We start from the raw sequence: 55522 nt of genomic DNA, 5'->3' as shown, positions 1-55522 counted from the left end.
CGGCGGCCGGTGACCGCGACGTCGAGCTGGCGATGAACATCTGGGTCGTCGGCGACGAGGTCCCGCCGTGGATCCGCGGTTTCCTCGGCACCGACGCCGAAACGCTGATCGAGCACGATTCGCTGGGCATCATCCGCGGCAGCACCGACGCCATGGCCGAAGAACTCGAACGGCGCCGCGACGAACTCGGCGTTTCCTACTTCAGCGTCAACGGAGCCTTCCTCGAGGCGTTCGCGCCGCTGGTGGAGCGGCTGTCGGGGAAGTGAGCGTCGCGGGGTCGGTGTTGGCGCCGCAGAGCACGACGGCGACGCGTTCGCCCGCCGCCGGCCGGTAAGCGCCGCCGAGCAGCGCCGCGAACGCCGTCGCACCACCGGGTTCGACGGCGAGGCGGTACCGATCCCACAGCACCGCACGGGCCTGCTCGATCTGCGCGTCGTCGACCAGCACCGAACCCGCGCCCGTGCGGGTGGCCACCGCGAACGCGATGTCGCCGATCCGGGACGCGCCGAGTGCGTCGGCGGCGACGCCGGACACCTCGACGGGGACGGGCTCGCCCGCGGCCAGTGCCGCGTGCAGGGTCGGCGCCGTGTGCGGCTCGACCCCGACCACCCGCGCGCGGCCCTCGACCGCGGCGGCGATGCCGGCCAGCAGCCCGCCCCCGCCGACGGCGACGAGAATGGTGTCCGGTTCGGCCTGTGCCAGCAGTTCCAGCCCGACCGTGCCCTGACCGGCGCAGACTTCCGGCTGGTCGTAGGCGTGGCAGAAGAGCGCGCCGGAGTCGGCCGCGTGCTTCGCGGCCGCTTCGTAGGCGTCCGCGTACTTCTCGCCGACCAGCTCGACCGAGGCGCCCAGCGTCCGCAGCTTCGCGACCTTCACCGCGGGCGCGGTCGCCGGGACGTACACGCGCGCGGCGATGCCCGACTCCCGGGCGGCGTAGGCGACGGCGAGTCCGGCGTTGCCGCCCGAAGCGGCCACCACCCCGGCCGCCGCCGCGTCGCCCGCGGCGATGATCCGGTTGAAGGCGCCGCGTGCCTTGAACGACCCGGTGTGCTGCAGCTGCTCCAGCTTGAACCACACGCCGTCGTCCGCGGCGAACACCGGCGTCCGGCGGACCCGGCCCCGGATCCGCGTGGCCGCCCGTTCGACATCCGCAATGCTGATCATGGTCTCAGCATGCGCGAGCCCGGCCATAAGCACCAGCGACGTCTCCTATGCTGACATCAGCAACGCTTATGGCTGGAGGCTCTCGTGCTCGACGCCCACCGGCTGGCCCTGCTCGCCGAGGTCGCCCACGCGGGGTCGATCGCCGGCGCCGCCCAGCGGCTCGCCTTCACGCCGTCCGCCGTCTCGCAGCAGCTGGCGAAGCTCGAACGGGAGGTCGGGACGCCGGTCGTGCAGCGCCACCCGCGCGGGGTCACCCTGACCGCCGCCGGGCAGGCGCTGCTCACGCACGCGGAAGCGATCGCGGGGGAGCTGCGCACGGCCGAGCGGACGGTCCGCGCCCTGCGCGGCGCGGAACCGGCGCAGCTGACCGTCGGCGCGTTCGCGAGCGCGGGCACGACGCTCGTCCCGGCCGCGCTCGCCGAATTCCGCCGCGACCACCCGGCCGTCGCGCTGCGGCTGCTGGACCTGGAACCGCCGGACGGCTACGGCCTGGTCAGCGCGCGGGAGCTGGACCTGCTGATCACCCACCGCTACCCGGGTGTGCCGCTGCCCGAGCCGCGCGGGCTGACGCGGTCGCTGCTGCGCTCGGAACGCCTCCGGCTGATCCTTCCGCCGGGGCATGCCGGAGCGGGCACGCCGTCCCTGCGCGATCTGTCCGAAGAGGACTGGATTTCCGGCGGTCCCGGCGTGCCCAACCGCGTCTGCCTGGAGCAGCTCGCCGACGCTGCCGGGGTGCGCCTGCGGGTTGCCTACGAGACGCGGGACTACCAGGTGGTGGTGGCGCTGGTGGAGGCCGGGCTCGGGGTCGCGTTCGTGCCGGAGAGCGTGCTCGGGCGCGTGCGGCCGTCCCGGGTCGAGGTTTGCGACGCCGCGGACGCGCGGCCGGTGCGGGAGATTTTCCTGGTGCACCACCGGAATCCGGGACCGCTGGTGACCGAGATGGTGGCGCGGCTGGGCCGCTAGCCCGCTCGCCGCGCGGTGTGCTCGAAGCGTGCGGACGCCGTGCGGAGCGCGTCCAGGCAGGCGCGCACCGCGCCGTGGTCCTCCTCGCCGGAGCGGCAGATCGCGAAGATCGTGCGCGTCAGTGCCGGGCGCGTGGTCAGGATGCGGACGCCCTCGGGCAACCGTTCGCGGGCCAGGCGGGGTACCAGTGCCGCGCCGACGTTGCCCGCCACCAGGGCCAGCTGGGTCGGGTAGCCGCCGACCGTGCAGCTGATCCGGGGCTCCAGCCGCTGCTTGCGCAGCACCTGGACCAGCCACTCGTGGCAGCCGGACCCCGCGGTCCAGCCGATCCACGGCAGGTCGTCCACTTCGGACAGATCGACCGTCTTGCGGTGGGCCAGCCGGTGGCCGGACGGCAGGGCCAGGTCCGCGACGTCGGCGAACAGCTCGATGCCCGTCGCCGACGGCGGGATCGGGGTCGGGCGGTCGGTCCAGCTCTCCACCACCGCGACGTCGAGGTCGCCGGCCACCACCCGGGGCAGAGTCTGCTCGGCCTCGCCCTCGTGCAGCGTCACCGCCAGCCGCGGGTGCTGCGCGGCGAGGGTGGCGAGCGCGGGCGGCAGCAGCGCGTGGACCGTCGTCGGGATCGCGCCGATCCGCAGCGGCCCGATGACGTCCTCCCGCAGCAGCTCCAGGTCCGCCTTCGCCGCGGCGACCTGGGCCAGGATGCGTTCGGCGTGCCCGGCCAGCACCTGGCCCGCCTTCGTCAGCCGGACGCCGCGGCCGCGGGGCTCCAGCAGCCGCTGGCCGGCTTCGCGCTCCAGTTTCGCCAGCTGCTGCGACACGCCGGACGGCGTCACGTGCAGGGCCGCGGCCGCCGCGGCGACCGAGCCGTGCAGGGCAACGGCGTGTAGCGCGCGCATCCGCTCCAGTCCGAACACGGTAGCGATGCTACCGAATTTCAGGCAGAAACATTCGCTTGTTCTTGACAGTGACGGGTCGCAGGCTGGAGCCCGTGACCACGACCGCATCCCGTCCCGCTCCCGCCCTGACCCGGCGCGTCGACCCGCGCCTGCTCGCCGCGCTCGGCAGTTTCTGCATCTCGCTGTCGTCGGTCTTCATCAAGGTCTCGCACGCCAGCGGCAGCACGAGCGCGTTCTGGCGCTGCCTGCTGGCCCTGCCGGTGCTGCTGGTCCTCGCCGCCCGCGAACGGCGGAAGGCGGGCCCGCGGCAGCGCCGCCGCGTGCTGCTGCCGCTGCTGGCCGGTGCCGGTCTCGGCGTCGACTTCGTGCTGTGGGGCGAAGCGATCCCGCGGGTCGGCGCCGGGATCGCCACCGTGCTGCTGGCCGTGCAGGTGGTGATCGTGCCGCTGCTGGCGCTGGTGTTCCTGGCCGAACGGCCGTCGAAGCGGTTCCTGGCCGCCGCGCCCGTGCTGCTCGGCGGCATCGTGCTGGCGGGCGGGTTCGCGGGCACCGGCTCGTTCGGCCCGGACCCGGTCACCGGCGCCGTCGCGGCCCTGCTCGCGGGCGCCGGGTATGCCGGCTACCTGTTCCTGATCCGGCTGTCCGGCGGCACCGGCACGCAGGCCCGCTCGCTGGTGCTGGCGACGGCCTCCGCCGGCGCGGTCGCCGTCGTGTTCGGCCTGCCGACCGGCACGCTCGACCTGGCGCCCGGCTGGCCCGTGTTCGGCTGGCTGCTCGCCCTCGCCGTCGTCGGCCAGCTCGCGGGCTGGCTGCTCATCTCCGCGGCACTGCCCCGGATGCCCGCCACCACCGGCGCGACGCTGATGCTGCTGCAGCCGGTCGGCGCGGTGCTGCTGGGCATCGGCCTGCTCGGCGAGACGCCCGGCTGGATCCAGCTGGCCGGCTGCGCCGGGGTCGTCGCGGCGGTGTGCTTCGCCGGGGGCGGGCGGGCTGCGGGGGGGAACCGTCCCGGCTAACGTCGCGGGCATGCGGGTGCTGGTGGCCGGGGCGTCGGGGTTCGTCGGCAGCCGGTTGTGCCCGGCGCTGGAAGAGGCCGGGCACGACGTCCTCGCGATGACGCGCCACCCGGCGAAGTACCGCGGCGCCGGGACGGCCGTCCGCGGTGACGTCGCCGACGTCGGCTCCCTGCGGGACGCCCTCAAAGGCGCCGACGCCGCCTACTACCTCGTGCATTCCCTCGACCGGGTGGACTTCAAGCGCCGTGACGCCGATGCCGCCCGCGCGTTCGCCCGTGCCGCGGCCGGGGCGGGGCTGCGCCGGATCGTCTACCTCGGCGGGCTCGGCGATGACGACGACACGCTGTCGGACCACCTGGCCAGCCGCCGCGAGGTCGAGCGGCTGCTGGGGGAGACCGGCGTGCCGGTCACCGTGCTGCGTGCCGGGATCGTGATCGGGCACGGCGGCATCTCGTGGGAGCTGACGCGTCAGCTGGTGGAGCGCCTGCCGGCGATGCTCACCCCGCGCTGGGTCAGCACGCGCACCCAGCCGATCGCGCTCGCCGACGTCGTCCGCTACCTGGTCGGCGTCCTCGACCACCCGGAGGCCGAGGGGCGGACGTTCGACATCGGCGGCCCGGAAGTGCTGGCCTACCGGGACATGCTGGAGCGGGTCGCGGCGATCGAGGGCAGGCCGCTGCTGATTCTGCCGGTGCCGCTGCTGTCGCCGCGCCTGTCGTCGTACTGGCTGGCGCTGGTCACCGACATCGACGTCACGACCGGGCGGACGCTGATCGGCTCGATGACCAACGAGGTGGTCGTCCGCGACGACGCGATCCGCCGGATCGTCGAGTTCGAGCCGATGGGCTACGACGAAGCCGTGCGGCAGGCACTCGGTGAGCGCAGGCGGACGGCGTGAAGGCGGTCCTCGCGGCAGTGACGGCCGCCGGGTCCGGGCTGCTCGGCGCGTCACTGGCCAGCCGTCCGGGATCACGCCGCTTCCGCACGCTCACGGCCTCGGTGGCGGCCACCTGGCTCGCCGGGGCGCGCGCGGCCGGGCCGGTGCCGCGCGGCCGTCCGCACGTCGTCCAGCCGGTGGCCGTGGCGGCGGGCGCGTTCGGCGTGTTCTACGGCTGCGCGCTGGTGGCCCGCCGCGTCCCGCCGCTGCGCCGCGCGATCACCGGAGTGCTGGCCCACGCCCACCGCGGCCCGGCGCGGTCGGTGGCGCTGACGACGCTGGCCACCGGCGCGGCGGAGGAGGTGTTCTTCCGCGGCCCGCTCTACGACGCGTGCGGCGCCCGCGGGTCCACGGCGGTGTACGTGCTGTCCACGGTGGCGACCCGGAATCCCGCGCTGGTGCTGGCTTCCGCGGTGATGGGGACGCTGTTCGCCGCGCAGCGTGGCCGGTCCGGCGGGGTGCAGGCACCGCTGCTGACGCACGTGACCTGGTCGGCGCTGATGCTGGCCTTCCTGCCGCGCCTGTTCCCGCCGGAAGACTCCGGCGGCGGCCCGGCAGAATGACGTTCGTGCGGATCCTTGCCGCGGTCGTGGCGGTGCTCGTGCTCGTTGCCGGATGCGGCAGCGGGGCGGAGGTCAAGGACGGGGCTCGGCTGCGGTTCCGGCCGGTGCTGGGCGAGCTGCCGTCCGGGGTGGCGGTCGGCGCGCCGGGCCTGCGGCAGAGCACGGATCCCGCCACCCAGGACGCCGCCGCGCGAGCGCTTGCCTGCCCGCCGGGCAGGCCGGACGCGCTGGACGGTCAGGACGATCCCGCGCTGCCGCTCGTCACCTGCGAACGCCTGCAGGGCAACCGGTACCTCCTCGGCCCGGGTTTCCTCAGTGGCGCCGACGTCGGCAGCGTGGAAGCCGCTCTCGACGGGCGGACCGGACACGGCGTCGTCGACGTCGCCTTCACCGACAGCGGCGCCGAGAAATGGGCGGACTGGACCGGGCACCACATCGGCAAGAAGTTCGCGGTGGTCCTGAAAAGCCAGGTGATCAGCACGGTGACGATCTACGCCGTCATCACCGACGGCCTCATGCAGTTCACCGGGAACTTCACGCAGGCGCAGGCGCGGCAGCTGGTCCGCGAAATCACCGCGGGCTGAGGCTCAGCAGCCGCCGCTTTCCCGGCAGGCCTCCCCGGCCGTTTTGCTGCTCGCCTGCTGCAGGAGCGCGTACAGCGTCTCGCGCTGCTCTGCGCTGAGCCCGCTGAACACTTCGTCCTCGACCGCTGTGAGGGCGAATTCCGCGCGGGCAAGGAGCTTCGCGCCGACGTCGGTCAGCTCGACCAGGTGGCGGCGGCGGTCGGCGGGGGAGCGGCGCCGCTCGATGAGGTTCTCCGTCTCCAGCTCGTTGAGCAGCGTGACGACGTTCGTGCTGTCCATCTCCAGCGTCTTCGCCAGGTGCTGCTGTGAGCTGCCGCCCAGGTCGCGCAGGACGGTCAGGGCGATGAGGTGGCGCGGCCGCAGCCCGAGGGGGGCCAGCACCGACTCGCTGCGCAGCCGCAGGCGGCGGGCGAGGTGGTCGACCAGCGCGCCGCACCGGTGTGGCGGCTGGTTGACGACCGGCAGCGAGGTCATGCGCCCAGTATATGGGCACTCCTATGGTCGATGTGCTATCAATGGTTTGTCTTACACCAACGATCTATGAGGGGCTAATCAGATGGCTCATCTGCTGCACATCGACTCGAGCATCCAGGGCGACGCCTCGGTGAGCCGCCGGCTCAGCGCGCGGGCCGCGGCGGCGTGGCGTGCCGCGCACCCGGACGGCACCGTCACCTACCGCGACCTGGGCGCGCACCCGCTGCCCCACCTCGACGCGGCGGGCGGGCTGGCCTCGTCGATCCCGCCGGAGCAGCACACCCCCGAGCAGGCCGCGGCCTGGGCGCGGACGCGGGAGGTCGTGGCCGAGGTGAAGGCGGCCGACACGGTGCTGCTGGGCCTGCCGCTGTACAACTTCGGGCCGCCGAGCAGCGTCAAGACGTGGGTGGACCACCTCATCGCGCCGGGCCTGTCGGTCGACCACGAGACGTACACCGGCCTCCTCGGCGGCCGCGAGTTCATCGTGCTGGCCTCGCGCGGCGGTGGTTACGGGCCGGGCACGCCCCGCGAGGGCTGGGACCACGCCGAGCAGTGGCTGCCGCACGGGGTCTCGCTGACCGGGCTGGAGCCGCGCTTCATCACCGCGGAGCTGACGCTGGCGCGGGTCCGCCCGGCGATGGCCGAACTGGTGCCGCTGGCCGACGAGAGCCTGGCCGCGGCGGAGCGGGCGATCGACGAGCTGTGGGTCCCGGCGCGGGTCTGAGCCGGGGCCTCAGGAGTCGGTGCCGACTGTTGGTCACTGAGGTGGATTCGGTCGCGGGTGTGGGTTCGCGCGGGCGATGGCGGAGCGGGCGATCGGCGAGTTGTGGGTTCCGGCGCGGGTCTGACCCACGACCTCAGGAGCCGGCGGCGGCCGGGCCGATGTCCAGCAGCTGCTCGAAGAAGCCGCCGATCCCCAGTTCCCGGTCCACCAGGTGGACTTCGAGGATCCAGTGCGACGGCCGCCCGGTGCGGTCCGGCCGCCGCATCGGGCCGTCGCTGCCCGGGGCGATGTAGGAGTCGATGCGGGCGCCGTCGATCGGCTCGTGCGGGAACTGGCCGACCAGGTGGCCCGCGATCGATCCGCCGAACTCCCAGCCCGCCTCGCGCGCCAGCTCCACCATGTGCGCGTACAGCTCGGCACCCGTGATGTCCGGCCGCGCGGCGAAGTACGCGCGGCCGGCGTCGAACACCACCGGCAGCGTGTCGCGCAGCCGGTGCTTGACCGGGTCGTCGCCCAGCACGAACGTCCGGCCGAAGTCCGCTTCCCAGTCCTCGAAGATCGGGCCGAAGTCGGCGAACACGATGTCGTCCTCGGCCAGGACGCGGTCCGGCGGATTCTCGCGGTACGGCTGCAGCGTGTTCACCCCCGCCCGGACGATCCGCTTGTGCCAGTACCGGCGGATGCCCAGCAGGTCACCGGCCAGGTCGCGGATCGCGTCGCTCGCCTCGGTCTCCCGGACGCCAGGGGCGAGGATGCCGCGGTCGGCGACCGCGTCGAACAGCTCGGCCGCCTTCGCCTGCGCGGTCAGCAGCCGCTGGGTGCGCGCGGCTTCGTTCTCGGCGGGCTCTCCCATGGCCCCGACGGTAGCAACGGCCGCCGCGGCGTGTACCGTGCCGCGGCGGACAGGCCGCACCTGGGTGAGGAAGGTCAGGGTTGAGCGCGCACACCTCACAGATGGACGACATCCGGCTCGTCGCGCAGCCCAGCGCGCTGCCGGTCACCGAGCTGTTCGTCCGCCTGATCCTCACCGACTGGTCACTGCGGCCGATGCTGGACGAGGTGACGGCGGCGGCGAAACGGCTGGTCGGGGCCGTGATCGACGCCGGCGACCCGAAGGCGCCGCCGTTCGTCACGCTGCGGCTGCGGCTGCGCGCCGACGTTCTCGTGGTCGAGGTCGACGACGACGTGCCCGGGCTGCCCGCCCCGCAGGCCCGGCCCGGCGAGCGGGTCGGCGTGGACCCCGCGCCCGGCGGGGGCCGCACCACCTGGTGCGAGCTGCCGCTGCCGGGTGGGATGACCGCGCGGCAGGTGCGTCTTCCGCGTCGTCAGGATCGGCGCACGCTGGTCGACGAGCCTGTCTCCGGTGAGCCGGTGGCTGCCGATCCGGAGGTGCTTGAGCGGCTGCTCACCCGGCTGAGTGGCTGGTCCGGTCAGAGCTGAACGCTTCGGCCTGGTGCGAGCTGCCGGGTGGGATGACCGCGCGGCAGGTGCGTCTTCCGCGTCGTCAGGATCGGCGGACGCTGGTTGACGAGCCCGTTTCCGGTGAGCCGGTGGCTGCCGATCCGGAGGTGCTTGAGCGTCTGCTCACCCGGCTGAGTGGCTGGTCCGGTCAGAGCTGAACGCTTCGGCCTGGTGCGAGCTGCCGGGTGGGATGACCGCGCGGCAGGTGCGTCTTCCGCGTCGTCAGGATCGGCGCACGCTGGTCGACGAGCCTGTCTCCGGTGAGCCGGTGGCTGCCGATCCCGAGGTGCTCGAGCGGCTGCTCACCCGGCTGAGTGGCTGGTCCGGCCAGAGCTGAACGCTTCGGCGCTCCCGTCCGTGCCTCCTGACAGGGGAGACGTGGACGCGAGGAGGCAGCCGTCGTGCGCATCGTGATCGCGGAGGACGATGCCCTGCTGCGGGAGGGCTTGGTGCTGCTCCTGCGCAGTGAGGGCTTCGCCGTCGTCGCGGCCGTCGACCATCCCGGCGACCTGGTGGCTTCGGTCGCCGCGGCGGGACCGGACTTGGTGGTCGTCGACGTCCGCATGCCGCCGACCTTCACCGACGAAGGCCTCCGCGCCGCCCTCGAAGCCCGCCGCCGGGTGCCCGGGCTGGCGATCCTTGCGCTCTCGGCGTTCGTCGAGGACGGCTACGTCGGCGACCTCCTCGCCGCCGGTGGTGGCGGCGCGGGATACCTGCTCAAGGAGCGCGTCGGCAGGCCTGACGAGTTCCTCGACGCCCTGCGGCGCGTGGCGGCCGGCGGCACCGTCCTGGACCGCGACGTCGTGGCGGTGCAGCTGGCCCGGCCCCGGCCCGGCGATCCCGTGGCGACGCTGACACCGCGCGAACGCGAGGTCGTCGCGCTGCTGGCCGAGGGCCATTCGGTGCCGACGATCGGGCGGCTGCTCGGCATCGGCACCGACGCGGCGCGCCGGCACGCCGGGGACGTCAGCGCGAAGCTGCGCGTCCCCGACGAAGCCCGCGCGATGCTCAGTTACCTGCGGGCGTGAGGACTTCGGCCTGCCGCTGCCGGTACCGGGCGACGTTCGCGAGCTTGACGTCCTCGTAGCCGCGGATCAGGTCGGGCAGCTCGGCCAGCGCCAGGACCTGGGCCCGGTCCAGGCCAGCGTGGAAGGCCCGCATGATCGTGCCGCGGTAGTCGTCGACCAGCTCGCGTTCCACCCGCCGGACCTCGGCGCGGCCGAACGGGTCGAACGGGGTGCCGCGCAGCCGCCGCAGCGCGTGCAGCAGCCGGAACGCCGGGCGGAACCACGGGCCCAGGCTGATCTTGCGCCGCATGCCGAGCGCCCGCAGCACCGGCGGGTGCAGCCGGTAGGCGTACCGCGTGCCCGCGCCGAACTCCGCCTCCAGCCCGGCGGTGAACTCCGGATCGAGCGACAGCCGGGCGACTTCGTACTCGTCCTTGTACGCCATCAGCTTGTACAGGTGCTTGGCGACGGCCTCGGTGATCTCCGTCGGCCCGTCCTCCAGGACACGCACCTGCTCGACGAACTCGGCGTACGCGCGCGCATAGGCCTCGTCCTGGTAGGCGACCAGGTCCGGGACACGGATGTCGAGCAGCCGCGCCAGCTCCGAACCGGGCTCGGCGTGAACCAGCGCCCGGGCGGCCGGTTGCACGACCGCGCGTCGCACCGGCGGGCGGGGCGTGAGCGCGCCGGGGTCGGCGACCAGCTGGCGGCCGCGGCGGAACGCCTGCAGGTTCGCCGCGACCTGCGTGCCGTTCAGCTCGATGGCGCGCTCGATCACCGGCGCGGGCAGCGGGATCGCGCCGGTCTGGTAGGCGGCGCCGAGCTGCAGGACGTTGGCGAACTGGTCGTCGTCGAACAGTTCCTCGGCCAGGCCGCGCGCGTCGAGCGACACCGTGCGCGCAGCCGCGGCTTCCAGCGGCGCGAGCACGCTGCCGGGATCCGGGAAGGACACCGTCGTGTCGATGACCATCCGGCCGGTCGGGACCTCGGTCGTGGAGACGACGGCGGTCGTGCGGTCCTTTGCCGCGACGCCCAGATTGGCCGCGTCGGCGCCGACGAGCGCGTCGCACGCCAGGTAGAGGTCGCATTCCCCGGCGGCCAGCTTCGGCGCCTGCAGCACGGGCTCCGCGGTCACCTTGAGGTCGGAGACGACCGCGCCGCCCTTCTGCGCGAGCCCGGTCTGGTCGAGGGTGCGGACGTGCCGCCCGTCGAGGACCGCGGCGGTGGCGAGGATCTGCGTCACGGTCACCACGCCGGTTCCGCCGATCCCGGTGATCCGCACGGTGAAGTCCCGCGATTCCGGCACCGGCGCCGGGACCGCGTCCGCGGGCAGCTCGCCGAGCTTCCGGCGCCGCTTGCGCCCGGACGGCACGACCGTGACGAACGACGGGCAGTCCCCGGCGAGGCAGGAGTAGTCGACGTTGCACGACGACTGGTGGATCGCGGTCTTGCGGCCGAACTCGGTCGCCACCGGCTGCACCGAAAGGCAGTTCGACTTGGTGCCGCAGTCGCCGCAGCCTTCGCAGACACGCTCGTTGATCACCACGCGCGTCGCGGGCGCGGCCTGCTTGCCCCGGCGGCGTTTCCGGCGCTTCTCGGCCGCGCACTCCTGCTCGTGGATCAGCACGGTGACGCCCTTGACGGCGGCCAGCTCCTCCTGCGTGCGCAGGAGTTCGGTGCGGTCGCGGACCTCGACGCGGTCCGGCAGCTTCCGGCGTCGCAGCCGCGCGGGCGCGTCGCTGGTGATCACGACCCGCTTCGCGCCTTCGACGAGCAGCAGCTGCGCGACCTTCTCGACCGGCAGCCCGCCGACCGCGTCCTGGCCGCCGGTCATCGCGACGGCGGAGTTGTAGAGCAGCTTGTAGGTGATGTTCACCCCGGCGGCGACCGCCGCGCGCACGGCGAGGCTGCCGGAGTGGGTGAACGTGCCGTCGCCGATGTTCTGCACGAAGTGCTCGGCTTCGACGAACGGCGCCATGCCGATCCACTGGGTGCCCTCGCCGCCCATCTGCGTCACGCCGAGGACGGTGCCGACCTGCTCGGGTTCCATGAACAGGGCCATGGTGTGGCAGCCGATGCCGCCGCCGACGAGCGTGCCTTCCGGGACCTTCGTCGACGTGTTGTGCGGGCAGCCCGAGCAGAAGTACGGCGTGCGCGCGAGCAGGGGGACGGCGATGCGCTCGCGGCGGCGGCGCCCGCGGTGGGCGTCGACCGGCGGGATGCTCGGCGGCAGGACCTTCGCCAGCCCGTCGGCGATGCCGTCCGGGTCCAGCTCGCCGAGTTCGGTGAACAGCGTCCGGCCGTCATGGTCCTTCTTGCCGGCGATCCGCGGCGCGCCCGCGACGCCGTAGAGGATCTCCTTGAGCGCGGTTTCGACGAACGCGCGTTTCTCCTCGACGACGACGATCTCGTCGAGGCCCTCGGCGAACTCGCGGACGATCGCGGGCTCGACCGGGTGGATCGCGCCGAGCTTGAGCACGCGGATGCCGTACCGCCGCAGCGTTTCCTCGTCCAGGCCCAGGGTGCGCAGTGCCTGCCGGAGGTCCGGATACGACTTCCCCGCGGACACGATGCCGATCCGGTCGGCCGTGCCGCGCGTGGTGATCCGGTTGACGCCGCTCGCGCGCAGGTAGTCGAGGACGAGGGGGAGCCGGACAGTGAAGAGGCTGCGTTCCAGCTCGGCGAGGCTGGTGCCGAGCAGCCGGGACGTCGGCGTGTGCCGGTAGGCGCCGGCGATCTCCGGGGCGGTCCACTGTGGACTCACGGTGGCGGTGCCGGAGGCGTCGGCGACGTTGGCGACGATCTTCAGCGACGTCCACACCCCGGCGGCCCGGGACAGCTCGACCGCGTGCATCCCGAGGTCGAGGACGTCCTGGGAGTCGGCAGGGAAGAGCACCGGGATCGCCAGGTCGGCGAGGGCGAGCTCGGAGGCGCAGGGGACGGTCGAGGACTTGGCGTTGGAATCGTCGCCGACGAGCGCGACGGCACCGCCGCGCGGGTCGGTCCCGGCCAGGTTGGCGTGCCGGAGGGCGTCGGTGGCCCGGTCGAGGCCGGGTGCCTTGCCGTACCAGAAGCCGGTGACGCCCCGCCGCCCGCCGGCACCCGCGACGAGCTGGCTGCCCATGACCGAGGTGGCGGCCAGCTCCTCGTTGAGGCCGGGGCGGTGCACGACGTCGTGCTTCTCCAGCAGCGTCGACCGCCTGCCGAGTTCGAGGTCGTACCCGGCCAGCGGCGAGCCCTCGTAGCCGGAGACGAAGACGGCGGGGTCGCCGCCGTGGGCGCGGTCGTGGCGGACGCGGTCGAACAGCAGCCGGACGAGGGCCTGCACCCCGGTCAGGTGCACGGTCCCGGCTTCCCGCAGGTAGCGGTCTTCGAGCGTGAACGTCTCCACGGCGCGGCTCCCTTCGTTCGTGTGCTTCCGGGCACGGTGCGACCTGGGCCACAGCTGCGCAACAGCCATGGCCGTTCTGCGGTCACGGACGCAAAATTCGGTGCCTCAGGGGCCGCTGTGCGGTAGATTTTTGCGATGCCCGAGCTGGACGCCACCGATCACGAGATCCTCGCCCTCCTGCGCGAGGACGCCCGCCGCACGCTGTCCGACATCGCGGACCGGGTGACGCTGTCGACGGCGGCGGTCAAGCGCCGCATCGACCGGCTGCGCGAGACGGGCGTGATCACGGGGTTCACGGTCCAGGTCGACCACGCGAAGCTGGGCTGGGGGATCGAGGCGTTCACCGAACTGCGGTTCGTGGGCAACACGAAGGTCGACGAGATCCTCCGCACGACCACCCGCATGCCGGAGGCCCAGGCGGTGTTCACGATCGCGGGCGACCCGGACGCGCTGGTGTGGCTGCGGGTCCGCGACATGGCCCACCTGCAGAAGACGATCGACGAGATCCGGCGGCACCACCAGGTGACGGGCACGAAGACGCTGATCGCGCTCGAGTCGTGGTCCCGGGGAGCGGGCTGATGGAGATCGTGACGCTGGCCGAGCGTCCCGGCCTGGCCTCGGCGGCCTACGCCATCCCGTACCCGGCCGGTTCACCCCGGTTCATGGAGGGCAGCCTGACGAGCCTCCTGGTCCGCGGGCGCCGGGTGGCCCGCCGGTGGCCGCGGCTGGTGGTGGTGCTCCTCGACGGTTCCGAGCCGGTGGCACGCGGGATCATGGTGCCGTTCCGGTCCCGTGGGGAGCTGCCGTCGCGCGGGTGGGACGAGGTCGCGGTCTGGGCCGCCGAGGACGCGCTCGACGACGTCGTGCCGGACACCGCGTGCGCGTTGGAAATCGCCGTGCATCCGGAGCATCAGGGACGTGGTCATTCCCGGACCGTGCTGGCGGCCATGCGCTCGGCGGCGCTCGATGCCGGACTCGGGTCGGTGGTCATTCCCGTCCGGCCGCCGGACAAGGCCGCGGTTCCGGACCTGCCGATGGCGGACTACGCCGCCGCGACGCGCGCGGACGGGTTGCCTGCCGACCGGTGGCTGCGCACTCATGTGCGGGCCGGGGGAGTCGTTTCGGGGGTGGCGGTCTGTTCCGCGACGGTGCAGGCGCCGCTCGACGACTGGCGGCGGTGGACCGGGTTGCCCTTCGATCGCGTGGGGGCAGTTCTGGTTCCGGGAGCTTTGGCGCCGGTTCTCGTGTCCTCGGATTACGCCGTCTATGTCGAGCCGAATGTCTGGGTTTCACACCGGAGCGGGTCGTAGTTTCTCAGCCCCACAGAGCCGAGTTGCCGAAGTTGGCGGGTTCGGTCTCGGCGGTCGCGCCCGCGGTGTCGGTGGTGGTGATCGTGATGGTGGCGTCGGGCAAGCCGGCCGAGCGTGCCGTGATGGTCGTCGTTCCGGCGTAGTACGAGCGGAACTCGATGGCCGCCTTTCCGGCGAACTCCTGCACGCCCGGGGTGAACGTGTACGACTTGCCGCCGGGCAGGATGCCCGGGCCGCTGGTCACCGTGAGCGTGACCGCGCGGGAGTTGTCGACCCACGCGGCCGAGGCGTTGCGCATCGTCACCACGAGCTGGGTGTCCGTCGCGCCGTCGTCGGTGATCGTCGCCGACGAGTACTTCCCGGTCGTCAGCGTCATCCCGGTCGCCGTTCCGCTCGCCGGCTGCTCGCGGGGCACGGGCGTGGGGTCGGCGACGGCCGTGGTGCCCGACCACCGCGCCTTGTTCGCGCGGTACCAGTACCACTGGTCCTTCGGCAGCCGGTAGTAGTCGATCATGCCCATCCGGGCGTAGCCCGCGCCGAAGATCGTGCCGTGGTCGAAACCGGCCCAGATCGCCAGTCCCGCGCTGCTGGTGGTGAGCCGGAACCTGGTGCCGTCGGCGGGATCCTTGACGTCGCCGTACGTCGGGTCGTAGGTGCCGGGCCGGTCGGATGTGTAGGACCCGTATTCCGAGACGACGTTCGGCATCCACGTGTTGGTGATCTTCCCGCCGTCGCCGTTGTACCCGGCGACGTCACAGACCGAGAGCTGGTCCAGGGCGGCGCGCTGGACACCGCCCATGGCCGCCTTGCGGGTGGGGTCGAGCCGGTGGGAGTAGTCGCGCAGGGCGCTCACGAGCGCCTTGGCCTTGTTCAGGGTGGCCGAGGACGTGAAGAAGACCTCGTTGCCCATCGACCAGTTGATGATCGACGGATGGTTGCGGTTGACCCGGATCATGTCGCGCAGGCTGTCCATTGTGCTCTGTTCGAAGGCCGGCTGGTCGGCCGCCTTCTGCGGATAGCCGTCCGCGCGGTAGTCGTCGGCCCGGCCTGCCGGGGCGGGCTCCAGCCCCGCGGTCGCGGTGGCCCAGAACGTGTTCTCGGACCAGAACATGACGCCCAGCCGGGTCCGTGGCGTCCGCGAACGACGGGTCGTGCGGATAGTGCGATCCCCGCACGAAGTTCATCCCGGCCTCGCGGACGTAGCGCACGTCGCGTTCGATGCCCGAGTCGGTGACGGCGTTGCTCCAGCCGCCGTGGTCCTGGTGCACGTCCGCGCCGACCAGCAGCGTCCTGGCCCCGTTGAGGTAGAAGCCGTCGACCTTCCACTGCGCGCTCCGGAAACCGAACGTGCTGTCGTAGGTGTCGACGACGGTGCCGCCGACCACCAGCGAGGTGGTCACCGTGTACAGCGCCGGGTTGTTCGGTGCCCAGAGATCGAGGTTCTGCAGCATGCCGGCGGTGTTGGACAGGGAACCACTCACCGCGTCGAGGGTCGTCGTGGCCGCCGCGCCGAGCGTCCGCACGGGCGAGCCGAACGTCGCCAGCACGGTGTCCGAGCCCTGCCTGCGTACCTCCTGGCGGGCGGAGACGTCGACCGCCGAGGAGCCGTCGTTGCGTACCTCCGTCTGCACTCGCACGTTCGAGCGGCGGGCCGCGAGGTTCGCGCGCAGCTCGGCCTCACCGGGGTACTGCGCCAGGTCGATGTTGCGGTAGTAGGCCGCGTTGCTGGTGTCCCAGGCCGGATTGGTGAGCGCGGGAGTCGTGACGAAGGTGCCGTACCAGGCGACGTGGACGTCGTTCGTGACGGTCAGGAAGACGTCGCGGTACAGGCCGCCGCTGAACTGGTGGTCGCCGGTCCGGGGCGCGAGGTCCGGCCGCCAGCCGTTGTCCACCCGCACCGAGATCTCGTTGTCGCCGGGCCGGACCGAGCCGGTGATGTCGAAGGCGAACCCGGTGTAGCCGCCGCGGTGCGTCCCGGCCTTGATGCCGTTGACCCACACGTCGGCGACCGAGAACGCCCCTTCGGACTCGAACTCGACGTGCTTGCCGTTCCAGGACGCGGGCACCGTGAAGTGCTTGCGGTACCAGCCCACCCCCACGTGGAAGGACTCCCCGCCCTTGCTGCCACCCACGTCGTAGGGCGCGTCGAAGTCGTGGGGCAGGGCCACCGGAACCCACTTCGAGTCGTCGAAGCCGGGATTCTGGGCGCCCGGCACGTCCGACCGGACGAACCGCCAGCCCCGGTCGAAGCCGACCTTCTGCCGGGGACCGGACCCGGGCGGCGGCGGAGTGCTGCCGCCGTCGACCCGCACGAGCTGCCACTGCTGTTCGGTGCCGGCCGATTCGCTGCGCTGCTCGACGGCGGCGCCGTCGGCCGTGGCGGCACCCTGCACCGCCACGGACTTGCCGCTGTTGCGGTTGACCAGCCGGAGGGTGCCGTTGCCCGCGTCGGCGAGCGCGAACTGCTGGTTGGTGCCGTTGTTGTCGGGCCACTGCACCACGGCGGCGCCGTCGGCGACCGACCTGCCGTAGACGTCGAGGACCTTGCCGGAATGGCGGGCACGGACCTTGTAGTAGCCGCCGCCGGCGTCGGTGAACTGGAACTGCTGGTTGGTGGCGTCGGTGCGGGACCACTGGACGAGCTTGGCGCCGTCGGCCGTGGCCGCACCCGTCACGTCGAGGGCCTTGCCGCTGTTGCGGTTCAGCAGCACGTACCAGGCATCGGGGTCGACGGTGGCCGCCCCGGCCGTGTCGGTGGTGACCGCGGCGGCACCGCCGAGCAGGATCGCCGCCACCGCGGCGATGATGCCCGGCCGTCGGAAACGGCGTCCGTGCATGAGGCACTCCTTGTCCGGTCAGACGTCGACGAGCTGCCACTGCTGGTTGGTGCCGGTGCCGGCGGGCCAGGCGATCACCCGGGCGCCGTCGGTGCCCGAGCCGCCTTCGACGTCCGCGCAGAGGCCGGTGCGGACGTTGACGAGCCGGTAGTAGCCGTCGCCGGTGCCGGTGAGCCGCCACCACTGGTGGTCGGCGCCGATGTCCTGTGCCTGGTCCAGCTGGGTGCCCTGGCCGGTGCCTGCCGGGCATTGGAGCAGCTTGCCGCTGTTGCGGTTGACCAGGCGGGCGGAACCGTCCGGATTGGACAGCAGCTGCCACTGCTGGTTCGCGCTGCCGGACCACGTCCACTGGACGACCTTGACGCCGTCGGCCGTGCCGCTGCCGGTGACGTCGAGTACCTTGCCGCTGCGCCGGTTGACCAGCCGCACGTACCCGTTCTGCAGCGTGACGGTGACCTCGACGCGCTGTCCCGCCGTCAGCGACACGACTCTCGCGGACGACCCGAGCGGCGAGGTGGCAACCGGCGCGGACGTGGTCACCGACGTCAGGCCGCGGCGGCTGATCAGCGTGACGTCCTGGTCGATCGCCGACGTCATCGACAGCGTGGCGGTGCGGGCCGCCAGGTCCCAGCCGAGCCGGTGGACCTGGATCCGGCCGCGCGCCCGCACGCCGGTGATCGAGCCCTTCGCCAGCTGCCCGGGCAGCGCCGGGAGGATTTCCAGCACGCCCGGCCGGGAGTAGAGCAGCGCCTCGGCCAGCACCGCGGGGATCGTGTGGGCGGCGTCGGCGTTGTAGGTCTGCAGGTTCGGGTTGTGCGACGTCATCAGCGACCGGAAGACCATGGTGCTGCCGAGAATCTTGCGGAGGTTGGCGTACACCTTCGCGCCGTCCTTCAGCCGGGCGGCGGCCAGTGCCCGGTGCAGGCTGCCGTGGGCGGAGAGGTTCTCGTCACCGCGTAGTTCCAGTGCCCGCAGCGCGGCCGCGACCAGGTCGGGCCGGGTCTCGGGGTTGATCTCGTGCAACGGCCAGGCGCCGTACAGGTGCTGGACGTGCCGGTGGTTGTAGCGGTCGGTCAGGCTCGGCCAGGACCATTCCGCGAGGGCGTTGTCGCCGTTGATCCGGTAGGCGGGCAGCTTCCCGAGCAACGCCGTCCAGCGCTGGACGCCCTGGCCGCTGCCCTGTTCGACGCCGAGCGCGTTCGCCGCGGTGATGGCGGCCTGCAGCGCGTGCCTGCCCGCCATGATGTCGCCGGTGGCGTTGACCGACAGCAGCACGCCGGTGTTGCCGGGCGCGTTCTCCATCGAGAACGACGGGACGAACACGACCTTGCCGCTTCCGTCGGTCCGGGTGAGGAAGTCCTCGTAGAACAGCGCCAGCTCCATGAGCGCCGGCCCCAGCTTGTCCCGCAGGAACGCCTGGTCGCCGGTGACCTCCCAGTACTCGAGGAGCGGGTACAGCAGCCAGTCGGCGCCGCCCGTCCAGGCGTGGCCGGGGAAGCCTGCGTCGAAGTGGAGCATGTGCCCGTACTCGCCGTCGGTCCGCGAGGGGGCGAGGAAACCCCTTGCACCGTAAAGGTTCCGCGCGTTGGTGCGCCACTGCGCGAGCTGGCCGAGGATGAGGGTGAAGTAACCCTGCATGGCTTCGGGGGTGTCCAGGATGGTGCCGCCGGCGACCTGGAGGTTGACGTTGGCGTCGGTGGTGAAGTCGTCGGCCCAGGCGCCGGTCCACGTGCCGGTCCAGATCCCGGTCAGCCGTGGCGGCAGGACTCCGCTGGAGCTGATGAACAGGTAGCGCCCCGAATCGTAGAGCCGTTCCAGCAGCGCGAGGTCGAGGGCGCCCTGGTTGCCGTTCTGCCGGGTGATCAGCGAGCCGACCGGCAGTTCCCGGTCGGCGGCCGTCACGTCGAGGTCCAGCCGGGAGCGGTCGTACCAGGCGGTGTGGATCGCGGTGTGCCGGGAAAGCAGCGTGGTGTAGTCGGTGTCGATCGCGGCCAGCGCCGCGTGCAGCGGCTGGGCGTCCCACGCGTTCGGCGTCTCGTACCGGTCGAGCTTGGTGAGCAGCAGCAGCCGGGTAGCACCCGAAACGACGATCGTGGCCCCGGCGGCGGAGACGGTGCCGCCGGCCGCGACGACCCGCGTGACGCCTTCGTAGCCGAACGCGCCCTGCCCGGCGGGATAGGTGCCACGCAGGTTCAGGTAGCCGGCCCCGGCGGCGACGCTGGCCCGGGTCGTGAAGCCGACGCTGCCGGGCACGCCGTCCAGCGCGGTGTTGACGCTGAGAGTCGCGCTGATCGTCCGACCGGATGCGGGGGTCAGTTCGTGGACGATCACGCGGTCGGCGCGCGAGACGAACGCCCGCCGGGTCCACGTGCCGGCGCCGTCAGTCCAGCCGGCGGTGACCTCGCCGGTGCGGAAGTCGGTCGTGCGCCGGTAGCCGTCGGTCGTGGTCATGTCCGGCGTCGCGACCCGGAGTTCGTACGCCGGGTGGTAGGTCTGCGTCCAGCGCAGCGACCAGCCGGCGGTGAAGTCCCGGTTCGCCCCGGCGTAGTCCCCGGCGAGCGCCTTGTCCCGGACGCCTTGCAGGCGGCCCGAAAGCACCGGCGGGGTCACCGACCGCGAGCCGTTGGGCAGGACGAAACGGTGGTGGTTGAAGATCACCTTCTCAAGTGTGGGCGCGCCGTACAGGATGGCGCCGTATTCGCCGTTGCCGGTCAGGAAGCCGTCCGTCCAGGACGTGGCCGGGGAGGTGTCATGGATACCCCGTTCGGGAAGGGCAACCCGCGGAGCCGCGCCGGCCAGCGAACCGCGCGGCAGGGCGGCGGCCCCGGCGGCCAGCGCGGCAACGGTCAGAAAACCTCGGCGGTCGAGGGGCAGGTCCATCGCGGAAACTCCTTCGACGGCCCGGTCAGGGGAATTGCGCAGTCGGGAGCGTGAATTTCGTGCCCTTCGCGCAGGTGTGAACGCTAACACGTCGGTCGTGGCTGTACTGAAATTTTCATTTCCGGTGGCACGGAAAGCGTGTGCCGCTACCCGGCTGGCGGTCCCGGGCGCCGGGAAACCTGCGTAGCGTCACGGATCGGGGGCAGCGGATCCGCAGCTGGTGCAGGCGGCCGCGGGCAGGGGGCGTTGCGGGGACGAGGGGGCCGCCGACGGCGACGCGTTCCGGGAGCAGTTCTTCCAGGCCGGGGTGGCCGCCGGCCTGGAGACGATCATGAGCGTGGCCGCGGTGGGAAGCCGGCGGCGGTCCTGCGCGCCGTCTTGGGCGAAACCAGCCGGCCGGATCGCGTCGCGGTGCCGAACCGGAGCGGGGGCGGGCGGAGGTGAGTAGGGTGGCCGACGGTGACTGTCGGCTACGGCGTGGGGGTGGAGCAGTGAGCGGGTCGTCGGGCAGCGGGCTGATGCCGCCGCCGCGGATGTTCGTCGACCGGGGGCCGGAACGGGACTCCTTCGTTCTCGAAGTCGCGGCCGCCCGTGCGGCCGGTGAGCAGGGTGTCTTCGTCTTCACCGGGTTGCCGGGCGTTGGCAAGACGTCGCTGGCCCTGTGGTGTGCCCACCAGCTCGACGGGCCGTTCGACGTCGCGCTCTGCGTCGGCATGGGTGCGTCCTCGCAGGCGTTGTCCGTCGAGGATGCCTTGACGATCTTCCTGCCGCAGCTCGGGGTGACGTCGCTGCCGCCGACGCGGGCCGCGATGCTGGCCAGCTACCGCGCGCAGACCGCGGGGCGGACGGTGCTGCTGTTCGCCGACGACATCGAGTCGGCCGCGCAGCTGAACGAGCTGCTGCCGGCCTCGGCGGGCAGTGTCGTCATCGCGACCAGCCGCCGCCGGTCGGAAGGATTCGAGGAATACGGTTTCACCACCGTGCCCGTCGGGTTGTTCGATCTCGAGAGCGCGAAGCAGCTGCTGACCTACGGGATGGCCGAGGTCGGTGCGGAGGAGGACCTGACAGCGGTCGCCGAGCTGTGCGGACGGCTGCCGCTGGCGCTGCGGGTGGCCCGGGCGCACCTGCGGACCCGGCACGGCGGCCGCATCGCGGCGTACGCGGAGCGGCTGCGGGCGGCGAAGGCGCTGCTCGCCGAGTTCACGATCGACGGCGAGCGGGTCGTCGAGGCCGTCTACGAGGTTTCCTACCAGGATCTGAAGGAACCCGAACAGCGGCTCTACCGGCTGCTGAGCGTGCATCCGGGCAACCGGTTCGGCACCGAAGCCGCGGCGGCACTGCTCGGTCCGGACCACTCGGTGGCCGAGGCGGAGGACGCGCTGCAGGCGCTGGTGCGGGCGAGCCTGCTCACCGACGCCGGCCCCGGCCGCTACGAGCTGCACAGCCTGGTCGCCCAGCATGCCGCCGCGCTGGCCGAGAAGCACGAGCACCCCGCCGACCTGCGCAACGCCGTGCGCCGGCTCGTGGAGTACTACCTCGACTTCGCCGTCGCGCGGGAACTCGTGCTCAGCACGCGGGTGCGGTGGGGCGAGCGGTTCGACGGCCGGATCGCGCCCGCCTACCAGGGAAGCGACGCCTGGGACCGGGCCGCGGCCGATCTCGAACGCGAGCGGCCGAACCTGCGGCGCGCGGTCCGGGCGGCGGTCGACGAACGCTTCTTCGACCTGGCGTGGCAGCTGTGCGAAGCCCTGGTGACCTTCTACTTCCAGCGTGACCTCTACGCGGACGCGATCGCGGTGCACGGGCTCGGCCTGCCCGCGGCCGAAGACGTGTCCGGGCGGACCGGCGACCTGCGCCCGCTGCTGCGGATGCACGCGGAGCTGGGGACGGCGTGCTACATGGTGCACGACCACGAGCCCGCGCTACGGCACTTCGAGACGTCGGCGGCGCTGGCCGCGCGGATCGACGACGCCGAGATCTCCGTGGTGCACCGGGCGAAGATGACCGTGTGGACCGCGCTGGTCCACCGGCGGCTCGGGCGCACGGAAGCCGCGGTGGCCGCCGTGGCAGGTGCCCGGGAGCTGATCGCGGATCCGTGGTTCCCGGACGCGCTGCGGGCGCGCGAGAACGCCCTGCTGGACATGAACAGCGGGCCGATGCTCGCCGAAGCAGGCCGGTTCGACGACGCCCTCGCCGCCGGACGGCGGGCGGTCGCGTTTCTCGCCGACGGCACCGAGCAGCACAACCACGCCAAGGCGATGGCGAACCTCGGCGAATCGCTGGCGCTTGCCGGGGACGGCCATCGCGCCGAAGCGATCGACGTGCTGCGGGAGGCACTCGCCCTCGAACAGGCCCGCGGGCTCGGCTGGTGGGAGGCGCACACGAGCGAGCTGCTGGGTGACGTCCTGACCCGGGCAGGCCGCCCGGACGAGGGCCGCAGCCTCCTCGAAAACGCCCGTCGGCTGTTCGGGGAGCACGACCTGCAGCGCGCCGAGGCCCTAGCGGCGCGGCTCGACCTCGGCTGACCACAGTTCGGCCTGCGTCCGCTTGGCACCCTGGACGACGTCGAACCGCCGGGGCACGGTGAACGAACCGTCCACAAGCGACTCGTACACCAGCGCGGCCGCGACACCGGGATCGGCGGGGGACGCGGCGACCAGGCGGCCGTCGCGTGTCAGCAGCAGGCTGCCCGTGCCGTGCCCGAGCGCGGCGAGCCGCGCGGACGGGTGCCGCCGGAGCACGCCGGCCAGGACGTCCGCGGGAGCTTCGGGCCCGGCGGGCGGGGACGCCAGGACGACCGGTGCCTCCGCGGGAAATGCCTGCCGCGGATGGTCTTCGTGGGCCACGAGGAACGCGGCGTCCAGATGTGCGGAGTCAACGGCGGCGACGTCGGCCGGGTAACGCGAGATCGTCGCGGTGGTGCCGTCCAGGCGGCACACGACGTGGTCCGCGCGGACGGCCGAGCGCTGGATCGCCGCGACCGCGTCGGACGGGACGACCGGCAGGATGGCCGCGCCGGGTGGTTCGGCCAGCCGGAGGTACCCGTAGAAGAGGCTGCGCAGCCGCTGCGCCGACTCGCCGGGGCAGGAGGTGACCAGGTCCCGGAGTGCGTCGAACGTGCCGGGACGGTGTTCGGCGAACGCGCGGTCGAGCTGGGTGCGCAGATTCTCGCGCCGGTTGAGCCTTCGCGCCGTGCCGCCCAGGAGCGCGCCGACGGAACCGGGCGCGACGTCGGTTTCGGGAAACGCCGCCAGCAGCACGGGCAGGTCGAGGGCGGCGCCGTAGCAGCTGGTCGCGCCGTGGTCGCCGACGACGAGGTCGGAGGCGAGCAGGACGGCCTGCCAGCCCTCCATCGGCCCGGCCAGCAGCAGGCCCGCGCGGACGCAGTCGGCGAGCCAGGTGCGGACCTGCCACGGGCCGTGGCCGTGCCAGATGTTCGGGTGGATCAGCCCGGCCACGCGGTATTCGTCGCGCGGGAGGACGGCGAGGAGTTCGCGGAACAGCGAGGGCCAGCTACCCAGCAGCGAGCGGTGCCACCAGGTGGTGGCCAGGGTGATCAGTTTCTGGCCCGGCCGCACGCCGAGGGCGGCACGGTAGCGGGACCGCAGGTGGCGGCTGCGCACCATGCGGTCGTAGGAGGGATCGCCCGCGACCACGACGGTCGGGGCCGCCGCCGGAGTGGCCTCGGCAATGCGGTCACGCTCGTGCTCGTGGGCCACGACCTGAGCGGACGCGATCGGTTCGCCGTTGTAGAGCAGCCATTCCGGGGAAATCCCGAACACGGACCGGTTTCCGGTTTCCGGTTTCCGGTTTCCGGTTTCCGGTTTCCGGTTTCCGGTTTCCGGTTTCCGGTTTCCTGGCGAATTCTTAGTATATCCGACGCCGTGCGGAAGAATGACCAGGGGTGCGGTGATTTCCGTCAGGCCGCCGTGGTTTGCGGCGATCGCCAGGTCGAATGGGGTGTCGATGGCCTGCGACCACGGGATGAGGACGACGCCGAGGTCGTCGAGCAGCCGGTCGAGGCCGTGCCGGAACGGGTCCGATCCGTTCCAGGTGAACACGACCTGGACCCGGGGGTCGGCGTCGAACACGGTGAGCACGTCGAGCAGGCGCAGCAGGGACGTCACGTGGTGTGCCACGACGAGGACGTGCTTCTCCGGTTCGACGGTCGTCCAGTGCGGTGCCTGCAGGCCGATCGGGACCTTGACCGGGGGCGGGGCGGGCACGGGACTCCTCGTTGCGGCTGGTGGGGCGGTTCTCGATCACCGTAGCCGATCGTCGCGCTGCGGCAGGGGCAGCCACGGGGCGGTGTGACGCAGAAAGGCGCGGACGGCGGCGACGTGGTCGTAGTCGTCGCGGGCGCGCTGCCGTGCCCGCCGCCGCATCGCCGCGCGTTGTGCCGGAGTCAGGTCGAGGGCGCGGCCCAGCGCGGCCGCCAGCCCGTGCGGTGAGCCAGCCGGGCAGGTGAAGCCGGTTTCCCCGTCGACGACCTGGCCGGCGAGGCCCTGCGCGGTGGTGGTGACCACCGGCGTCGCCCCGGCGGCGAAGGCTTCCATCGGGATGCGGCCGAACGGTTCGGCGCGCGACGGGACGACCACGGCCCGCAGCCGGGGATGCCGGAGCAGCCCGGCGACCTCCGGGGTGAACCGGTACCGCATGCTCGCGTCGAGACCGAGAGCGTGCAGCCGCGCCGCGAGCGCGCGCTGGTACGGCGTCGGTTCGGCGGTCTCCGCGGTCGCGGCCAGCAGCAGGTGCGGGAGCGGGCGCCCGGCCTGCCGGGCGAGCACCCAGGCGTCGATGAGGTCGTCGAATCCCTTGTACGGTTCGGCGCGGCCCATCGCCAGCACGAATTCCCCGGCAGGCCCGCCCGGGGGTGGCGGGCCGGAGAACGTTTCCCAGTCGCCTGCGGAAAGGCCGTCCCGCAGCTCGATCACCGACGCGGCGGGCACGCCGTAGTCCTCGCGCAGATGCGTGCCGAGGAACGGGGAAATGGCGCCGATGCGCGTGCCGTCGGCCAGTCCCGCGTGCAGCCCGGCCCGTTCCCAGCCGACCCGCGGCGTGTCCCACGGGGCGTGGATCAGCGCGCTCGACCGCGGGACGAGCACGACGTCGCGGCGGCGCTCGCGCGGCAGCAGCGCGGCCAGGCCGAGGAACGGGGCGTCGAACGCGACCACGAGGGCCGGGCCCGCGCCGGGGAGGACCTCGCCGGACAGCCGGCGGGCGGTGTCGCGCACCAGGTGGCGGAAGTTCGCCAGGGTGCCCCACCGGTCGGTGCCCGCCGTCCCGTTGGACACGGGATGGACGGTCGTGTGCGGCCGGTCGAGCAGGGCACGGGCCCTGGCGTGCCAGCGCGCGTGGTGCTCGGGACTGCCCGGGTGCAGGAAGACGGGCAGCACCGCGAGCCGCACGTGCGACGGCAGCAGGGCGACGAGCGTTTCGAGGAAGCCGTGGTTGGCGTAGCCGGCGCCGGTTCCGCAGCCGTAGTAGCCGTCGTGGATCGCGACGGCGATGGCCGGGCGGCGGCTCACCGGGCAGCGACGGGAAGAACGGTGTCGCCGTCGACGACCGCCCGCTCCAGGGAAGCGCCGGTGAGGCCGGTCGTGGTCCGCAGGTCCACGCCGCGCAGGTCGGCATCGGTCAGGTCGGCGCCGGTGAAGTCGGCGCCCGGCACGGTCGCGCCCTGCAGCCGGGCCCGCGTCAGATCGGCGTCACGCAGGTTCGCCGAGGACAGGTCGGCCCCGGTCAGCACGGCGTTCTTCAGGGTGGCACCCGCGGCGGTCACGCCGGCCAGTTTCGCCTTGCCGAGGTCAGCGTCGGCCAGGTCGGCGCCGGTCAGCACCGCCCCGGTCAGGTCGGCGCCGTCGAGGCAGACCGAGCCGAGGTCGGCGTGTGGCAGCCGGATGCCCGGCCACCGCACGCCCGGCAACCGGACGCCGGCGAGGTCCACCGGCCGGATTTCGGGCCGGTCCGGCCGATCGCGCAAGGCGTCGGCCGCCGCGACGACGTCCCGCGGCAGCCGCCCGGCAGCGGAATCGGCCGCGCGCTGCCGCAGGACGTCGCACAGGGTGTCGACAACCGGCTGGTGATCGCGCGGGGAGTCGGTCATGAGCCGGAAGAGCGTGCGCAGCCCGCCGGCGCGGACGGTGGGATCGTCGGACTCCAGCCGCCCGGTGGCGCTGTCGAAGAGCCCGGTCAGGTGCTTGTCCTGGTCGAGGCGCTGCTTGTCCTTGTCGAGGTAGAAGCGGTAGACGCCGTAGGCGCCGACGCCGAGCCCGGTGATCACGCTGGTCCAGGTGATCCACTGCGTCCGGACGGCCCCGACGGCGGTGAGCCGCTCCGCGGGCGGCAGCCGAGCGACATCCCCGCCGGCGGTCCACCCCGGCAGCAGCACGACGACGAACCAGCTCAACGCCCCGAGAACCACAACGGCCGCAACGACCACGCCCACAACCCGCAACCGGCGAACTCCCACGCCCCTTCATAACACCTCCCGGCCGGCGCCGCGTGATCCACTGCGGTGGGTCGTGCCTGTCGGGCTGGGGGCGGGACAGCCATCATGCCGACACGCTGCCGGTCTCAGTCGACGGCGAGCCGGGACACCAGGCCGGCGACGGCGAGCCCGGCCAGGCCGAGGCTGCCGAAGAGCACGACGGCGGCCGAGCCGTTCATCGGGATGTCGAAGGTGGCGGCCCGGGCGTGGCAGGTCACCGAGATCGACGACCGGAAGGTGACCTCGGCCCACCCCGCCCCGGCAGTGCCGAGGCCCCGGGCACAGGCACGCGCGGCCTCGACGAAGTTCAGCACGGCACCGGTCACGACGGCGACGAGCATCGCGACCGTCCAGACGACCGCCGCCACGCGCAGGAGCCGTCGACGGCCGGCCCGCGGCCGGGGCGCGGGGGCGCTGGGCACGCCGACGGTGTAGTTGTCGGAGTGGATTTCGAGGGGTTCGTCGTTCATCGGGTCAGCCGAGGGGGTTGAATCCGTCGAACCAGTCGTCGTCGTCCTGTGGTCGCCGGCGGGCGCGTTCGGTGCTCCGTTCTTCGGCGATGTGTTCGACGCGGCCCTTGAGTGCCGGGGCGTTGTTCAGCTCGGCGGCGAGTTCGGCGACATCGAAGTCGAGCACGGTTGCGGCCTGCTGCGCGGATTTCGCAGCACTGGCGATTTCGTCGGTGAGCCATTGTTCGCCGCCCTCGTACAGCACGCCGGGTGCGAGGTGAATGCGCTTGAACCGGCCGAGCATGTCGACCGACACGGTGACACCACCGCCCCGGGAAGTGCCCTTGAACTCGCTGAACAACGCCAGTTCCGGGTTTTCCTTGATCTTGCCGAGCTTGCTCTTCAGTTGTTCGGCGGTCTGAGCCGGGTCGTTCTCCGGTTCGGTCACGGCCGTTCTCCTCGGTGTCGCACCCGGGTGTCGGTCACGGTTTGCTCGTGGTGGCGGAATTCATCGTCTCGCCGGCCTCGCGGGAGGCGCTCTCGAGCGCTTCGATCTTGGCTTGTTCGTTGCTGTGGATGGTCCACCAGATCGAGACGGCACCGACGATGATGCTGATGATCCCGATGATCAGCCCGACCACGGCGCCGACTCCCGTGACGCCGACGATGATGGCGGCGATCACGCCGATGATCGAGAGGATCAGCCCGATGATGGCGAGGATGTCGGCGAAGCTGCTGCCGAAGATCTGGTCCCAGGCGTCGGCGATTCTGACCAGCGCCTGGCCGACGTCCTGGGCCGGGCGTTCCATGTCAACCAGGGCCTTCTTGGTCTGGTTCACGCGGTGGACGTAGGCGTTGTTGGCATCACCGGTCCAGGCCGCGGTCTGTTCGGCGGCCTTGGACAACCCGCCGATGCACGCGTTGATGGAGGTGCCCACGAGGTCGGCTCCGTCTTCGCCGCCGATGCCCCAGACGTCCTTGCCGACCGTGCGCAGCCGGTCGGTGTCGACGTCACGGACCAGGCGGAGGGTGTGCTCCAGAGACGGCAGCGATTTCCCGTGGTCCTGCGCGAACTTGTCGATCTTGCGCGCGTCGGCCAGGACGGAGTCGTCGATGAGGTCCTTCAGAGCCATGTCTGCAGCTCCCCCTTATCTCGGCTCGTGGTCTTTCATCCACTTCGTCACGTCCTCCTCGGTGGCCTGGTACTTCTCGCCGGCCTTGGCCACGCCTTCGGCGGTACCGATGATCGTCACGTGGGCGCGGGCGATGAACTTGGCCATCGCGTCGACGACTCCGGGATACCTGTCGTTGCAGAACTCGGTCAGCTTCAGGACCTTTTCCTCGACGTTCTCTTCGACGTTGCCGTAGTTGGCCACCTCTTCGACGGTCAGGAAACCTTCCAAGGTCGCTCGCTGCCGGAAATCGTTCATCCCGAGGTCGTCGCTGGCTCCTTCGAGGAGTTTCTTCAGTTTCGGGATCTCGTCGGGATCCAGGCCGTAGCCGTCCCCTGCACCGGTCATGCCGTCGCCCTCCCTGCCACGTTGACGGTTCCCCTGGGCGCACCCTGCCACAGCCGCCGTCGCGCCGGAAGTCGTCCGTCCGTGGACTGTTCACCGGCTTACTGGCCAGGGCCTGCCGTTCCCCGGTGAACCTCAGGCCGGGGCGAGGACCTCGTCCAGCACCCCCGCCTTGATGTCCGCGACCAGGACCGCCAGCTGCCCGGCGCTCATCTCGATCTTCTGGCCGAAGTCGTCGGTGATGACGATCCGCCGCTCGGCGGGGGCGTCTTCGGCCACGTACAGCTCCGGGCAACCGCAGTTGCACTGGCCGCAGAACGTCGCGACGTGGCGCAGGGCGGGTTCCATGGGCGTTCTCCTCGGCTCGAACGGGCACTGTCTCGAGTAGTCGGCCGCGGGCGGGGGAGGGTTCCGCCGGTCAGCCGATCGGGTAGGAACGGGGGCATGGTGACGCTGGATCGGCTGGTGAACGTCCTCGGGGGATACGGCGTGCGGCTGTGCTGCTGCCCGGTCTCGCGGGACGTCTCCCTGCGCGACGTGGTGGTGCACGACCCGGGAGAGTCCCGTGAGCTGCGCGGTGACGTCTTCCTCGCCGTCGGGGCGGAATCGGCCGCCGCGGCCGTGGCGCGGGCCGCTGCTGCCCGGGCTTCCGTTGCGCTGGTGCGGGAAGCCGGCCCGGCCGTGATTGCCGCCGCGGAGGCCGGGCGAGTTGCCGTGCTCGTCGTCGAGCCCGAGGTTTCGTGGGGCGAAATCGCCGGTGTCGTCTACGGGCTGGTGCTCGAAGGGCGGGAGACCGAGTCGGGACGCGGGCCGACCGATCTGTTCGCGCTGGCCGACAGCCTGGCGGACGCGCTGGGCAGCACCGTCACCATCGAAGACCGGCTTTCCCGGGTCCTGGCCTATTCCAGCCTGCAGCACGGCGCCGACCAGGTGCGGCTGGAGACGATCCTGGGCAGGCGGGTGCCGGAGCGGGCTCGTGAGCTGTTCGAACGGCGGGGTGTGTTCGCCCACCTCGCGGCGTCGGACGAGCCGTTGTTCGTCGAGGCTGCGCCGGAGCACGGGCTGGGTGGCCGGATGGTGGTCGCGGTGCGGGCCGGCCGGGAGCCGCTGGGCTCGATCTGGGTCGAGTGCGAACGTCCGCTCGACGACGCGCGCCGCGCCGTGCTGCGGGACAGCTCGCGCACGGTCGGGCTGCACCTGCTGCGGTCGCGGGCGAGCGCGGACCTCGAGCGGCAGGTCGAATCGGACCTCGTGATCCGGCTGCTGGAGGGCACTCCGGACGCGGCGTCGGTGCTCAGCAGGCTGGGGCTGGCGCCCGGGCGGTTCCGGGTGGTCGCCCTGCAGGCCCACATCGCCGAGGAACGGCACGCCGCCCTGCTGCTCGCCTTCGAGCGCGCCACCACCGGGTTCGGCTGGTCGCGTCCCGGGCGCAGCACGTTGTTCAGCAACACCGTCTACACCGTCCTGCCCGGCGAAGACGTTGCCGCGGCCCGGAAATGGGTCGACGCGATGCGCGACGCCCTGCCCGCCGCGGTGACCGTCGTCGCGGGGATCGGTGCCGCGGCGACCCTGGCCGAGCTGCCCGCCAGCCGTCAGGAGGCCGACGAGTGCGTCGCGCTCCACGACGCGCAGCCGTCCTCCGCCGCGGCCATCGTGTACGACGAGTCCTGGGACGACATCCTGGTGCAGCGGCTGCGGGCGGCCGCGGCGGCAGGCCGGGCGCCCGCCCGTGGCCCGATCGCCGACCTCGCCCGGCACGACGCGGAACACGGCACCGGCTACGTCGGCACCCTGCGGGCGTGGCTGGAGACCCAGGGCGACCTCGCGCAGGCCGCCGAGCGGCTGGGCGTGCACCCGAACACGATCCGGTACCGGCTGCGGAAGATGGCCGAGGTCACCACCCTGCACCTCGACGTGCCGGCGAAACGGCTCGCGATGATCATCGAACTCGTCGTCTCCGACCCCGGGCGTTGACCGGAAGCGACAAACGCGCCTACCCGGATTGTCGGGTCCGGACAACCACCGCGGGTCCGATCCGGGTCATCCTGGCCGCATCAGCACCCCCCTGCGCCACGGAGGACCTCATGCCCGGACCCGGCCGGATCGACGGCGGCCCCCGCTCGGTGATCGTGATCGGCGCCGGCGTCGTCGGCCTGTCGACCGCGTGGTTCCTGCAGGAACGCGGCGTCCGGGTGACCGTCGTCGACCGTGACGGCATCGCCGCGGGGGCGTCCTGGGGCAACGCCGGCTGGCTGTCGCCCGGCCTCGCCATCCCGCTCAACGAACCAGGCGTGCTGCGCTACGGCCTCCGGACGCTGTTCGACCCGCAGGCACCGCTGCACGTCCCCGCGACGCCGGATCCCCGGCTGTGGGCGTTCCTGGCCCGGTTCGCCGCGCACTGCACCGGCAAGTCGTGGACCCGCGCGGTCGAGGCCAACCTGCCGCTGAACGCCGAATGCCTCGAAGCGTTCGACGTCCTCACCGCGAACGGCGTCGACGCTCCCACCATCGACGCACCCATCACGGCGGTGTTCGAAACCGCCCAGCACGCGGCCGGGCTGCTCGCCGAACTGCGGCGCCTGCGCGAAGCCGGGCAGGAGATCAGCTGCACCGGGCTCACCGCCACCGAACTGGCCGAGCGGTTCCCGCAGGTGAGCGCGCGCAACGGGGCAGGCGTCCGGCTCGACGGCCAGCGGTACGTGGACCCTGGCCGGTTCGCCGAGTCACTGGCGCGGGCGGTCATCAGCCGCGGCGGCACCATCCGCAGCCGTTTCACCGTCACCGCGGTCCGCCCGCACCCGCACGCCGTCGCCGTGCAGTCGGCCGCCGGGCAGACCCTGTCGGCCCACGCCGTCGTCCTGGCGACCGGCGCGTGGCTGGGCGAACTCGGCAGGCGGTTCGGGATCGGTGTCGGGGTGCGGGCCGGGCGCGGCTACTCCTTCACCGTCCCGACGGACCGCCCGGTGCCGTCCCCGCTGTACTTCCCCGGCATCCGGGTCGCCTGCACGCCCTACCGCGGCGGGCTGCGGGTGGCGGGCACCATGGAGTTCCGCAGGCCCGACGCGCCGCTCGACGAGGCGCGGGTCGAGGCGATCATCGCGTCGGCACGGCCGTTGCTCACGGGCATCCGGTGGGACGAACGCACCGACGTCTGGGTCGGCTCGCGCCCGGTCACCACCGACGGCCGCCCGGTCATCGGCGCCGCGGGCGTGCCGGGGGTGTTCGTCGCCGGCGGGCACGGCATGTGGGGACTGACGCACGGCCCGGTCACCGGCCGCCTGCTCGCCGAGCACGTCACCACCGGCAAGCAGCCCGAAGCGCTCCGCCCGTTCGACCCGCTGCGCTGAACCCGTGCACCCGGACGGCGAAGCGCTGACGCCCGGCGAGCGGAGCGAACTGATCCGGCTCCGCGCCGAAAACGCGTTGCTGCGCACCGAAAAGGAAATCCTGCTGAAGGCGGCCACGGGCTTCGCCGTCGACGCGGGTGCCCTGCCGCCCGGTGCGCTGGACAAGCCAGAGCCCCGCTGACCGACGCGGGCTCTCCGAAGTCCGTGGGGGCCGGGCCCCCTCCCCACCCGGCCGGCCCCCACGGACGCCCAGCCCGATCACAGCCCGAAAAGGAGAACGTCATGACCACCTCGGCACGTGCGTGGCTGACCCCGCACGCCCACCGCAGCCTGCTCCGGGAGCGGGCCGAACTGGTGCACGCGGAGAATGCCGCCGACGGCGGCGATCCCGACAGCATCGTCCGGAGCCACCACCGCCAGGCCCGGATCCGCCGGATCGACGACATCCTGCGCGAGGCCGTCGTCGGCGAGGACCCGCCGGACGACGGGATCGCCGAGCCGGGCATGGTGCTGACCGTCCAGTACGACGACAGCAACACCGCCGAGACCTTCCTGCTCGGCTCGCGCGACGAGACGACCGAGGACGATCTCGAGGTCTGCTCGCCGGATTCCCCGCTCGGCCGGGCCCTGGCCGGCGCCGGGCCCGGCGAGCAACGGACCTACCGGGTTCCCGACGGCACCACCGTCCGCGTCACCTTGATCGACGCGGAACCGTACGGGCGGTTCACGTCAGCTGCCGATGCCCAGCGCCGCTAGCAGGACGAGCACGACGGTGGCGACGGCGACCAGGCCGTGCGCGCCGACCACCACGACCGGGAAGTGCTGTTCGGGCGCGGCTTCCCCGGCCGTCGCGGTCGCGGTGCGGGCGCGGCGGCCGGGAAGCCAGCGGGCCAGCATGGTGAAGCCCAGCAAGGCGACCGGCACGAGCAGGACGAACGCGATCCACGCCAGCGTCCGGCCGCCCGCGATCAGGTAGACGATCCACAGGACCAGCCCGGCCGCGGCGAGGGCGAAGTGCCCGAAGATCAGCCCGGGTGAGAACCGGGTCCGTGAGGGCTCGCGGGTGCCGCCCTTGGCGATCCACGTGCCCAGCATGACGAAACCGCCGGCGGCGGTGACGAGCCAGGCGATCAGCGCGGCGATGTCCATGGGGGAAGCCTCCTCGTGCGTGGTGGGTTCAGGAACGCTGCCGGGCCGCGGACCGGAAGCCCTCGGCCTGGGTGGATTCGGCGGCGACGCGGACGCCGTAGCGGTAGGCCAGCTTCCCGCCGAGGTAGCCGGAGGCGCCGAGCACGACGAGGGCGGCCGCCGACAGCACCAGCGGACCGGCCCCGACCGGGCCGGGCCCGCTGCCGGCCGCGCGGCGCCAGAAGAAGCCGGCGACGTAGGCGGCGGTGACCACGAGGTTGAGGCTCATGTGCGTCAGCCCGGTACGGAACGCCGGCGTGCCTGCCGGGATGGCGAGCAGGTCGAGGGTGCCGATCAGGGCGGCGGCGACGGCGCCGACCACCCCGATCGCGATGAGCCAGACCGACCCGCGCGCCAGGAAACCGGGCTCGCCGACGATCCGCGAGCCGATGTCGAACACCAGGCTGGACACCCAGGCCCCGATGGGCACGGTGACCAGGATCGGGTGGAAGGGGTGCCCGTACGGGCCGGCCAGCACGGCACTCACCGGCCGCTTCGCCGGTTCGGGTTCGTTCGTCATGACTGCTCCTTTTCGCCAGCGAAGTTTGGTCTTATTGGTGACGCCGGTCAAGTCGAGCAGGTGAGAGGTACCCGATCGGAGTTGCGACCATGCGGATCGGTGTTGATCAGATCGTGGCGCCGCCGACGGGCACAGTTCCGCTGTGTGGACGTGCTGGCAGGCCGGGAACGGGGTCCTGAGAATGCCTGCATGACGGGGATGACCGAGGAGACCGCCTACGACCGGGTGCGCCTCGCGCAGTGGCGGGCAGGAGAGGCGCGCATGCCGGGGCTGAGCCGGCGCGGTCTGCTGCGGTTGACGGCGGCCGGTGGTCTTGCGCTGGCCGCGGCCGGGATGGCACCGGGGACGGCGTCGGCCGCGGGCCCGATCGTGAAGCCGCTGCCGCCGGAGCTGTTCGACGTCTACGGCACCAATGCCGAGATGCGCTGGGAAGCCATGCGCGGCCAGGGTTATCTGACGCCGGTCGACCGGTTCTTCGTGCGTGATCACACGTCGACGCCGCTTCTGGACGCCGCCGCGTGGCGGTTGAAGCTGTTCGGTTCCGGGCTGCGCGGCGGGCCGGTCGAGTTCACCTATCAGGATCTGCTCGCGCTGCCGTCCGAGACGATGACCGCGTTCGTCGAATGCGCAGGCAACGGGCGGAGTTTCTTCGCCGGCCAGCAGGGCCAGCAGGTCAGCGGAACGGCGTGGAAGCTCGGCGCGGTCGGGGTCGCACGCTGGCGTGGCGTCCGGCTGGCGACGGTGCTCGCCCGGGCCGGGCTGTCCCGCGACGCCGTGGATGTGCTGCCGGAGGGCCTCGACGCGGACTATCTGGCGGCGGGGGTGAACCTGGGCAAGGTGCGGCGGCCGTTGCCGGTGGGCAAGGCACTGCAGGACGTCCTGCTGGCGTACGAGATGAACGGGCAGCCCTTGCCGCCCGACCACGGTTTCCCGGTGCGGCTGGTGGTGCCCTCGTGGGCCGGGATCGCCTCGATCAAGTGGCTCGGCCGGATCGAGGTGTCGGCGACGCCGCTGGTGTCACCGTGGAACACCCAGTTCTACCGGCTGCTGGGCCCGGACTACCCGGCCGAGGGCACGCTCGTCACCGAGCAGGTGGTGAAGAGCGCGTTCGAGCTCCCGTGGGGCGCGACGCTGACGGCCGGACGGCAGGTGCTGCGCGGGCGGTCCTGGTCGGGGCACGGCCGGATCCGGCGGGTCGAGGTGAGCACGGACGGCGCCACCTGGCACCCGGCGAGACCGATCGGTCCGGCGCTCGACCGCGGGTGGCTGCGCTGGGAGTTCCCGTGGCGGCCGCGCGCGGCAGGGACGTACACGCTGCGGGCGCGCGCCACCGACGTCACCGGCGTGAGCCAGCCGGACGTCGCGCCGTACAACACGCAGGGCTACCTGTTCGGCGCGGTCGTCCGGCACCCGGTCACGGTCACCGGATGAAGCGGGTGGTGCGCGCGCTCGTCCGGGCGCTGACCGGCATCGGCTGGGTCCTGGTGCTGCCCGCGCCACCGTTCGAGCCGGGGCTGGCCGTGCCGGTACCGCGCCCGCCGGCCGACGTCCCCCGGGTGCCCCTTTCCCGAGAGGAACGGGAAACCTTCCGGCGGATCGTCAGAGCGGCGAGCCCCACCTCTCGAGGTAGGTGATGTCTTCGAGGGCCGGGCGGGCGGCGGGCCGGAAGTCGCGCTGGGTCGTGTAGGCGACGGCGAGCAGGCTGATCTGCATGACGTCGTCCGGGATGCCGAGCAGCCGGGCGACGTCGGCTTCGTGGTCCTGGAGGTGGTAGCCGCAGATGGAGCTGCCGAGGCCGCGGGCGCGCAGGGCGAGCTGGAAGCTCCAGATGGCGGGGTAGGCGGAGCCGAAGTAGGCGGACTGCGAGAAGGCGTCGGACGGCGGGCGGCCGATCATGCAGGGGATCGCCAGGACGGGCACGCGGTCGAGGTTGCGGACGAGGTGCTGTGCGGAGGCGAGGGCACGTGCCTCGACGAGGTGACCGTACTTTTCCCAGGCGGCTTCGGCGGTTTCGCGGCTGTGGGCGGCAATCGCGGCCTTGGTGTCGGCGTCGCGGACGAGCAGCCAGCGGAACTGGGCGGCCATGGCGCCCGCGGCGGGTGCCTGCTGGGCGATGCGGAGGCAGGCGTCGAGGACGTCCTGGGGCACTTCGCGGTCGAAGTCGAGCTTGCGGCGCACGGATCGGGTGGTGGTGAGCACGGTTTCGGCATCCATGCTTACAGTGTAAGTATGGCGTTGACTCGCGAGAAGGTACTCGACACGGCGTTGCGGCTGGCGGACGAGCAGGGCCTGGCGGCACTGTCGATGCGCAAGGTCGCGGCGGCGGCCGGCGTCGAGGCGATGTCGCTGTACAACCACGTCGAGAACAAGGGTGATCTGCTGGACGGGCTCACCGCGCGCGTCTTCGAAGAGGTTCCTTTGCCGGACAACGGATTGCCTTGGGACGCCCGGCTGCGCGCGCTGGCGCAAGGGCTGCACGCGAGCTTCACCCGCCATCCGGTCGTCGTGCGGGCACTGGCGGCCCAGGACGCGAACCCGCGCTCGGCCGGGGCGTTGCGGGTGATCGACGCGATCCTCGGCGCCTTGCTCGACGCGGGCCTGGACGAGCAGGCCGCGGCGCGTGCGTACCGGTCGTTGCTGGGAATGCTGTTCGGCTCGGTGCTCACGGGCACGGCCGGAACCGGGACGCCGGCTGTGCGCGCCGAGCCGGTGGTGACGTACTTCCGGCGGATGGCGGCGGCCGAGGAACTGCCGAGCCTGCGCCGGGTCCTGCCCGCGCTGGAGGCGGGCGACTGCGTGCAGGACTTCGAGTACCAGCTCGAGTTGCTTATAGGCGGGCTGCGTGTCGATCCGGCGTAGCGAGCTGTACGCCGCAGGCGGCGGGATGCCCGCCGCTGGGTGGCCTGCCGGGCGCTCGTTGCCGAGTGCGTCAACCCTCCTCACTGGCGGTGAGCGGTGCCGCATACACGGCCACTTGCTCCCGATGCCGTGTGGGCGCCGCGATCTGGTCCACCACCGCGACCGCCAGGTCGGCATAGGACAGTGGCCGCGCGGCCAGTGCGGGCTCGAACACGTCGCCCGCGAGCCGGTAGCGGCCGGTCGGCGGTGCCTCGGGGGACAGCGCCGGTGAGGGTGTGACGACCAGCCAGTCGACCGTTCCCGGCTGGTCGTGCCAGGCCGTGAGCCCGCGCACCCGGGCTTCGGCGAACGGGCGGAGGAACGGCGGGAACGCCTCGGCGTCGTCGAAGAGCCTGCCGTCACCGGCCTTCAGCGTGGCCGCGAGACCGATCTCGACGACCCTCGCCGTGCCTGCCGCCCTGCTGAGGTTCCGGACCAGGTGGACGTAGTAGGCGTTGTCGAAGCCGTCGAAGGAATCGGGTGGTGCAGTGAAGGGAGTTACCGCGTTCACCAGCGCCGCCGTCTCGCCGGTGACCACGGCCGCCGCGCTTTCCGGGTCGGTCAGGTCACCGGCGACGATGCGGAAACCGGGTTGCTCCGCCAAGTCCGGATACCGGCCGGGATCGCGGACCACGCCGAGGACCCGATATCCGCGTTTCCGGGCCTCGGCGGCGACCGCTCGGCCGGCTCGCCCACCGGCACCGAACACGACGACCTGATCACCTTGCGGGAATGGCATGCCGCGGACGGTATCGTCGGGAAACTGGTTACTTCAACGAAACCGGAGTGCGCCGCGTGGCCGCGAATCACCCTTCGAACGCCCGGCTGGACCCGGCTTGCCCGATGGCCGAGTTCCCCTTCCAGGTCGGTGGCAAGTGGACCGGGATGATCGTCGTGTCCCTCCTGGACGGACCGCTGCGGTTCGGCGAGCTTCGCCAGGCCCTCGGGCCGGTGACGGCGAAGGTCCTGACGGAGACACTGCGCGACATGCAACGCGACGGTCTCGTCACCCGCCTCGACCGGGACGCCAACCCGCCGCACGTCGAGTACGAGCTGACCGCTCTCGGCCGCAGCCTGGTGCGGGTGATCGACGCGATGCGCGAGTGGAGCCGGGGCCACCTGGCCGAGCTGCTCGCCCACCGGCAGCGGCACAACACCAGTCTCTGCCTGGTCGTCCCCGACGAACGGCTGCACGCGGCCTGGCTCGACGCGCACGCGGAGTGGGGACCGGGCCTGCACGAAGACGGCTTCGGCCTGCTGGCCACCGACGAAGTCCGGACCACCTCCGGGTTCTCCGCGTGGATCGCCCGTCTCGCCGCCGATGCGAGCTGTACCTACCGGTGGATCGTCGAGGACGGCTCGGTGCTCGGCGGAATCGCGTTGCGGCATGGGACCGGGGAGTTCGTCCGGCGGGCCGGTCACATCGGCTACGGCATCCGGCCGGGCGCGCGCGGGCGCGGCGTGGCCACGTGGGCACTGGGGGAGATGCTGGCGGAGGCGGCCCGGCGCGGCATGGACCACGTCGTGCTGGTCTGCGCGGCGAACAACACCGCGTCGGCCAGGACGATCGAACGGCACGGCGGAGTTCTCGAAAGCCTCGGCGAAGTCCGGCGCTACCGCATCGCCTGTCAAGGGCATTTCGCCGCTGTGCCAGGAACTGGGACGCCGGTTCGCACAGTGGGACGGCCTCAAGCGGACGGCTAGCGTCGGATCCGAAGACGCACCTGTTCCCGCTGGAGGCCGTCCGGTGTCCCCACTTTCCTTCGCCCGCAACGCCGCGGCCGTGCTCGTCCTGCCCGTGCTGCTGACCGCCTGCTCCGCCGCGGGCGGCGAACCGGCCGCCGAAACCGGTCCGCCGCAGCCCGGCGGCACGCTGCGCCTGGGCATCTCCTCCTCGCCCGACTGCATCGATCCGCAGCAGGCCGCCACGAACGCGTCGATCAACGTCGGCCGCCAGCTCGTCGACTCGCTGACCGACCAGGACCCGAAGACCGGCGAGATCAAGCCGTGGCTGGCCGAGAAGTGGGAGAGCAACGCCGATTCCACGGCGTTCACCTTCCACCTGCGCCCCGGCGCGACGTTCTCCGACGGCAGCCCGGTCGACGCCGCCGCGGTGAAGACGAGTTTCGACGGCATCAAGGCGCTCGGGACCAAGGCCCAGCTCGGCTACGGCTACCTGGCCGCGTACAAGGCGTCGACGGTCGTCGACCCGCGGACCGTCCGCCTCGAATTCTCCGCGCCCAGCGCCCAGTTCCTACAGGCCAGCTCGACCATGTCACTCGGGCTGCTCGCGCTGGCGGCGTTCAAGCAGACTCCCGAACAGCGCTGCCAGGGCACCGGCCTGATCGGCTCGGGGCCGTTCGTTTTCGAAAGCCTGAAGCAGAACCAGGAAATCGTCCTGGCCAAGCGCAAGGGTTACGCGTGGGGCTCGTCGCTGTTCAAGCACCAGGGCGAGGCCTACCTGGACAAGATCGACTACAAGATCGTGCCCGAACCCGGCGTCCGCACCGGCAGCCTCGCCTCCGGCCAGCTCGACGCCGCCACCGACATCCAGCCGGTCGACGAGCCGCAGTTCACCGGCAACGGCTTCGGCGAGAACATCCGGCCCAACCCCGGCGTCGTGTTCAACCTGCACGCGAACACCACGCGCGGCGTGCTCACCGACGAGAAGGTGCGCCAGGCGGTGCTCAAGGGCGTCGACCGCACCGAGGTCGTGAACACCGTGCTGACGCCGAGCTACCGGGCGGCCACGAGCATCCTCGGCTCGGCGACTCCGCTGCACAGCGACCTTTCGCAGCAGCTCGCCTACGACCAGAAGGGCGCGGCCGCGCTGCTGGACGGCGACGGCTGGGTGCCCGGCCCGGACGGGATCCGCGTCAGGAACGGGCAGAAGCTCAGCGCGTCGGTGGTGTTCTCGCCGGTGTTCAACCAGAACCGCAGCGTGCTGGAGCTGATCCAGCAGCAGCTGCGCAGGATCGGCTTCGACCTGCGGATCGAGCAGCACACGACGGCCGAGACCACGCAGATCCAGCTGAGCGGGAACTACGAGTTCCTCTGGTACAACGTCACCCGCGCCGACCCGGACATCCTGCGCAGCCAGTTCTCCACCAAGGCGAGCAACCGCAGCAAGCTCACGCCGGGCAACCCGCTCGACGTCGCACTGGACGCGCAGTCGTCCACTGTGGACCCGGTCAAGCGGAAGCCGTCCGCCGACGAGGTGCAGAAGCTCATCATCGACCACGCCTACGCGGTTCCGGTGTTCGAGCTGACGCAGGTCGTCGCGGTCAGCTCGAAGGCGCACAACGTCGGCTTCGAGGCGTCGTCGCGGCTGCAGCTGTTCGACGCGTGGCTGTCGTGAGGCGGTATCTCCTCCGCCGCGCCGGGCAGGCGGTGTTCGTGCTGTGGGCGGCGTTCACGCTGTCGTTCCTCATCCTGTACCTGCTGCCGGGTGACGCCGTGTCGGCGAAGCTCGCCAGCGGGGAGGCCGGGGCGTCGGCGACACCCGAGCAGGTCGCCGCGGCCCGCGCGGAGTACGGGCTCGATTCGCCCTTGCCGGTCCAGTACCTGAAACGCCTGGTCTCGGCCCTGCACGGCGACTTCGGCCGCAGCATCGCCACGGGCGACGACGCGACGCACATGGTCGTCACGGCGCTGCCGCCGACGCTCGCGGTGACCGGGCTGGCGCTGGTGTTCGCGGTGCTGTTCGGCGGTGGCTCCGCGTTGCTCGGCACGTTCACGCAGTTCCGGTGGCTGCGGCAGGCGCTGCTGTCCCTGCCGTCGCTGGCGATCTCGCTGCCGCCGTTCTGGGTGGGGCTGCTGCTGATCCAGTTCTTCTCGTTCCGGCTGCGGCTGCTGCCCGCGCTCGGCACGCAGGGCTTCGCCGCGCTGATCCTGCCCGCCCTCACGCTGGCCCTGCCGACCGGCGCGATCATCGGGCAGGTGCTGGCGAAGAGCCTGGCCACGCAGCAGGACCAGCCGTACGCGGAGATCGCGGCGGCCAAGGGCGCGAGCCGCTGGCGTGTCCACTTCGGACACCTGCTGCGCAACGCGGCCGTGCCGACGCTGACCGTTGCCGGGGTCGTGGCGGGCAATCTCGTGGCGGGTTCGGTGATCACGGAGACGGTGTTCTCCCGCGACGGCGTCGGCCGGATCACCGCGGCCGCCGTCACCGCACAGGACGTCCCGGTGGTGCAGGCGGTGATCGTGCTGGCCGCGCTGGTGTTCGTGGTGCTCAACCTGATCGTCGACCTGCTCTGCCCGCTGCTCGACCCGCGCATCGCCCGGACACCGGAGGCCGCCCGTGGCTGACCTGGTTCTCCCGAAGCGCCACTTTCACGTGAAAGTGGCGCCGGGGCTGACGCTGGCCGTGGTGGTGCTGGCGTTCGTGCTGCTCGCGGCCTTCGCGCCGGGCCTGCTGACCGGGTACGACCCGATTGCCGGTGTGCCGAAGGAACGGCTGCAGGGCCCGTCGCTGCAGCACCTGTTCGGCACCGACGAAACGGGCCGTGACCTCTACGCCCGGGTGATCCACGGCGCGTCGCTTTCCCTGCGGGCCACGGCGATCGCCGTGCTGGTGGCGCTGGTCGCGGGCTCGGCGCTGGGCCTGCTGGCCGGATTCCGCGGCGGCTGGGCCGACACGGTGATCATGCGGATCGTCGACGTCTTCCTGGCTGTCCCGCCGATCCTGCTCTCGCTGGCCCTGGTCACGGCGCTGGGCTTCGGCACGACGAACGTCGCGATCGCCGTCGGCATCGCGAACCTCGCGTCCTTCGCGCGGGTCATGCGCGCGGAAGTGCTCCGCGTGCGAACCGGTGTCTTCGTCGAGGCGGCGCGCGCAAGCGGAGTGCGCTGGTCTGCCGTGCTGGCCCGGCACGTCCTGCCGCACGCCGCGGGCCCGGTCCTCGCGCTGGCGACGCTCACGCTGGGCACGGCGGTGCTGGAGGTGTCGGCGCTGAGCTTCCTCGGCTTCGGGGCAACCCCGCCGACGCCGGAGTGGGGCGCGCTCGTCGCGGGCGGCCGCAGCTTCCTGGCCACGGCGTGGTGGCTGACAACGTTCCCGGGGCTGACGGTCGCGGCAGTGGTGCTGTCGGCGAACCGGTTGTCGCGGGCGCTGGACGGAGGGGATCGATGACTCTGCTGCGGGTTTCGCGGCTGGCTGTGTCGTATCGGGCGGTTCCGGCGGTGCGGGATGTCAGCCTGGACGTCGGAGCCGGTGAAGTGGTTGCGGTCGTCGGCGAATCTGGCTCGGGCAAGTCGACCACCGCGCACGCGGCCATCGGGCTGCTGCCGCGCGGTGGCCGCGTCGACCGGGGCTCGATCAGCTTCGACGGCCGCGATCTGCTTGCGCTGTCGGGGAAGCAGTGGCGCGGGGTGCGTGGCCGGGAGATCGCGCTGGTGCCGCAGGATCCGGCGGTGTCGCTGAATCCGGTGCACCGGATCGGCGACCAGGTGGCGGAAGTCCTGCGGATCCACGGCCTCGCCGACCGGCGATCCGCTGCCGTGCAGGCGATCGAGCTGCTGGACCGCGCGGGCGTGCCCCAGCCGGAACTGCGGGCGCGGCAGTACCCGCACCAGCTGTCCGGCGGGCTGCGGCAGCGGGCGCTCATCGCGTCGGCGCTGGCCGGGCGGCCGAAGCTGATCATCGCCGACGAGCCGACCAGCGCCCTCGACGTCACGGTCCAGCGGCGGATCCTCGACCACCTGACGGCGCTGGCGGCGGAGTCCGGCACGGCGATCCTGCTGATCACGCACGACCTCGGCGTCGCGGCCGACCGGGCGTCGCGGATCGTGGTGCTGTCCCGGGGCGAGGTCGTCGAAGAGGGCTCCTCGGTCGTCAGCGCGCCCACGCACCCGTACACGCGGCAGCTGCTCGCGGCGGCGCCGAGCATGACCGACGCCGTGCGGCCACCCGCGCCACCGAGCGAGCCGCTGGTTTCGGTGCGCGGGCTCGCGAAGACGTTCGACGGCGGAATCCGCGCGGTCGACGGCGTTTCCTTCGACATCCCGCGCGGCCGGACCCTGGCGCTGGTCGGCGAATCCGGCTCGGGCAAGTCCACGATCGCCCGGATGATCCTGCGGCTGGAGACGCCGTCGGCAGGCACCGTCGGGTTCGACGGGCAGGACATCACCTCACTGGCCGGACCCGAGCTGCGCCGGCTGCGGCGGCGGATGCAGGTCGTGTACCAGAACCCGTACGCGTCGCTGAACCCGAAGTTCTCCGTCGAGGAGGTGATCGCCGAGCCGCTGCGGGCCTTCGGGCTGCCGGACCGGCGTGCCCGCGTCGCCGAGCTGCTGGAACAGGTGGCACTGCCGTCGTCGATGGCGCGCCGCAAACCGGCGGAACTGTCCGGCGGCCAGCGGCAGCGGGTGGCGATCGCGCGGGCCCTGGCGCTGAAGCCGGACCTGCTGGTCTGCGACGAGCCGGTGTCCGCCTTGGACGTCTCGGTGCAGGCCCAGATCCTGCGGCTGCTCGCCGAGCTGCAGTCCTCGCTGGGGCTGTCCTGCCTGTTCATTTCGCACGACCTGGCGGTCGTCCGGCAGCTGGCGGACCACGTCGGCGTCCTGCGCGCGGGCAGGCTGGAGGAGCTGGGCCCGGCGGCCCGGGTGCTGGAGCAGCCGGAGTCGGCGTACACCAAGGAGCTGCTGGCGGCGATCCCGGGGCGAACGCTACTCCGGACGAGTGAACTTGAAGTTTCAATTTCTGACCCTGGGTAACGACAGTGGGCGACTCCCTGACCGTGATCACCTGCGAAAACAGGGGTGGCTGAGTCCGTTCTGTGGCCGGAAGCGGCTTTCGGGGCCTGTTACGCGCGCGGGCCCGCGGGCGACGAAGGGCGCAGAGTGTGACGCTTTCGGTCGCGTCGCCGCTGACTGAAAGAGGCCATCGTGTCCCACCCCATGCCGCCGTCGCCGCCGATGCCCGCGGCGAACCAGTACAAGAACGGCCTCGGCACCGCCGGGTTCGTCCTCGGGCTGGTCGGCCTGATCTTCGCGTTCATCCCGATCATCGGGATCGTCGCGTGGCCGCTGACGATCCTCGGCCTGATCTTCGGTGTCATCGGGACGCTGCGTGCCAATCGGGGCCAGGCGAGCAACAAGGGGCTCGCCATCACCGCCGTGGTGCTCTCGGCCATCGGGCTGGTCATCTGCATCATCTGGACCGCGGCCTTCGGCAAGGCCGTCAACGACGCCGCCAACAGCCTGCCCACCGCGGCCGCGCCGCCCGCTGTCGCGGACGCGGGGTCCGCGCCGGCGAACGCGGCTCCGACCACCGCGGCGGCGGGCAAGCACACCGTCGTCCTGGAGGTCACGACGGCGGCGAAGTCCAACGTCCAGTGGAACAGCGGGTTCACCGCGAACTCCCAGGACGTCCTGGAAAAGGGCAAGACCTGGAGCCAGACGCTGACGATGGATGACCTGGCGTTCACCTCGGTGACGGTCACCCCGGTCGAGTTCAAGGCCGGCAGCAAGGACAACACGTGCAAGATCACCGTCGACGGCAAGACGGTCGTGGAACAGCACAACAGCGTCGGTGCCATCTGCACCTACCAGCCCTGACACCCAACCCCCCCCCGCCCCAGGACGTCGTGGCCGACCGGCCACGACGTCCTGGCGCAGCACGACCATCTGATTCCGGCAGCCGCCATGGCCTCGAGTGCCTGCGGCGCCCCGGCTTTTGCAGGCATGGCACCGTCATCGGACGCGAGCCGCCGCACGCCCCGCCGGAATCCCCCTTTCCGGTGAACTGCTCACCCGCAGGCGCCGTATCTCATTCTTTGATCACAGTTTGACGCCGGGACCACCGCACGCGACCATTTGGCCCATGTCCGGTTTCGTCCGTCTGGTGCAGCGCCGTCACGTTGATCTGCGCCACCAGGCCAGCGCGCTGTGTAGGACCTTCTGACACTTCCGCCTCATCGGCGGCTTTTCGGGCTGCGCGTCGTCGTGCGCGGCAACTCTGGTCTTCCCCCGGTTTCCGGCTGCCCGGAATCCGGGGGAAGAAGTGTGTGTTTCGTGGCGCCTTCAAAACGAACTGCCTTCAAAAGAACACAGGGAGAACGCATGCTGTTGAAAACGCTCCGGTGGCGGAAAGTGGCGCTGGGTGCCACCGCCGCGGCGCTCGCCGTCAGCGCGGTGACCTACACCGGCTCCGCCACCGGTGCCTACGCCGACGTCCAGGTCGTCACCGACGCGAAGACCGCCTCCGACGGCAAGCAGTACTGGGTGCAGAACCACCTGGTCTCGAAGGACCTTGCCGCGCAGGCCCGCGCCGAGGGCGGTACGCCGAAGAAGTGGCTGCTGGTCTGGGCCGGTGACGAGAACATCGCCGACACCCTCGTCAAGGACATCAAGAACCTGCCGGGGACGCTCGGCGGCGGGCTCACCAAGCTGAAGAACGCCTTGCCAGGACCGGACTTCCTCGCCGTGATCGACGCGACGCAGGGTTCGCCGACCTACGGCAAGGTCGTCAACACCGCGACCGTCGGCCCGCTCGTCGAGAACGAACCGCACCACATGCAGTACGTGTGGCACAAGGGCGACACCATCTACGCCGGGGCGCTGTTCGCCGCCGCGACGTACGCCTTCGACGTCAGCGCGCTGCCGCAGCTGAAGCTCAAGGGCGTCAGCCTGCCCACCAACACTCTCGGCGGAAGTGTCCCGGACGCCTACTGGGTGCTGAAGGACGGCACCGCGTACGGCACCTACATGGGCGGCCCGGTCGTTCCCGGACCGCACGCCTATGCCGACGGCTCCACCCAGATCGGCAACGGCTTCGCGGGCAGCCCCGGCGAGGTCGTCCACTTCGGACAGAATGCCGAAGTCCTCTCCGAGTCGCCCGCGGCGACGCCGCAGGGTGACAACGCCAAGCTGTGCGACAACCTGCCGCAGCTGGGCAAGCCGACCTGCGCCAACCCGCACGGCATCCAGGCCCGCGAGGACCTGAACACGCTCGTCACCAGCGACTACGCCGAGCCGCGCAACATCATTCTCGACCCGGTGAAGCAGCCGTCGCCCTACCTGCGCCGTCCGACCGTGCGGGCCTGGGACATCTCCGACCGCAACCACCCGAAGCTGCGGGCGGTGTCGTACCTGCCCGACGGGCCGCGCGCCGATCCGGCCGATCCGCTGCACGCGGAAAGCCGGGCGGTCATGGAGACGACCGTGACCAACCTGCCGGGGCACAAGGGCGCGTTCGCCCAGACCATGCAGGGCGGCGCGGTGTTCTACACGCCGGACATCACCGCGGCCGAGCCGCACTGGATCGAGGTGTTCGACGATGGCGCCGCCAACAAGGCGATCTACCCGAACAACGACGCCAACGGCGGCAGCTCCAACGGCGGCTGGATCCAGACGAGCCCGGACGACAAGTACCTCTACCGCGCGATCGTCGGGCGGCAGAAGGGCACGCTGTCGCCGGACGACCCCGGAACCACCGGCGGCGTCTACGTCCTCGACATCCAGAAGCTGGTCAACGCCGGCGACCGGATCGAGGACATCGAGGGCCGGATCGACACGAAGGCGAAGGCGCAGCAGGGCGGGGGCGGCGACCTGCCGACCGTCGTCGGCGCGGCCCCGATCAACCCCGGCACGCCGGGAGCGGGCCCGCACTGGGGCGCCTACGACAACTTCGTGCTCGGCGACGACGGCTTCTACCACGAAACCACCACCCCGCAGCACCTCGCGGTGTCGAACTACTTCGTCGCCCGGTCCGGTTTGGACGGTGACCACAAGGTCAACCTGCTGAACCTCGGCCCGGACGGGAAGGTGTCGGTCGACCAGAACTTCCGGGACGAGTTCACCGGGCAGGTCGGCATCAACTTCAACCGCAAGTCGTGGCCACACGGGGCGTTCGGCAACGCCAAGCCGCACTCCGAGCTGTTCGTGGTCGCGGACGCGGACGTCCGGTAACGCGATGGACCACCACCACGACCCGGTGACCGGTTCGTCCACAGTGGACGTCCTGGCCCTGCTGCTGCGGCTGGCGCTGCTGCTTTCCACGGCGTTCCTCGCCGGGGGAGGCCTGCTGCGCCCGCTGGTGACCGAACCGCCGAAACGGCCGCAGCTCGTCCTGTCCGTGCTCGGCGGCGTCTCGGCCGTGCTTGCCGTGGTGTCGGCGTTCGCCGCCGACGTCACCGTGGCCGCGCTCGCGGTCCACGTCGTGCTCGCGGTGGCCGTGCCGGTCCTGCTGCGGTGGCCGCGGATCGGGCGCTGGGCCTCGGTCGCCCTGCTGGTCCTGGTCGTCCTGGAGACGTCGCTGGGCGGCACGGGTGTCGAGTTCGCGCTCGACTCGGTGTTCGTCGCCGCGGCCGCGGTCTGGTTCGGCTTCGCGCTGTACGGACCTGCGGTCCCGGAGACGGCGGCCCTGCGGCCCGGCCCGTGGGCGCTCACCCTCGGCGGCCTGCTCGTGGTCGCCGGGGCGGTGCGGTTCGGGTTGTCCGGCGCCGGTTTCGACCGGCGGCTGTACACGACGGTCTTCGGGTTCGTGGTGGTGGCCGTGGTGGTCCTGCCGGTGGCGGTGAGCGTGCTCGCCGCCCTCCGGCAGGGCCGCGCCTACCGGCTCGGTGCGGCCGGTGTCGCGGCCGGGTTCCTGGCCTGGAGTGCGCTGGGCGCACTCCCGGCACCGCCGCCGCTGCCCGTGCCGGGCGTGCCGCTGCTGGCCGACGGGCCCGGGTTCCCGGTGCTGGTCAGCCCGCAGCGGCCGGGCCCCAACCTCGTCCACTTCCCGGCGAGCGCGGGCGGCGGCATCTCCGCCGGCGTCCGCGGCGGGCCCGTCACCGAGGCCGTCGCCCGGCCCGGCGCCGAGGGCACGTGGGCGGCGGTCGACCTGCCGCCCGGCCGCAGCGACCTGGAAATCCGCCGCGGCGGCACGACGACGGTCGTCGAAGTCGACGCCGGTCACGCGCCCGGCCCGGCCATCGCCGACGCCGACGCGCCGGAATGTGCGTCGGCGGCACTCGGCGGCCTCATCGCGGGCCGCGCCGACGTCCTGACCGCGTGCCCGTCCGACACGCTCACCCCGGAGGACGCCGGGGCGCTCGTCAAGCTCGTCGAATTCCTCGCCGGGCGGAAGCCGTCGGCGATCACGCTGGTCGAAGACACCTCGCCGCGGGGTGTCGCGGCCGCGAAACTGGTGCGCGAGACCGCGGCGCGCACCGGGCTGGCCGTGCGGCCGGACGCGGGCCCGGACACCGCGCTCGTGGTCGTCTCCGGCTGGGCGGCCGGGTACCCGGCCATGACGCGGGCCGCCGGGCTGCAACGCCGCGAACCCACCCACCAGTACGGGCTCTACCTGGCGCCGTGGCTGCTGAACGGCCCGATCGTCAACGCCGTGGCGAGCGTGTCGCTGCCGCTGCGGTTCGACCCGCGGGAAGCGACCGCCGTCGGGTACGCCGTGGCGGTCGGCGACCGCTTCGGCGGCGAAAGCCCGACCCCGGGCGGCTTCCGGACCTGGCTGGGCGGTGACCACGCGGCCGGCGACGTGCAGATCTTCGCCGCCGCCCAGGTCAACGCCATGCCGATGGACCCCACCGAGCCCCACGCCGTGGGGATGGTGATGGACCGCGACTACGCGGGCCAGTGGGTCCCCGACGGAACCATCGTGCCGATCACGTCGGTTCTCCGCTGAAACCCCTGCAACGAAAGGAAAATCCCATGAAACGTCTCGCGGCCCGGGTCCTGCTGCCGCTCGCCGCGGCCACGGCGTTCACCGGCCTGGCCGGCGGCGTGGCGAGCGCCGACCCGGTCCAGGGTCCCGTCTGGCTGGTCCCCGGCGTCGACCTCGGCAGCGTGCTGGGCCCGCTCGGCCAGCCGGTCGCCCTGCTCGCCCCCGTCTTCGGTCTCGTCACCGCTGTTTCCTGACCCGAAAGGTGTATCCCATGAAGAAAAATCTCGCCCGTGCGGCCGGCGCCACGCTCCTGGCCGGGGCGGCCCTGTTCGGCGCGGCGGCGCCGGCACTGGCCGCGGACGGCCCCGGTGTCGTCGTGGTCGACGAGCCGGACACCGGCGGCCTGAACAACATCTGGACGTTCGCCCCGCTCGGCGTCCCGGTGCTCGGGCTGATCCAGTCGGTCAACGGCGTGCCCGGCAAGCTCCTGCCGTCCTGGTCCTGACCACTCCGGCGGCCCCCGCCCGGCGGGGGCCGCCCCGCTCCTTCCCCTGTCCTCTTGGGAGTGCCGATGTCCACCTCCACCGAACGTCCCTTCCTGCTCAGCTCACCCACCTCGTGCGCCGCGCCGCAGCCGGCGCCCGAAGAACCCGTCCGCGTGGTCCCGCTGGTCGTCGCGGCCGTGCTCGGCATCGGCCTCAGCTGGTACGTCTGGGCGTCCTACGGCGCCAAGTCCGGCGCGCTGCTGGTGCTCGGGCTGCTGCTCGGCCTGGCCCTGTTCCACTCCCGGTTCGGCTTCACCTCCGCGTGGCGGCAGCTGATCGCGGTCGGCAACGGCACCGGGCTGCGCGCGCACACCCTGCTCCTCGGCACCGCGGCCACGCTGATCGCCCTGATCGCGGGGACCGGGGCGGGCCTGTTCGGGGCCACGCCGAAGCTCACCGCCGGACCGGTCGGGCTGGCCCTGTTCGCCGGCGCGGCGCTGTTCGCGATCGGCATGCAGCTGGGCGGCGCCTGCGCTTCGGGCACGCTGTTCGCCGTCGGCGCCGGCCAGTCCACGATCGTGCCGACGCTCGGCGGCTTCATCGCCGGCTCGGTGCTGTTCACCTGGGCCTACCCGGTCTTCACCGGCTGGCCGCAGGTGTCCGGCTTCCTGCTCGCCGACCACGTGGGCTGGTGGGGATCATGGGCGATCACGATCGCCGCGCTGCTGCTCGTCGTCGTGGTGACGCGGGTGGTCCAGGCCCGCCGGACCCCGCCGCCGGTGGACACCGTCCCGACCGCGCGCGGCTTCGCCCGCGTGTTCCGGGGTTCCTGGCCGTTGCTGGCAGGCGCCGTCGTGCTGGGCGTGCTCGCCGCGGCGGTGGTGCTGGTGTCCGGAAGCCCGTGGGGCGTCACGTTCGCGTTCGCCCTGTGGGGCGCGAAACTGCTGCAGCTGGTCGGCCTGCACCCGGAAACCTGGGAGTTCTGGCAGACCCAGTCCAACGCCAAGGCGCTGGCGAGTCCGATTTGGACGGACCGGACGAGCCTCACCGACATCGGGATCATCCTCGGCGCCGCCGTCGCGGCCGCGGCCGCCGGAACCTGGAAGATCCGCGCGGAGATCCCGTGGCGGACCTTCGCCGCGGCCGTACTGGGCGGAATCCTCATGGGCATCGGCGCCCGGCTCGCCGGCGGCTGCAACATCGGCGCGTACCTGGCCGGCATTTCCACCGGCAGCATCCACGGCTGGCTCTGGGGCCTGTTCGCACTCGGGGGAACGTGGATCGGCATCCGGCTCCGCCCGCTGTTCGGGCTGGCCAATCCCCGGCCCACCGACAGCATCTGCTGAACCGCCCCGGATCGGCCGAAGCTCGGGTAGGCGGTCTGCCGCAGCTTGTCGTGAGTGGTAATTCGGGTTAGAACGCGAATTACCACTCACGACGCGCTTCCGGCGGCGGCCTCGGCTGTCCGGCCGGGCAGGGCACCCGCGTGGTGGGCTGAAAGGCGCTTTCATCTCGTGTGGCGCAGCGAAAGGGACTTTCGTCGCGCCGGACGCCAGGAAAGTCCCTTTCAGCTCACGCCGATGGCGCGCGGAAGGTGTCCTTCGGGGCGTCGGTGCCGCGGGAGCTTGCCGGATTCGTCCCGGTGAACGGGTATCGCGACGTCCAACTTGTCCGATAAGCTGATCAGATGCCAAGCGGACAGGAGTCTCCCGCCCCGGTCCGGGTCCGGACTCTTCCGGTGCAGGTGGCCGCCCACCTGACCCGGCGCATCGTGCAGGGCGGCGGGGCTCCCTCGGAACTGGAGATATCGCAGGAGTTCGGGGTCTCCCGCGCGGTGGCGCGGGAGACGCTCAAGATCCTGGCCTCACTGGACATCGTCGACGTCGCACAGGGACGACGTGTCGTCGTGCGGCCACGGGCGGAGTGGGACTACCTCAGCCCGTTGCTGATCGAATGGCTACCTGTCGAAATCGTCGACGAGCTGCTTCGTGAACTGCACCAGATGCGCGCGTTGCTGGAACCCGAACTCGCCGCGATGGCCGCGGCCGCCGTCACCAGCGAGACGCTGGCGCGGATGCGGGAACAGATCGGGCGCATGGCGGCGCTCGAAGCGGATTCCGATGCCTACCTCGAAGTCGACCACGAATTCCACATGGAGATCTGCCGGGCGGCGGACAACCGCATCCTCGACCGGATCATGTACTCCGCGCGCTGGCTCGGCACGGCCAGCAGGCGCGTCACCAACGAGGCGCCGTCCGGGCTGCGCCGCGCCACCGCCGAGCACACCGAGATCCTCGACGCGCTCGTCGCGCGCGATCCGGACCGTGCTCGCGCGGCCATGCGCGCGCACCTGGACAAAAGCTACTCGACGTTCCTTGCCGAAAGGCAACAGCGCAGCAAACGCTAGCGCACTGCACGACCGAGATCCGGAACCGACGACGAGGACGGACGAGGCATGGCAGAAAACACGGAGTGGTCGAGACGCACCTTCCTGGGGATGAGCGCACTGGGCGCGCTCGGTCTCGCCGGGTGCGGCAGCGGCCCCGCACCCGCACCGCAGGTCGACGTCCAGGTGCCCCAGGCACTGCTCGACCAGGCCGCCGCCCTCCGCGGCGGATCGGTGGGAATGCTTTCGCAGAAACTGTATTCGGAGGCCGCCAACAAGGCGCTGGACCGGTCGCTGCAGGTCTTCGCCAAGGCCACCGGCACCACCATCCGCAACGACCTGGTCTCCGGCGACGCCGGCGACATGGTGGCGAAGATGGACGCCGAGGTGAAGGCGGGCACCAACCGCGATCTGGCCTTCCTGAGCGACCGGCGGTTCGTCGGCCAGCTCCACAACCTCGGCGCGCTCACCGACGTCACCGACGTCGTCGAGGAAATGCGCACGCTCTACGGGGAACCGGCGACCGAGGCGAACAACTACTGCGTGTTCGGCGGTCGCTGGTACGCGATCCCGTACCACTTCATCGCGACCGCGATGTACCTGCGCAAGGACTGGTACACCGAGAAAGGCCTGCCGCTCAAGCCGTACTACACGTGGGAGGAGCTGCGCGACAACGCGCTGGCCGTCTCCGATCCGGCGAAACGGCGCTTCGGCTGGGGCCTGACGGTGAACCGCTCGGGCGACGCCAACGGCTTCATCACGAACGTCATCAACACCTACGGCGGGGCGATCGCCGACAACACCGGCACCAAGGTCGTGTTCAACTCGCCGGAGACCGTCGCCGCCGTGACGTTCATCGGCGACATCTACCGCAACCCGAAGTACGCGCCGATGCTGCCGCCGGGAGTCGGCAGCTGGACCGATTCGAGCAACAACGAGAACTGGCTGGCCGGGATCCTGGGCCTGACGCTCAACCAGTTCAGCGTCTACGCCGACTCGAAGACGAAGAAGAACCCGGTCTACGGCAACACGCATCCGTTCAACGGCGCCACCGGGCCGGCACTCGACCGGCCGCTCGCGTACGGGGAGTCCAACTCGTTCGTCGTGTTCAAGGGCGCGAAGAACCCCCAGCTGGCCAAGCTGGTGGCGAAGTTCATGGCAGGCGGGAGCGCGCTGCTCGGCGTCGCCAAGGAAGCACCGTGCCTGGTCAACCCGTCGTGGGACAAGGTGTGGGACTCCGACCCGTACTACACCACCGGTGACCCGGCCTTTCCCGCGCTGCGCGAGCAGACCCGCACGCCGCTGCCGGTCAAGACCAAGACCGGCTACGCGTTTCCGCAGGCGCCGAGCCCCGGCGAGCAGGCGGCCGTCGCCGCCTACGTGCTGACCGACATGATGCAGTCGGTCATCCAGGGCACCCGGCCCGCCGAAGCCGTCGCCGCGACCCACGCCCGGATCGTGCAGATCTTCGAGCAGCAGGGCTACCGGCAGTGACCGTCCTGCGTCCGAAGAGGACAGAGCGGGCGCCGGTCCGCCCGGCGCCCGCCGCGTCGTCCTCGCTCACGCGGTCGCAGCGGCTGCTCGGGCGCGACTGGCGTCTCGCCGCGGTCTTCGTCGGGCCGACGCTGGTGCTGGTCGCCGGGTTGATCCTGGTCCCTATCGCCGGTTCGGTCATCACCAGCGCCACCGAACGCCACGGCGCGGAGACGGTCTTCGTCGGGCTGGACAACTACGTCGCCCTCATCGGCGACGGCCTGTTCCACAAGGGCGTGCTCAACTCGTTCGTCTTCACCGCCTACGCCGAGATCTTCAAGGTGACGCTCGGGCTCATCGCGGCGCTGATCCTGCACCACCTGCGCCGCGGCAAGGCGATCGTCGCCGGGGTGATCCTGCTGCCGTGGGTGATCCCGACCGTCGTCACGGCCTTCACCTGGCGGTCCCTGCTGGACCCGATCTTCGGCAGTGTCAACAGCCTGCTGACCGAGACCGGGATCGGACCGGCCCTCGCCGCGCTCGGGCTCGTCGACTCCTGGCCCGCGGAATGGCTGTCCGATCCCGCGCTCGCGATGCCGTCGGTGATCCTCGTCAACGTCTGGAAGGGCATCCCGTTCTTCACGGTGACGTTCCTCGCCGGGCTCAAGGCCATCGACGGCAACCTGCACGAGGCGGCGATGGTGGACGGTGCCTCGCCGTGGCAGCGCTTCGTGCACATCACGCTGCCGGGGCTGCGTCCCGTCATGATCGTGACGGTGCTGCTGTCGTCGATCTGGACGTTCAACAACTTCGACCTGATCTGGCTGATGACCCAGGGCGGGCCGGGGGACGCGACCGCCCCGTACGTGATGGTGGCGTACTCGAAGGCCATCCAGCAGCTGCAGCTGGGCGCGGGCGCCGCGGTCACGCTGGTGATGCTGCCGGTGATCGGCGTGCTCGTGGTGATCCTCGTGCGGATGATGCGCCGCAGCGACCTGCCGCGCGCCGTCGATCTCGGACGCCGCCGGCTGACGCCCGCGCAGCGTCGCGCGCTGCCGTGGGTGATCATCGCGGTGTCGGTGCTCGTGCTGGTCTGGGCGTCGCCGCACATCGCCTGGAAGGCCGCTGTCGTGCTGGGGGTGTTCGTGCTGCTCGCGGCCATCGTCGGCCGGGTCGTCTCCGCGCTCGCGGCACGGGGCAGCCGGCTCGCCGCGCGCCTGGTCGGCGGCACCGGAACCGGCGTTGCGCTCGCAGGGCTGCTGGGTTTCGTGCTCGCGCCGCTCTACTGGGTGACGGTCACGGCGTTCAAGTCCGACGACCAGATCGTCGCGCGCACCGACGATCTCTGGCCGACCCCGTGGACCACCGACCAGTTCACCAACCTGTTCACCGGGGCGTTCGGCACCTGGTACGTCAACACGATCCTGGTGTCGGTGGCCTCCACCGTGATCGCCCTGGTCTGCGCGGCACTGGCCGGCTATGCGCTGGCACGGCTGAAGTTCCGCGGTTCGGAGAGCTTCACGGTGACGATCCTGCTCACCTACGTCATGCCGGGCGCGCTGCTGTTCATCCCGCTGTACCAGCTGGTGAGCGCGATCGGGCTCAACGACTCGCCGTGGTCGCTGGTGCTCGCGTACCCGACGTTCACGCTGCCGTTCGCGACGTGGCTGCTCGTCGGCTACTTCAAGTCGATCCCGGCCGATCTGGAGGAGGCAGCGCTGGTCGACGGCTGCACGCGGTTCGGGGCGTTCCTGAGGATCGTGCTGCCGCTTGCCAAGCCGGGCCTGCTCGCGGTCGCGCTGTTCACGCTGACCAACGCGTGGAACGAGTTCCTGTTCGCGTTCGTGTTCATCACCAAGGACGACTACAAGACGCTGCCGGTCGGCATGCAGTCGATGATCTTCGGCGACGTCGTGCCGCAGGGCCAGCTGGCCGCGGCGTCGCTGCTGGTCAGCATCCCGGTGGTGCTCATGTACGGGTTCGGGCAGCGGTTCCTGACCGAGGGCCTGACCGCGGGCGCGGTGAAGGGCTGAGTGCGCCCAGACTGACGTCGACGACCGTGCGAAGCTCCCGCGGGCTCGCCCCGGCCCGGCTCAGCACCGCCAGCGACTGGTTGACCGCGGCGAAGTGGACGGCGAAGTCCCGGGCATCGGGCAGAGCCGCGGCGGTCAGCGCGGCGCGCAACCGCTTCTGCTGGGCTTCGAGAGCCCGGACCGCGCGTGCGGCGATGGCCGGGCTCAGTGCCGGGATCGCCATCGCGGTCTGGGCGATCAGGCAGCCGTCGGGCACCGCGGGGTCGGCGATGCGGCGCAGGGTGACGTCGAAGAAGGCACGCACTGCCCGCAGCGGGTCTTCGGCCGCGCCCGCGAGGGCCTGGTCGTACTGCTCGCCGTACCGCGTGGCGTAGCGGTCCAGGCAGCGCAGGTACAGCGAATCCTTGTCGCCGAGGGAGGCGTAGATCGAGCTGCGGTTCAGCCCGGTGGCCCTGGACAGGTCGTCCACGGAGGTCGCGGCGTAGCCTGCCCGCCAGAACTGGACCATCGCCGCGTCGAGTGCGACGTCCATGTCGAACTGCTTCCGTCCTGCCATCGCCCCACCATCCCATCTTGGACCAACCAGTTCAAGATGAGGTAGGTTTGCGCCATGATCTCCCGGTTGCCGCTGCCCGGCCTGCCCGGTTTCACCCACCGCTGGACCGAGGGGGAGGGCGTCCGGCTGCACGCCGTGGACGGCGGCCGTCCGGACGGCCCGGTGGTCGTCCTGCTCGCCGGCTTCCCGCAGACCTGGTGGGCGTGGCGCAAGGTGCTGCCGGAGCTGGCCCGCCGGTACCGGGTCCTCGCGATCGACCTGCCCGGGCAGGGCCATTCGGACCGCCCGCCCGGCAGCTACGACACCCACACCGTCGCGGCGCGCGTCCACGCGGCCGTGATCCGGCTCGGCGTGGCGAAGTA

At 71.9% G+C, this 55522-nt stretch carries 53 protein-coding genes and 3 pseudogenes (2 of these 56 only partly in view); 35 read left to right on the top strand and 21 right to left on the bottom strand.

All coding sequences use genetic code 11. The features are described 5' to 3' along the window. Positions 1-266, top strand: partial view of an LLM class flavin-dependent oxidoreductase gene (locus tag ABJI51_RS38065; protein ID WP_348956004.1) — the 3' end only. It extends 553 nt beyond the left edge of the window; the window shows 266 of its 819 coding nt (coding positions 554-819); its start codon lies beyond the left edge, outside the window; its stop codon occupies positions 264-266. On the opposite strand, the gene ABJI51_RS38060 is transcribed toward ABJI51_RS38065, so the two are convergent. Continuing rightward, positions 208-1164, bottom strand: a complete 957-nt coding sequence (locus tag ABJI51_RS38060) for a threonine/serine dehydratase (protein ID WP_348956003.1) — start codon at positions 1162-1164, stop codon at positions 208-210. The genes ABJI51_RS38065 and ABJI51_RS38060 overlap by 59 nt on opposite strands. A gap of 84 nt (positions 1165-1248) precedes the next feature. Between ABJI51_RS38060 and ABJI51_RS38055 the strand changes: the two genes are divergently transcribed. Then, entirely contained in the window at positions 1249-2127 is an 879-nt protein-coding gene (locus ABJI51_RS38055; RefSeq protein WP_348956002.1) for a LysR family transcriptional regulator, read from the top strand. Here the strand turns inward: ABJI51_RS38055 and ABJI51_RS38050 are convergent. Beyond that, positions 2124-3047 (bottom strand): LysR family transcriptional regulator, encoded by a 924-nt coding sequence (locus ABJI51_RS38050; protein WP_348956001.1) that lies wholly within the window; start codon positions 3045-3047, stop codon positions 2124-2126. The genes ABJI51_RS38055 and ABJI51_RS38050 overlap by 4 nt on opposite strands. 74 nt (positions 3048-3121) lie before the next feature. Between ABJI51_RS38050 and ABJI51_RS38045 the strand changes: the two genes are divergently transcribed. The 4 genes from ABJI51_RS38045 to ABJI51_RS38030 are packed head-to-tail and all read left to right on the top strand — an operon-like array spanning position 3122 to position 6129. Next, positions 3122-4045: a DMT family transporter gene (locus tag ABJI51_RS38045; protein ID WP_348956000.1), complete on the top strand. Its 924-nt coding sequence runs from the start codon at positions 3122-3124 to the stop codon at positions 4043-4045. Positions 4046-4055: 10 nt separating this feature from the next. Next, positions 4056-4943 carry an NAD(P)H-binding protein gene (locus tag ABJI51_RS38040; protein ID WP_348955999.1) on the top strand — a complete coding sequence of 296 codons (888 nt, stop codon included), beginning with the start codon at positions 4056-4058 and terminating at the stop codon, positions 4941-4943. Further along, positions 4940-5545: a CPBP family glutamic-type intramembrane protease gene (locus ABJI51_RS38035; protein ID WP_348955998.1), complete on the top strand. Its 606-nt coding sequence runs from the start codon at positions 4940-4942 to the stop codon at positions 5543-5545. The genes ABJI51_RS38040 and ABJI51_RS38035 overlap by 4 nt, the downstream gene beginning before the upstream one ends. Next, positions 5542-6129, top strand: coding sequence for a SecDF P1 head subdomain-containing protein (locus ABJI51_RS38030; RefSeq protein ID WP_431605702.1), 588 nt, complete (start codon positions 5542-5544; stop codon positions 6127-6129). The genes ABJI51_RS38035 and ABJI51_RS38030 overlap by 4 nt, the downstream gene beginning before the upstream one ends. 3 nt (positions 6130-6132) lie before the next feature. Here ABJI51_RS38030 and ABJI51_RS38025 read toward each other — a convergent pair whose 3' ends face one another. Further along, positions 6133-6603, bottom strand: a complete 471-nt coding sequence (locus tag ABJI51_RS38025; protein WP_348955996.1) for a MarR family winged helix-turn-helix transcriptional regulator — start codon at positions 6601-6603, stop codon at positions 6133-6135. An 82-nt stretch (positions 6604-6685) separates the two neighbouring features. Here ABJI51_RS38025 and ABJI51_RS38020 point away from each other — a divergent pair, with 82 nt between their 5' ends. After that, complete coding sequence (locus ABJI51_RS38020; RefSeq protein ID WP_348955995.1) at positions 6686-7327, top strand: FMN-dependent NADH-azoreductase; 642 nt, start codon at positions 6686-6688, stop codon at positions 7325-7327. Positions 7328-7460: 133 nt separating this feature from the next. Here the strand turns inward: ABJI51_RS38020 and ABJI51_RS38015 are convergent, their stop codons facing one another. Further along, the gene (locus ABJI51_RS38015) at positions 7461-8180 is read right to left on the bottom strand and encodes a M24 family metallopeptidase (RefSeq protein WP_348955994.1); all 720 of its coding nucleotides are present in this window, start codon (positions 8178-8180) and stop codon (positions 7461-7463) included. An 80-nt stretch (positions 8181-8260) separates the two neighbouring features. Between ABJI51_RS38015 and ABJI51_RS38010 the strand changes: the two genes are divergently transcribed. From ABJI51_RS38010 to ABJI51_RS37995, 4 genes and pseudogenes are all read left to right on the top strand, one after another. Further along, positions 8261-8767: an ATP-binding protein gene (locus ABJI51_RS38010; protein ID WP_348955993.1), complete on the top strand. Its 507-nt coding sequence runs from the start codon at positions 8261-8263 to the stop codon at positions 8765-8767. Positions 8768-8772: 5 nt separating this feature from the next. Continuing rightward, positions 8773-8946, top strand: a pseudogene (locus ABJI51_RS38005) (ATP-binding protein); the annotation flags it as partial. Positions 8947-8951: 5 nt separating this feature from the next. After that, positions 8952-9125 (top strand): annotated as a pseudogene (locus ABJI51_RS38000) (ATP-binding protein); the annotation flags it as partial. Positions 9126-9189: 64 nt separating this feature from the next. Continuing rightward, positions 9190-9816, top strand: a complete 627-nt coding sequence (locus ABJI51_RS37995) for a response regulator (protein ID WP_348955992.1) — start codon at positions 9190-9192, stop codon at positions 9814-9816. On the opposite strand, the gene ABJI51_RS37990 is transcribed toward ABJI51_RS37995, so the two are convergent. Continuing rightward, positions 9797-13186, bottom strand: a complete 3390-nt coding sequence (locus tag ABJI51_RS37990) for an indolepyruvate ferredoxin oxidoreductase family protein (protein ID WP_348955991.1) — start codon at positions 13184-13186, stop codon at positions 9797-9799. The genes ABJI51_RS37995 and ABJI51_RS37990 overlap by 20 nt on opposite strands. 135 nt (positions 13187-13321) lie before the next feature. Here ABJI51_RS37990 and ABJI51_RS37985 point away from each other — a divergent pair, with 135 nt between their 5' ends. Both ABJI51_RS37985 and ABJI51_RS37980 read left to right on the top strand, forming a co-directional pair. After that, positions 13322-13765 (top strand): Lrp/AsnC family transcriptional regulator, encoded by a 444-nt coding sequence (locus ABJI51_RS37985; protein WP_348955990.1) that lies wholly within the window; start codon positions 13322-13324, stop codon positions 13763-13765. Further along, complete coding sequence (locus ABJI51_RS37980) at positions 13765-14496, top strand: N-acetyltransferase (protein ID WP_348955989.1); 732 nt, start codon at positions 13765-13767, stop codon at positions 14494-14496. Before ABJI51_RS37985 ends, ABJI51_RS37980 begins: the two co-directional genes overlap by 1 nt. Positions 14497-14500: 4 nt before the next feature. On the opposite strand, the gene ABJI51_RS37975 is transcribed toward ABJI51_RS37980, so the two are convergent. The 3 genes and pseudogenes from ABJI51_RS37975 to ABJI51_RS37965 all read right to left on the bottom strand — a co-directional run bounded on the left by ABJI51_RS37975 (position 14501) and on the right by ABJI51_RS37965 (position 20213). Next, on the bottom strand, positions 14501-15451 hold the full coding sequence (locus ABJI51_RS37975; protein ID WP_348955988.1) for a glycoside hydrolase family 2 TIM barrel-domain containing protein: 951 nt from the start codon (positions 15449-15451) through the stop codon (positions 14501-14503). Positions 15452-15599: 148 nt separating this feature from the next. Continuing rightward, positions 15600-17333: pseudogene (locus ABJI51_RS37970) on the bottom strand (RICIN domain-containing protein); the annotation flags it as partial. 18 nt (positions 17334-17351) lie between these two features. After that, on the bottom strand, positions 17352-20213 hold the full coding sequence (locus ABJI51_RS37965) for a glycosyl hydrolase family 95 catalytic domain-containing protein (RefSeq protein ID WP_348955987.1): 2862 nt from the start codon (positions 20211-20213) through the stop codon (positions 17352-17354). Positions 20214-20704: 491 nt separating this feature from the next. Here ABJI51_RS37965 and ABJI51_RS37960 point away from each other — a divergent pair, with 491 nt between their 5' ends. Beyond that, positions 20705-22738 carry a hypothetical protein gene (locus tag ABJI51_RS37960; RefSeq protein ID WP_348955986.1) on the top strand — a complete coding sequence of 678 codons (2034 nt, stop codon included), beginning with the start codon at positions 20705-20707 and terminating at the stop codon, positions 22736-22738. Here ABJI51_RS37960 and ABJI51_RS37955 read toward each other — a convergent pair. The 8 genes from ABJI51_RS37955 to ABJI51_RS37920 all read right to left on the bottom strand — a co-directional run bounded on the left by ABJI51_RS37955 (position 22712) and on the right by ABJI51_RS37920 (position 29017). After that, complete coding sequence (locus ABJI51_RS37955) at positions 22712-24439, bottom strand: hypothetical protein (protein ID WP_348955985.1); 1728 nt, start codon at positions 24437-24439, stop codon at positions 22712-22714. The genes ABJI51_RS37960 and ABJI51_RS37955 overlap by 27 nt on opposite strands. Before the next feature lie 36 nt (positions 24440-24475). After that, entirely contained in the window at positions 24476-25741 is a 1266-nt protein-coding gene (locus tag ABJI51_RS37950) for a glycosyltransferase family 4 protein (protein WP_348955984.1), read from the bottom strand. Beyond that, positions 25738-26655 carry a pentapeptide repeat-containing protein gene (locus ABJI51_RS37945; RefSeq protein ID WP_348955983.1) on the bottom strand — a complete coding sequence of 306 codons (918 nt, stop codon included), beginning with the start codon at positions 26653-26655 and terminating at the stop codon, positions 25738-25740. The genes ABJI51_RS37950 and ABJI51_RS37945 overlap by 4 nt, the downstream gene beginning before the upstream one ends. 134 nt (positions 26656-26789) lie before the next feature. Continuing rightward, positions 26790-27173 carry a hypothetical protein gene (locus tag ABJI51_RS37940; RefSeq protein WP_348955982.1) on the bottom strand — a complete coding sequence of 128 codons (384 nt, stop codon included), beginning with the start codon at positions 27171-27173 and terminating at the stop codon, positions 26790-26792. A 4-nt stretch (positions 27174-27177) separates the two neighbouring features. Beyond that, positions 27178-27600, bottom strand: a complete 423-nt coding sequence (locus ABJI51_RS37935; RefSeq protein WP_348955981.1) for a YbaB/EbfC family nucleoid-associated protein — start codon at positions 27598-27600, stop codon at positions 27178-27180. 34 nt (positions 27601-27634) lie between these two features. Next, complete coding sequence (locus ABJI51_RS37930) at positions 27635-28285, bottom strand: hypothetical protein (protein ID WP_348955980.1); 651 nt, start codon at positions 28283-28285, stop codon at positions 27635-27637. Between the two features lie 15 nt (positions 28286-28300). Continuing rightward, on the bottom strand, positions 28301-28672 hold the full coding sequence (locus ABJI51_RS37925; RefSeq protein ID WP_348955979.1) for a hypothetical protein: 372 nt from the start codon (positions 28670-28672) through the stop codon (positions 28301-28303). 132 nt (positions 28673-28804) lie between these two features. Beyond that, positions 28805-29017 (bottom strand): hypothetical protein, encoded by a 213-nt coding sequence (locus ABJI51_RS37920; protein ID WP_348955978.1) that lies wholly within the window; start codon positions 29015-29017, stop codon positions 28805-28807. Positions 29018-29113: 96 nt separating this feature from the next. On the opposite strand from ABJI51_RS37920, the gene ABJI51_RS37915 reads away from it, so the two are divergent. The 4 genes from ABJI51_RS37915 (at position 29114) to ABJI51_RS37900 (ending at position 32772) form a co-directional block, all read left to right on the top strand. Then, positions 29114-30643, top strand: a complete 1530-nt coding sequence (locus ABJI51_RS37915; protein ID WP_348955977.1) for a PucR family transcriptional regulator — start codon at positions 29114-29116, stop codon at positions 30641-30643. Between the two features lie 110 nt (positions 30644-30753). Beyond that, a complete protein-coding gene (locus ABJI51_RS37910; RefSeq protein WP_348955976.1) occupies positions 30754-32016 on the top strand; it encodes an NAD(P)/FAD-dependent oxidoreductase in 1263 nt (420 codons plus the stop codon). Between the two features lie 4 nt (positions 32017-32020). Next, the gene (locus tag ABJI51_RS37905; protein WP_348955975.1) at positions 32021-32197 is read left to right on the top strand and encodes a hypothetical protein; all 177 of its coding nucleotides are present in this window, start codon (positions 32021-32023) and stop codon (positions 32195-32197) included. Between the two features lie 101 nt (positions 32198-32298). Continuing rightward, a complete protein-coding gene (locus ABJI51_RS37900; RefSeq protein ID WP_348955974.1) occupies positions 32299-32772 on the top strand; it encodes a GreA/GreB family elongation factor in 474 nt (157 codons plus the stop codon). Here ABJI51_RS37900 and ABJI51_RS37895 read toward each other — a convergent pair. Both ABJI51_RS37895 and ABJI51_RS37890 read right to left on the bottom strand, forming a co-directional pair. Beyond that, positions 32746-33165 carry a hypothetical protein gene (locus tag ABJI51_RS37895; RefSeq protein ID WP_348955973.1) on the bottom strand — a complete coding sequence of 140 codons (420 nt, stop codon included), beginning with the start codon at positions 33163-33165 and terminating at the stop codon, positions 32746-32748. The genes ABJI51_RS37900 and ABJI51_RS37895 overlap by 27 nt on opposite strands. A gap of 28 nt (positions 33166-33193) precedes the next feature. After that, positions 33194-33724 carry a DUF2231 domain-containing protein gene (locus tag ABJI51_RS37890; RefSeq protein WP_348955972.1) on the bottom strand — a complete coding sequence of 177 codons (531 nt, stop codon included), beginning with the start codon at positions 33722-33724 and terminating at the stop codon, positions 33194-33196. A gap of 189 nt (positions 33725-33913) precedes the next feature. Here ABJI51_RS37890 and ABJI51_RS37885 point away from each other — a divergent pair, with 189 nt between their 5' ends. Beyond that, positions 33914-35155 carry a sulfite oxidase gene (locus ABJI51_RS37885; RefSeq protein ID WP_348955971.1) on the top strand — a complete coding sequence of 414 codons (1242 nt, stop codon included), beginning with the start codon at positions 33914-33916 and terminating at the stop codon, positions 35153-35155. 168 nt (positions 35156-35323) lie between these two features. On the opposite strand, the gene ABJI51_RS37880 is transcribed toward ABJI51_RS37885, so the two are convergent. Further along, on the bottom strand, positions 35324-35938 hold the full coding sequence (locus ABJI51_RS37880) for a nitroreductase family protein (RefSeq protein ID WP_348955970.1): 615 nt from the start codon (positions 35936-35938) through the stop codon (positions 35324-35326). Between the two features lie 15 nt (positions 35939-35953). Here ABJI51_RS37880 and ABJI51_RS37875 point away from each other — a divergent pair, with 15 nt between their 5' ends. Then, entirely contained in the window at positions 35954-36583 is a 630-nt protein-coding gene (locus ABJI51_RS37875; RefSeq protein ID WP_348955969.1) for a TetR/AcrR family transcriptional regulator, read from the top strand. Positions 36584-36653: 70 nt separating this feature from the next. On the opposite strand, the gene ABJI51_RS37870 is transcribed toward ABJI51_RS37875, so the two are convergent. After that, the gene (locus ABJI51_RS37870) at positions 36654-37361 is read right to left on the bottom strand and encodes an NAD(P)-dependent oxidoreductase (RefSeq protein WP_348955968.1); all 708 of its coding nucleotides are present in this window, start codon (positions 37359-37361) and stop codon (positions 36654-36656) included. Positions 37362-37465: 104 nt separating this feature from the next. Here ABJI51_RS37870 and ABJI51_RS37865 point away from each other — a divergent pair, with 104 nt between their 5' ends. The 14 genes from ABJI51_RS37865 to ABJI51_RS37800 all read left to right on the top strand — a co-directional run bounded on the left by ABJI51_RS37865 (position 37466) and on the right by ABJI51_RS37800 (position 54604). Continuing rightward, complete coding sequence (locus ABJI51_RS37865; RefSeq protein WP_348955967.1) at positions 37466-38326, top strand: GNAT family N-acetyltransferase; 861 nt, start codon at positions 37466-37468, stop codon at positions 38324-38326. Positions 38327-38369: 43 nt separating this feature from the next. Further along, positions 38370-39980 carry an ABC transporter substrate-binding protein gene (locus ABJI51_RS37860; protein WP_348955966.1) on the top strand — a complete coding sequence of 537 codons (1611 nt, stop codon included), beginning with the start codon at positions 38370-38372 and terminating at the stop codon, positions 39978-39980. Beyond that, positions 39977-40930 carry an ABC transporter permease gene (locus ABJI51_RS37855; RefSeq protein ID WP_348955965.1) on the top strand — a complete coding sequence of 318 codons (954 nt, stop codon included), beginning with the start codon at positions 39977-39979 and terminating at the stop codon, positions 40928-40930. The genes ABJI51_RS37860 and ABJI51_RS37855 overlap by 4 nt, the downstream gene beginning before the upstream one ends. Then, positions 40923-41753 carry an ABC transporter permease gene (locus ABJI51_RS37850; protein WP_348955964.1) on the top strand — a complete coding sequence of 277 codons (831 nt, stop codon included), beginning with the start codon at positions 40923-40925 and terminating at the stop codon, positions 41751-41753. Before ABJI51_RS37855 ends, ABJI51_RS37850 begins: the two co-directional genes overlap by 8 nt. Next, the gene (locus ABJI51_RS37845) at positions 41750-43336 is read left to right on the top strand and encodes a dipeptide ABC transporter ATP-binding protein (protein WP_348955963.1); all 1587 of its coding nucleotides are present in this window, start codon (positions 41750-41752) and stop codon (positions 43334-43336) included. Before ABJI51_RS37850 ends, ABJI51_RS37845 begins: the two co-directional genes overlap by 4 nt. Positions 43337-43507: 171 nt before the next feature. After that, positions 43508-44179: a DUF4190 domain-containing protein gene (locus ABJI51_RS37840; RefSeq protein WP_348955962.1), complete on the top strand. Its 672-nt coding sequence runs from the start codon at positions 43508-43510 to the stop codon at positions 44177-44179. A 504-nt stretch (positions 44180-44683) separates the two neighbouring features. Next, positions 44684-46531: a hypothetical protein gene (locus tag ABJI51_RS37835; protein ID WP_348955961.1), complete on the top strand. Its 1848-nt coding sequence runs from the start codon at positions 44684-44686 to the stop codon at positions 46529-46531. A 4-nt stretch (positions 46532-46535) separates the two neighbouring features. After that, the gene (locus tag ABJI51_RS37830) at positions 46536-48248 is read left to right on the top strand and encodes a hypothetical protein (protein WP_348955960.1); all 1713 of its coding nucleotides are present in this window, start codon (positions 46536-46538) and stop codon (positions 48246-48248) included. A 26-nt stretch (positions 48249-48274) separates the two neighbouring features. Further along, positions 48275-48481, top strand: coding sequence for a hypothetical protein (locus ABJI51_RS37825; RefSeq protein WP_348955959.1), 207 nt, complete (start codon positions 48275-48277; stop codon positions 48479-48481). 17 nt (positions 48482-48498) lie between these two features. Beyond that, a complete protein-coding gene (locus ABJI51_RS37820; protein ID WP_348955958.1) occupies positions 48499-48732 on the top strand; it encodes a hypothetical protein in 234 nt (77 codons plus the stop codon). Positions 48733-48798: 66 nt separating this feature from the next. Then, positions 48799-50058 (top strand): YeeE/YedE family protein, encoded by a 1260-nt coding sequence (locus ABJI51_RS37815; RefSeq protein WP_348955957.1) that lies wholly within the window; start codon positions 48799-48801, stop codon positions 50056-50058. 341 nt (positions 50059-50399) lie between these two features. Beyond that, positions 50400-51119: a FadR/GntR family transcriptional regulator gene (locus ABJI51_RS37810; protein WP_348955956.1), complete on the top strand. Its 720-nt coding sequence runs from the start codon at positions 50400-50402 to the stop codon at positions 51117-51119. 48 nt (positions 51120-51167) lie between these two features. Continuing rightward, entirely contained in the window at positions 51168-52592 is a 1425-nt protein-coding gene (locus tag ABJI51_RS37805) for an extracellular solute-binding protein (RefSeq protein WP_348955955.1), read from the top strand. Then, the gene (locus ABJI51_RS37800; RefSeq protein WP_348955954.1) at positions 52589-54604 is read left to right on the top strand and encodes an ABC transporter permease; all 2016 of its coding nucleotides are present in this window, start codon (positions 52589-52591) and stop codon (positions 54602-54604) included. The genes ABJI51_RS37805 and ABJI51_RS37800 overlap by 4 nt, the downstream gene beginning before the upstream one ends. Here the strand turns inward: ABJI51_RS37800 and ABJI51_RS37795 are convergent. Then, a complete protein-coding gene (locus tag ABJI51_RS37795; RefSeq protein ID WP_348955953.1) occupies positions 54540-55160 on the bottom strand; it encodes a TetR/AcrR family transcriptional regulator in 621 nt (206 codons plus the stop codon). The genes ABJI51_RS37800 and ABJI51_RS37795 overlap by 65 nt on opposite strands. 54 nt (positions 55161-55214) lie before the next feature. On the opposite strand from ABJI51_RS37795, the gene ABJI51_RS37790 reads away from it, so the two are divergent. Then, a protein-coding gene (locus ABJI51_RS37790) for an alpha/beta fold hydrolase (RefSeq protein WP_348955952.1) crosses the window boundary here: on the top strand, positions 55215-55522 show its 5' portion. It continues 637 nt past the right edge of the window; 308 of the gene's 945 nt are visible here — the first part of the coding sequence; the start codon lies at positions 55215-55217; its stop codon lies off the right edge, out of view.

The sequence above is a fragment of the Amycolatopsis melonis genome, from assembly GCF_040064235.1.
Classification (GTDB): Bacteria; Actinomycetota; Actinomycetes; order Mycobacteriales; family Pseudonocardiaceae; genus Amycolatopsis; species Amycolatopsis melonis.
The sequence above is the reverse complement of the archived record's forward strand: the minus strand, read 5'-3'. Positions and strand labels throughout refer to the sequence as shown.

Coding starts and splice junctions, on each gene's coding strand:
- ABJI51_RS37920 (WP_348955978.1), bottom strand. CDS start 29,017: ATGGAACCCGCCCTGCGCCACGTCGCGACGTTCTGCGGCCAGTGCAAC.
- ABJI51_RS37830 (WP_348955960.1), top strand. CDS start 46,536: ATGGACCACCACCACGACCCGGTGACCGGTTCGTCCACAGTGGACGTC.
- ABJI51_RS37820 (WP_348955958.1), top strand. CDS start 48,499: ATGAAGAAAAATCTCGCCCGTGCGGCCGGCGCCACGCTCCTGGCCGGG.
- ABJI51_RS37815 (WP_348955957.1), top strand. CDS start 48,799: ATGTCCACCTCCACCGAACGTCCCTTCCTGCTCAGCTCACCCACCTCG.
- ABJI51_RS37795 (WP_348955953.1), bottom strand. CDS start 55,160: ATGGCAGGACGGAAGCAGTTCGACATGGACGTCGCACTCGACGCGGCG.
- ABJI51_RS38025 (WP_348955996.1), bottom strand. CDS start 6,603: ATGACCTCGCTGCCGGTCGTCAACCAGCCGCCACACCGGTGCGGCGCG.
- ABJI51_RS37925 (WP_348955979.1), bottom strand. CDS start 28,672: ATGACCGGTGCAGGGGACGGCTACGGCCTGGATCCCGACGAGATCCCG.
- ABJI51_RS37910 (WP_348955976.1), top strand. CDS start 30,754: ATGCCCGGACCCGGCCGGATCGACGGCGGCCCCCGCTCGGTGATCGTG.
- ABJI51_RS37965 (WP_348955987.1), bottom strand. CDS start 20,213: ATGGACCTGCCCCTCGACCGCCGAGGTTTTCTGACCGTTGCCGCGCTG.
- ABJI51_RS37890 (WP_348955972.1), bottom strand. CDS start 33,724: ATGACGAACGAACCCGAACCGGCGAAGCGGCCGGTGAGTGCCGTGCTG.
- ABJI51_RS38020 (WP_348955995.1), top strand. CDS start 6,686: ATGGCTCATCTGCTGCACATCGACTCGAGCATCCAGGGCGACGCCTCG.
- ABJI51_RS37845 (WP_348955963.1), top strand. CDS start 41,750: ATGACTCTGCTGCGGGTTTCGCGGCTGGCTGTGTCGTATCGGGCGGTT.
- ABJI51_RS37870 (WP_348955968.1), bottom strand. CDS start 37,361: ATGCCATTCCCGCAAGGTGATCAGGTCGTCGTGTTCGGTGCCGGTGGG.
- ABJI51_RS37865 (WP_348955967.1), top strand. CDS start 37,466: ATGGCCGAGTTCCCCTTCCAGGTCGGTGGCAAGTGGACCGGGATGATC.
- ABJI51_RS37930 (WP_348955980.1), bottom strand. CDS start 28,285: ATGGCTCTGAAGGACCTCATCGACGACTCCGTCCTGGCCGACGCGCGC.
- ABJI51_RS37825 (WP_348955959.1), top strand. CDS start 48,275: ATGAAACGTCTCGCGGCCCGGGTCCTGCTGCCGCTCGCCGCGGCCACG.
- ABJI51_RS37810 (WP_348955956.1), top strand. CDS start 50,400: ATGCCAAGCGGACAGGAGTCTCCCGCCCCGGTCCGGGTCCGGACTCTT.
- ABJI51_RS37940 (WP_348955982.1), bottom strand. CDS start 27,173: ATGAACGACGAACCCCTCGAAATCCACTCCGACAACTACACCGTCGGC.
- ABJI51_RS38015 (WP_348955994.1), bottom strand. CDS start 8,180: ATGGGAGAGCCCGCCGAGAACGAAGCCGCGCGCACCCAGCGGCTGCTG.
- ABJI51_RS38030 (WP_431605702.1), top strand. CDS start 5,542: ATGACGTTCGTGCGGATCCTTGCCGCGGTCGTGGCGGTGCTCGTGCTC.
- ABJI51_RS37805 (WP_348955955.1), top strand. CDS start 51,168: ATGGCAGAAAACACGGAGTGGTCGAGACGCACCTTCCTGGGGATGAGC.
- ABJI51_RS37900 (WP_348955974.1), top strand. CDS start 32,299: ATGACCACCTCGGCACGTGCGTGGCTGACCCCGCACGCCCACCGCAGC.
- ABJI51_RS38060 (WP_348956003.1), bottom strand. CDS start 1,164: ATGATCAGCATTGCGGATGTCGAACGGGCGGCCACGCGGATCCGGGGC.
- ABJI51_RS37885 (WP_348955971.1), top strand. CDS start 33,914: ATGACGGGGATGACCGAGGAGACCGCCTACGACCGGGTGCGCCTCGCG.
- ABJI51_RS37915 (WP_348955977.1), top strand. CDS start 29,114: ATGGTGACGCTGGATCGGCTGGTGAACGTCCTCGGGGGATACGGCGTG.
- ABJI51_RS37985 (WP_348955990.1), top strand. CDS start 13,322: ATGCCCGAGCTGGACGCCACCGATCACGAGATCCTCGCCCTCCTGCGC.
- ABJI51_RS37835 (WP_348955961.1), top strand. CDS start 44,684: ATGCTGTTGAAAACGCTCCGGTGGCGGAAAGTGGCGCTGGGTGCCACC.
- ABJI51_RS38040 (WP_348955999.1), top strand. CDS start 4,056: ATGCGGGTGCTGGTGGCCGGGGCGTCGGGGTTCGTCGGCAGCCGGTTG.
- ABJI51_RS37975 (WP_348955988.1), bottom strand. CDS start 15,451: ATGATCCGGGTCAACCGCAACCATCCGTCGATCATCAACTGGTCGATG.
- ABJI51_RS37880 (WP_348955970.1), bottom strand. CDS start 35,938: ATGGATGCCGAAACCGTGCTCACCACCACCCGATCCGTGCGCCGCAAG.
- ABJI51_RS37875 (WP_348955969.1), top strand. CDS start 35,954: ATGGCGTTGACTCGCGAGAAGGTACTCGACACGGCGTTGCGGCTGGCG.
- ABJI51_RS37895 (WP_348955973.1), bottom strand. CDS start 33,165: ATGGACATCGCCGCGCTGATCGCCTGGCTCGTCACCGCCGCCGGCGGT.
- ABJI51_RS37980 (WP_348955989.1), top strand. CDS start 13,765: ATGGAGATCGTGACGCTGGCCGAGCGTCCCGGCCTGGCCTCGGCGGCC.